Origin of the sequence: Bradyrhizobium australiense, assembly GCF_013114825.1 — a bacterium.
Classification (GTDB): domain Bacteria; phylum Pseudomonadota; class Alphaproteobacteria; order Rhizobiales; family Xanthobacteraceae; genus Bradyrhizobium; species Bradyrhizobium australiense.
Genome location: NZ_JAAVLX010000002.1, coordinates 109872 through 164149, shown reverse-complemented (window position 1 = coordinate 164149; position 54278 = coordinate 109872). Strand labels below are relative to the sequence as shown.

Genomic DNA, 54278 nt, shown 5'->3' with positions numbered 1-54278 from the left:
CATTGTCAATCCGTCGTCAATCGGTGTTGCCCTCTGTTCGAGGTAGCGCGGATAGATCGTACGCACCCGCGTGTCCGGCGCCAACGTGTCGTGGTGGGCCGATATCGACAGGAAGATCCGGTCGATCGGCTGCACCTTCTCTTCGATCGTATCGGCGCTGACGTGCTTTGGCGCATCGGGCGGTTCAAGCGACGGAAAGACGAAACTGAGATCGACTCGCTCCTGCGGCCCGGAGTGGCGCTGGATCTTGCGGCGGATCGCTGACGTCGGCACGTTGAAGAGCGTGGCGCCGACGCTGACCGGCAACCGATCGGGCGCGCTGGCGGGCCGCACCACCCAGGTCGGCCACAGCAAATAAACGACCAAGGCAATAGCGCCTGCGGTGACGGTTACCGCGACCATGATCAGGATCATATGCGAGCGCGGGTCCCTGCGGGTGTCGCGGGCAATGTGCTGGGCCGTCGAAAGCAGGGTCATGAAGGAAGCAGCGGTCGGGTTCGAGGCTCGGGCACGATCCCGAGAGCTAGGCGAATCATCCCGCGAATATGCCATGGGCCGTTTGATTTCCGCATGATTTCGCGGGAGTTCCGGCCGCGACAGCCATGCGCAAACGGGTGCCCGGCGGCGCGCTGTTAACCCTTCCTTAAGGATGCTGTGGCGGCCGCCGGCCAATTTTGCGAAAGCAGGGCCGCGGTTTGTCGAGTTAAACGGAAGCTGTCATGTCGCCCGATGCATTGAATTCCCTGTTCGCCCTGTGCATCGGCTTTGCGTTCGCAGGCGCGCTCGCCAACGGCTATCAGGCGATGGCGGCGCGGCCGGCGGGATTCGGGCTGCTTGGGGAAGGCGTGGCGCCGAAGACATTTGCGGCCGTGCCGTTTCTGGTTTTCGCCGCACCCTTCATCATCATGCGCAACACGTTGCGCGGCGCGACGATCGAGCGCCGCCGCTTCGAATTCGTGATGATGGCGACCGTGCTTTCAGGCTTCTGGAGCATGATGTCCGGCACGTTCTTCCTGATGACGCTGCGTGCTGCGGGCGTGCTGGCCTGAGGCTGGCGGCCTGCTAGCTTGATCCTGCGCCAGCGGCTGTGCCAAGCTCTCCGCCAACGGAGGCCTTTGCTATGGCGATCTACGAACTCGACGGACAGGGGCCTGAACTCCCCGCAAATGGAAGCTATTTCATCGCAGATACCGCCGTCGTGATCGGCAAGGTGCGGCTTCTGAATTCGGCGAGCGTGTGGTTCGGCGCGGTGCTGCGCGGCGACAATGAATGGATCGAGATCGGCGAAGGCTCCAACGTGCAGGACAATTCCACCTGCCACACCGACCGCGGCTTTCCGCTGACGATCGGCAAGAACTGCACCGTCGGTCACAATGTCATCCTGCACGGCTGCACGCTCGAAGACGACGCGCTGGTCGGCATGGGCTCGATCGTGATGAACGGCGCGAAGATACGCCGCGGCAGCATTGTCGGTGCGGGATCGGTCATCACCGAAGGCAAGGAATATCCCGAATATTCCCTGATCATCGGCTCGCCCGCGCGCGTGGTGCGCACGTTGACACCGGAGCAGGTGACGGCGATGGGAAGTGCTGCGAAATTCTACACGCTCAACGGGCCGCGGTTCAAAAACGGACTGAAGAAGATCGGCTGACGACAACCCGCCGGTTCCAAAGATCCGCGCCGACGAGTTACCGCGTAACGGGTTTGCTCCGATCGAACCTTCCGGGCGGCTCAGCCACCTTCGCTTTCGTTCGCCTCGCGAGGGCCAGCGACCTTTTCATGGCCGGCGGCCCAGAGCGCATGCTCCTCGCTGCCATCCCGATAGGGATTGGCTTCCGCCGGAATGTTCTGGCGTGCGGCGCGCTGGCCTTGCTCGAAAGGATCCGGGTCGGAATTCATGATGGCAACCTTCCGGTTTTCGATCTCGTCTTCCGCGCCGTCGCGGCCTTCGAAAGCCCGGCGCTTTTCTTCAGCGCATCCTTGAGGTCGATCGGAATACCGTGTTTCTTGAGCAGGTCCGCAAAGGCTTCGTCGGCCAGTTCCTGAAATGTCGCCATCCGGTCACGTGCAAGCTGTTTGAGCTTGTCGAGCGTGTCATCGTCGAAGGCGATCAATTTGCGCAAGCGTGACCACTCCGGCCGTCGAGCGGATGTGAATGAATGATCTGGCAGGGGAATCGTTCCGGGAGGAACAAGGCCAGGGCGCTGTCGTTGCTTTCGAAAAGGAGATTTCCGATGAAGCTGATGAAGCTATCGTCTGCGGCCGCCGCAGTTGCGGCCATCACAATCCTGATATCGCCCGTCACTTCGTTTGCACAAGGCGGAGGCGGAAGCAGCGGCGGCACCGGCGGAGGCGCGAGCACCGGCGGCGCCAGCGCAGGCGGCGCGGCGAGTGGTCCTTCCGCCGGCAGCAGCACCGCCGCTGGTTCGCCGAACGCGGGCTCTGCGGGCGCGGGCACGCAAAGCGTCACCGGCGTGCCGGCGGGTCCAGCCAGTCCGGGTGGATTGAACAATTCCGGCGAAGATCCGAGCGGCGCGGCGAACTCTTCCAAGCTGGCGTCACCGCCTGCACCGGGCACAAACGCCGCCGGGACCGCGCAATCTTCGGGCGCCGGCGTCAACACCGGCAGGGGTGTAACGACAGGCTCGGGAAGATCGGCAGGATCGGGAACGAACGTGACAGGCCCGCAGACGAGCGGCGATGCTGAGATCAACGAAGAAAACAAGACGGTCGATCGCAAGATAAAGGGCATTTGCCGCGGCTGCTGATCTCCCCAATACAGTCGCGCAGAAGTGAGCAAGATTACCCAGCCAACTCCAAGACATCGTCCTAGAGTTACTCCGGGATCTGTCAGGATCCGAGCCTGAAAGCGTCGAGCGTTCGAACGCAAGATCACGGAGGGATGGGTGATGTTACGCAAAATGATGATCGCCTTGTTCGCATCCGCGTCGGTCGCCATGCTGACGCCGGACGCGGCTTTGGCGCGTAGTGGTTTTGGTGGCGGGGGTTTCCACGGCGGTGGCGGTTTCCACGGCGGCGGTGGCTTCCACGGTGGCGGCTTCCGCGGTGGCGGCTTTGGAATGGGCGGTGGCGGATTCCGTCCGGCTGCGATCGGCGGCGGCGGATTCCGTTCGGTCGCGATCGGCGGTGGCGGATTCCGTCCGGCCGCGATCGGCGGTGGCGGATTCCGTTCGGCCGCGATCGGCGCGGGTGGATTCCGCGGCGGCACCCTTGCCGTCAACGGTTTCCGCGGCGGCTTTCACCCCGGATTTAGGCATCATCGGAGATTCCCGTTTGCCGCGGCAGCGATCGGCGTCGGCTTGGGCTACGGGCTCTACGGACCATACGGCTACTACGACGATTATGATTACGGCTATCCGTATTACGCCGGCTATGGCTACGACGATCCCTATTATTACGGCGACGGTGGCTGCTACATCGTTCGGCGGAGTGTGCTTACGCCGTTTGGCTGGCGCATCCGGCGCGTGCAGGTATGCGGCTGATTCCGTCCGGCGGGGATGAATAATGGCGTCTCGGTGTTATAACACCGAGGCTCGGTTATTGATTCGCTGATACGCCGTCCGCATCGCATCGCGGATGTTGAACATGCTCACAGCACCCGAACTGACATTGCTGCTTTTGGCTGTCGTGATTGGTCTGGGATCGGTGTTCGTCTGGATGGTCTGGGAGATCGAGCAGACGATGTCCAGGCCGCATCGCAAGGGCGGTCGCATCGGATAGCAACGTCACGCACAGTCGTGTCCCGCGCAAACCTGGTGTCTGCGTGACCGTTCTTATTTGCAGGTTTCCGATAAGTTGCGCTTGTTGGTTGATGCTGGCCTTTCCTCTTGGCCGCGTCGGGTGGAGGCGGGATATTGAAGACCTGTTTCACCTCACAGATTCCAAGCTAGCTCAACACCCCGTACTTCCTGAACCAGGCTTGCATCTGGGCCCAGGCGTCCTCGGCTGCGTCCTTCCGGTAGCTCGGGCGATAGTCGGCGTGGAAGCCGTGCGGCGCGGCGGGATAGATCTTGAACTCGGCGGTCTTCTTGTTCGCCGCCAGAGCTGTTTTGAAGGCTTCCACCGTTGCAACGGGAATGCCGGTGTCGGCCTCACCGTAGAGGCCGATCACGGGCGCCTTCATGTCGCCCGCGAGCTGCGTCGGGCTCTTCGGCCACACCGGGTTCGGCGGATCGACCAACGGACCGTAGAACGCGGCGCCCGCCTTGAGCGAGCTGCTGTGGGCGGCATATTCCCAGACCGTCCGTCCGCCGCGGCAGAACCCGATGATGCCGAGCCGCGAGGTGTCGCCGCCTTGCGATTTGGCCCAGGCAACGGTGCTGTCGAGATCGGATAGTAGCTCAGCGTCCGGTTTTGAATTCACGATCGGCAATAGCTGCGGCATATCCGCGATCTTGGTCAGGTCGCCCTTACGGAAATAGTAATCCGGCGCCACCGCGAAGGCCCCGAGCTTGGCGAGGCGCCGCGTCACGTCCTTGATGTATTCGTGCAGGCCGAAAATCTCCATCGCCACCAGCACCACCGGTGGGTTGCTGACGCCGGCCGGCCGCGCGAAATAGCCGGGCATCTCGCCGTCGGAGACCTTGATCATGGCGTCACCGGCGGTAAGGCCGCTGGTATCGGTCTTGATCACGTCGGCGCGCACCGGCCCGGCTGCAAGCGTGTATCCCGCCGTCACGGCGGCCGACGCGGTCATGAAGCCGCGTCGCGAGAATGGCGCGACCTTGGTCAGCCCAATGACGTCAGATGTTGGCTGGGGTTCGGCGCTCATGGCGGCCCTCCTTTTTTTGGGAGGCGCATTCAGCTTGCAAACCGGCGCGAACGCAAATCACCTGGTTGCGAGACATCAGGCGGTTGGGCGCGCGCAGCGCAACGGCCCAAAAATCGGGCACAAAAAACAAGGCCGTCGACGCAGTATACCGTCAACGACCTTGCCAGCCCCGGATATTGAAATCGGCTCACGCCATCCGGTGAATTGCAGGATGCCCGGGATTCCCGCGGGCATTTGTGAACCAGTTCACAAAGGCGGAAAAAAGTTCCGGCAAGGCGGGCCGCAGCGGTGGAAAATACCCCATGATCCGGGCCGCGGCGAATCCACTGGTCCTATGCAACGGGCGAAATCGTCGGATTGCCGGAAGCAGGCGGTGCGGATCGCGGTAGCGTCGGCCGCAGCCGCGCCAGCCCGTCAAAACGCCGCCCGGACCAGTCAGCCGCGCGCCTTGGCGCGGCTGCGATTCGCGCTCCGGGCCGAGCGAGGCTTTGCCTTGGCCGACCGCTTGCGCGGCGCGGGAGCGGCGGACGGTTCGGAGGTCTGCGCGCTGGCAAAGGATTGCCGCAAGCCGTCGATCGCTTCCGTCAGCGTTCCGACCTGCTCGGAAAGCTTCCTGGTGTCGGCCTGCTGCGCGGTGAGAAGGCGGCGCACCGTCAGGAGCTGGTCCTGCACCACCTGCAACTGGTCGATCGATTCCTGCTGGGTCGCTTCCAGACCCTTGGTCTTCTCGACCAGTTGCTCGGACGCTTGCGCGGCGCGTGCCTGCAACAGGCGGGCCGCGGCCGCGCGATCGGTCTCGGGAGCACTGCCGGTATAGGCGCGCCATAAGCCGATAGAGCTTACTCCAAGCACGACAATGACGAGAGCCGCAGCGGCGATCGCAATCGGCTGACCGCCGAAACGCGCGATGGGGCTGGCACTCCGGGGGGCGAGTTCGATCATGCGACTCCAAATCCGGACGTGATTTCAATGTCCCCAAATAGCACAGCCGCTCTGCCGCTAAAACCCGGGATTTGCGGGGCAGGTGAGGAATTCCGGCCAAGCCTTTGGAAATCAGGCTTTTCTGGCGCGGCCAGCGAGAGCTGGGTGTTCAGTGCTGTCGGATATGCGACTGGATGAATTGCCCGGCACAGGCCAACGCGCGCCGGCCATCCTCGAGTTTAGCATTCCAGACCGGCCAAGCGTGGATCATGTGCGGCCAGATCTGCAGCGTCACATCGACAGCAGCCGCCCCCGCGGTCTCGGCGAGCCGCGTGGCGTCTGCCAGCAACGTCTCAGCCGATCCGACCTGAATCAGGGCCGGCGGAAAGCCTGTGAGATCGGCGAATAGCGGCGAGATCAGCGGACCGCGGCGGTCAACGGGGGGCGGCGCATAGGCATCCGCAAGTTCAGCGAGATACGCCCTGTGAATCAGCGGGTCGACGGCTTCCTTGGTCATGAGCGTTCCGCCCGACATCGTGAGGTCGGTCCACGGCGAGACCAGCCAGGCGCAGGCCGGCAATTCCTCGCCGGCGGCGCGCAGCCGATGGATCAGCCCGAGCGCCATGTTTCCGCCGGCGCTGTCGCCGCCGACCGCGATGCGCGCCGGCGTAATGCCTTGCGTGCGCAGGAAATGCCACGCGGTCAGCGCGTCTTCATGCGCAGCGGGATAGGGATGTTCAGGCGCGCGCCGGTAGTCGATTGCGAGGGTACGGGTGCGTGCCGCGCGGCCGGCTTCCGTCACCAGGCGGCGGTGACTGACGACCGAGCCGGAGCAATATCCGCCGCCATGGAAGTACAGCAAGGCACGCGATGTCTCGCTGCCCGGCGCAATCGACCACTCGCCGGCGACGCCGGCACAATCGACTGGCTCGCATTCCACGTCGGATGCCACCGGCCAGGTCGATCCGACTTCGTCGAGCCGCTGCCGCCGCTCCGACCATCCGACCGGTCGCGGCTTCGAACCCAGTAATGCGCGGATGGCGTTGATCTCGCTGTGAGCCAAGGTGCGTTCTCCGGCTGCGGCGGTCCATCATCGCACATCGCTCGCGCAGTGCAAAAGATCGACAGGGCATGCCAGGCCGGCGGCCCGGCTCGCCAAAAATTTTTTTCTGCACCCTTGAAACCAAATCGCGGTTTTCCAATTTTTTTGCTGCCGCCGATGGGCGGCGGTCCGGGCGCCTTTGGGGCCCGGTCCTGGGACGGGCACCGGTCGTGTCCGGTGCCGCTCGTATCCAACTTGCTCTATGGAGGATTTGGCTATGCGCACATACGATTTCACACCCCTCTGGCGTTCAACCATCGGATTCGACCGCCTTTTCGACCTCGCTGAAACCGCGCAACGCATGGGCGAGGATAACTACCCTCCTTATAACATCGAACGTCTGGGCGAAGATCGCTATCAGATCTCGCTCGCCGTCGCCGGCTTTTCGACCGATGAGATTTCGGTCACCGCCGAGCAGAACACCGTGACAATCGAGGGCCGCAAGGCCGACAAGGCCCAGCGCGAATATCTATACCAGGGCATCTCGGCGCGTCCCTTCAAGCGCCAGTTCAGCCTTGCCGATCATGTGCAGGTGAAGAGCGCGTCGTTTGAAGACGGTTTGCTGCGGATCGAGCTGTTCCGGGAGGTCCCGGAAGCGATGAAGCCGCGCCGCATCGCCATTAATGGCGTGGCGCCAAGCAATGTTCAGCAGATCGAGGCGAGGGCGGCCTAAGGCCGGCTCGCGCCTCGCGAAGGGAAAGGCTCCCGCCCGGGCATTGCGGGCGGGAGATCGTGAGGAGTTGCTCTTCTCCTTCCCGTTCTTCGCGGGGAGAAGGTCGGGACGAGGGGCTGTTGCCACGCATTCGACTCGCGGAGAGAGCCCATTACCCCGACAACCCTCCCCCGCAAGAGCGGGGCGAGGGAGAAGAATAGCACTGCTAACTTTGGGGAGGATGAACCGATGATCGATCAGACGGACAATATCTTTGACCTAAATGCCGTTCTGCATCCGGCGACCGTGTTCGACCACCCGCGCGATGTGGTCGCCGACGCCACGCTTTCGCTGAGCGAAAAGCGCGCGATCCTCGCGTCCTGGGCCTCGGATGCGGCGGCCGTGACGTCGAATCCCGCGCTGCGCGAGTTGGCGGGCACGAGGCGCTTCGTTACCATCGACGAGATTCTCGAAGCGCTTTCGATGCTCGACCACAAACCGCCCGGACCGCCCGGCGGCAAGCCGATGCGGCAAAAATCGACCTCGCGCGTGGCGCTGGCGGCGTAGTCGTCAGATCAAAACACGATGGCCCCGCGGCGGCCCACGGGCCATCGCGGCTTATTGGCGCACATTCGAAATCGCTGTCAGGCCGATTTGCGGTGCACCATCTCCGTCAGGACTCGATCCGCCACAGCCTTCAGGCCGCCTAGCGTGGTATTTCCCTTCCTGGCAGCTTGAATGAGTTTCGTGGCAATCTTTTTTCGGGTTTCGTGGTCGCCACCGTGTTTCAATCCCCTGCAGGCCTCTTCCAGAACCACATCCAGATTTGCCGCGGTACGATCGTCCACATGGATCATTTTGAGCCCTCCAAGGCGACGAAAAGGACGATTAATTGAGAGCCAGGCCGGCAATGCTGTCTGTCACCTAACAGACATATTAGGAACTTTAATTCTCGCTTTCCGCAGCCAGAGGCCTAAGGTCGTCGATTATCGGCAGGTCCATCCGGCGCCGCTGACTGAGAGTTCTTTGCGCTCCCGCCGCCCACGCAGGAGCGCAGCCATGATCAGTCCCAGCAATCTGCTTCTCGCGTCGCTGTCCCCGAGCGACCTTGCCGCGCTTGAGCCTCGGTTGAAACCAGCCAGCCTGCAGCAAATGCAAACCCTGTATGAGGCGGGCGACCCGATCAGCACCGTGTACTTTCCGACCGGCGCCATCATTTCACTGGTCGTTGCGCTATCGACCGGAGAGATCGTCGAAGCCGCCATGGTCGGACGGGACGGCGTTGTCGGTGCGTCCTCGGCGCTGGATGGAAAAATTTCCCTGAGCCGGGCGATTGTACAGCTCTCTGGCCCGTCATTGACCTGCGACGTTGGCGTGCTGAAGACTTTGGCGATGCAGAGCCAATCCTTGCTGTCGTTGCTGATCCGGCACGAGCAGGCGCTGTATGCCCAGGCCCAGCAATCGACCGCCTGCATGGCCTCGCACCATACTGATGCGAGGTTCTGCCGCTGGATGCTGCGGGCAAGGGATTTGTCAGGCAGCGACACCCTCAACTTCACCCAGGAGTTTCTCGCGGAGATGCTTGGCGTCGGGCGGACCCACGTCACGCTCGTGGCACATACGCTTCAAGCTGCCGGCATCATCAAATACACCCGCGGCAAGATCCATATCCTCGATCTGGAAGCGCTGCGGGAGGCGGCCTGCGAATGCTACGATACCGTCAACTCGAATTATCGCGCGCTGCTCGGCGGCCAATACTAGAGCAAGCTGCAAAGCCACGCGCGCTCTAGTGGGAGGCCGCTCAAAAAGGTGCGGCCAGGCTTTGGGGGAAGCCTGGCCGCGCGCGAACCGGTCTGGGACGGGGAGGGGTGGGGATGTGACCGGGTCGCGGGTTCGTAAAATCCTTCTCGTTACCGATCGCGTGACGAGGCGGTAGCGACCGCCGGGCGGCTATCACCGAGCGAGACCCACACGTTCGGGTCACTCTGCGACTGACGCTTGACGAAGCGGTAGCCGGTCTCGGTCCAGGCCAGGACGTTTTCGTTCTGGTTGTCGAGCACGAACTCGCCCTTGTCGGTCTTCACCGTCAGCACCGCATGGCCCTCGCCCTTTTTGTCGCGTACCACCGTGATCAGCAGCGCCTCGCGCGGCCATCCGGCGTCGATCAACATCTTGCGCTTCAGAAGCACATAGTCCTCGCAGTCACCGTAACCGTCCGTCGGCAACGACCACTTCTCGATCACACCCCAATGATCCATGTCGGTGATCGGCTTGATGGTCTCGTTGACCCACTTGTTGACCCGCAGCAGATCCCGCCACGCCGTCTGCGACATCACGATGTCGCGCGGCTGTGAAGCGCCGCCGCGGCATTCGCCGGCGTTTTCGGCGCAGAATTCGACCCAGCCGATCGGCGAACGCGCGGTATCACCCAGACTAGCGTAGATTGCGTCGCCGGCTTTCGCCGAGACGCTCATCCCCAACAGGATGGCGATCACCGCCAGTCCCTTCCCCTGTCCCCTGAACAACATTGTGGCCCCCGTTTCTTGTTGGGACCACGTTTCGCACAAAGGATTTGCGCTGCAGCTAAGTCAGGCAAGTACATTTGACATGAATACTAGTAAAGCTAGCGGATATTTCGATCTATATTTGAATCGAACTCGAATAAAATTTGAAACAACTGCAATTGATTCAAATTTTATGGATTAACGCCTGTGGCGCTGCAATAGCAGGAGATGCGCGGGCAAAACCGCCCCGTGTTAACCGACTTTGGCCGGTGCCGGACAGCGAAAAGGCGGCATCCGGCAACCCGGCTACCGCCTCTTGAGACTGAAAAATAAGGGATTTTTGGCGGCTGGCGCTTTACCGCGCGGTAACCGCGTCTTCGAGCGCTTCGGCGACCTGCTCGTGCACGAACTCCAGCGCAAAGCCTTCTTCGAGATTTCGCACCACGCGCGACTGCACCTTGCCGAGCATGACCAGCGACTTCAGCGGCGGGCGGTTCTCTGCGGCGATCGCAGCCCCCGACAGCGACAGGTCGATGATCCGGCAGGTCATCTTGCTGCCGTCCTCGAGCGTGAGTAGCGCAATCGGGTTGCGCGGCACGATACGGTCGTGGCGGCGGTCTTCCGGCAGGTTGAGGATGTCGCGGTTGGCGAGCCAGGTGAGCTGGGCGGCGAGCTTGTCGCGCTTGCGCGCGGTGGCGCCGACCGTCATGGCAAAGCCGTTGTCGATGATGCGGGTGATCTTGCCCTCGACGCGGCCGATATGGTCGAGATAGGCGATCACGCGGTCGCCGACATTGCCGATGCCAGGGGCCAGCAGCGCCAGTCCGCCCGGCGACATGTTAATAATCTGGCAAGGAAATTCGCGGCGATCCGGCAGCATGTAGCGGCCGAGCAAGTGAACCTTGACGCGTTGGAAGCGCCGCCGCTCCTGCGCGGACGGCACCGTGGTTGTTTTCTTTTGCGCAAACGACATCTTCGCCACCAGACAGCCGGTCCTTCGGCGTCAGCAAGACCCTAAGGCCGACAGGGTTAATGATGTGTTAGCGGTGGTTGCAGGAAGCGCTGAACATTTCGGGACGGACAATTTGGCGCGGCTGTGGCGCGATCGGCGCCTTCGGAAAGTGGCATTCGGATTGTGCTGGCGCGTTCACACACGGTGAACGGCATGTCGGAGCCGACGTCGTGCCATGACGCGCCGCAGACAGGATTGAGGCAATCGCATCACAAGCCGATTTGGCGCGATGACTTCTATTTCTACACGAGTTGATTGAGGTCCTGCTTGGTCGTGTTCAGGAGCGACTCCAACCGTTCCTGCCGGAACGGCAGTTGTTCGGAAGCGGCTTCCCAATAGGACACTGCGAGAAAAAATTACGCAGAATTACCGATCTCAAACATAGCTCACATCCAATGGGCCAAGTATCTCTGGCAACAGGGATTTCGGTCAAGTCTGCACGAGGCGATTGTGCTTCGCTGCGTTGTTTCGGTACCGTTAGGATTACCTCGCCCGGCCGGGCCGGCCAAAAGCCAGCAAACGGAGGTTGCGAAATGCCGGGAGTGAAGCGGGAACGCGACGATGGCGTCGGCGTTCTGACATTGGATGAGCCTGCGACGCTGAATGCGATGACGCCTGATCTATTGTGCGACCTTGCGACTGCCATCCGCGAGACATGCGAGGATCCGCAAGTGCGGGCGCTTGTGCTGACGGGCGCCGGCCGCGGCTTCTGTTCGGGGCAAAACCTCAAGGCGGCGCAAATATTGGGCGACGACATCGCGGCAGGGGTGATGAAATACTACTGGCCGACATTCAAGGCGCTGCGCGAATGCCGCGTGCCGGTCGTGGTGGCGGTCAACGGCGTGGCGGCAGGCGGCGGGTTCAGCCTCGCGATGGCGGGCGACATGATCGTTGCCGCGCGTTCGGCGCGCTTCATTCAGGTATTCAGCCGCATCGCGCTGGTGCCCGATCTCGGTTCGACCTGGCTGTTGCCGCGTCTCGTCGGCCGGCAGCGCGCGCTTGAATTGATGATGACCAACGAGCCTCTCACGGCCGAGCTGGCGAAAGAGTGGGGATTGGTCCGCGAAGTGTTCGACGACGCGGCGCTTCGCGACGGCGCGCTGGCGCTGGCGCGCAGCCTCGCGAACGGGCCGACGCGCGCGCTGGTCGCGACGCGCCGCCTGATCGACGAGAGCGAACACGCCACCTATGCCGATCAGTTCCGTCGCGAGATCGAGACGCAGGCGGAAATCCGCATGAGCGCGGATGCGGTGGAAGGGCGCAATGCCTTTCTGGAGAAGCGCGCGGCGCGATTCAGCGGCCGCTGATGTCCCTGGCTGATATCGTCACGATCCGTGGTTGAAGGCGTGAGGCTGAAGCAGTGTCTGGCGGAGCGAAAACATAGACAAATTGGAGGAGTGTGATGCGCTCAAGAAGGGTAAGCGTTGGGCCTGCAAGAGCATCGCGCATCCGGACGCAGCGTGGGCTGCAATCAATATTCATTGGGAGCATTGTCGCATGAGCGAAGCAGAGATCTTGTTCGCGGCCCTGCGTCAGTCGGCCGGCGAAGACGTGGTGGACATGCTCGAGCGTATGGTGCGGGATGCCCCGGACCATGCCTTGAACAAAATGAATGCGCTTGACCTCGCTGCCAAGGAAGGCCTCGCCGAGGAGCGGGTCGTCGCGGCGCTGCTGAATGCGGTGGGGCTTGGCATTTTCGAGATGACATGGAATGTCATGTGCCCGAGCTGCGCAGGTGTTCTTTCCGCCAACAAGAGCCTGAAGACCCTGGACAAGGCGCAGTATAATTGCGCTTTTTGCGCCGCCGGCTATGAGACGACGCTCGACAACCTCGTCGAGGTGACCTTCACGGTGAGCCCGCGCGTGCGCAGGATAGCGGCTCACAGCCCCGACGAATTGTCCCTGGCCGAATATTACCGTCAGGTCTTTTGGAGTTCGGCCATCGATCTTCCGGCGGATCTGGAGAAGGTGCTGGACGAAGTCACGCTTGAAAGCGTCGACTTGCCGCCGGGAGAGAGGGCCATTCTCTCCCTGCAATTACCGGCGGGCACATTGATTGTGTTCGATCCCGTGACACATACGGCGCAGTTCCTCGAAGTCAGCGGCGGGGAGGCGAACGAACGCCAGACCTTGTCCGTGATCTTCAACAAGGTACAGGTCCCGGTTGAAAACGTTGCTTTGCGTCCCGGACCACTGCGCCTGGCCCTAGAGAACCGTACCGAGAGCCGTGTGCTGCCAGCGGTATGGATGGCGAACCAGGCGCTGGACGACCTCCTCAATCGCCGCAAGCCCATTCTCACCGCGAAGCGTCTCCTCACCAATCAGACATTCCGCGACATCTACCGGACCGAAACACTTGCCGTCGGCCAACGGCTCAAGATTTTGAGCCTGACTTTCCTGTTCAGCGATCTCAAGGGCTCGACGGAGCTCTATGAGCGCGTCGGTGATCTCGTCGCCTTCGATCTCGTCGACGAGCATTTCCGGTTGCTGCAGGAGATTATCGTTTCGGAAAGGGGCGCCGTCGTGAAGACCATTGGCGACGCGGTGATGGCGACCTTTGAGACGCCTGACCGCGCCATTGCCGCAGCGATTCGCATGCGCGAGGCGATGAGTGATCTCGGCGCCCAGCGTCAACATCAGAGTTTGCGTCTGAAGATCGGCATCCATGAAGGATCATGCCTTGCGGTCACGCTCAATTCCCAGCAAGACTATTTTGGTCAGACCGTCAATGTTGCTTCGCGCGTCCAAAGTCTTGCGGCCTCGCGCTCGATCGTCGTGACGAAATCCGTGGTCGAGCACGCGCAAACTCAAGTCCTGCTGGAGTGCAACGGGCTAAAGCCAGCGCTCAGACGTGTGGCGTTGAGTGGCATCGAGGACGAGATGTCGGTCTACGAGATTTCTTGAACTCTGCGGTTCGCTGAGGTTGCAAGTCGAGTCCTGCAGAGCTCACCATATTCCCTAGGCAACGTGGGGCCCAGTTAGCTCAGCCCACCTGACCCACGAACTGCTGCAGTTCCGGCGTGCGTGGCGCCGCAAACACCTCTTTGGGCACGCCTTCTTCATGCACCTTGCCGTGATGCATGAAGACGAGCTTGGTGCCGACGTCGCGCGCAAACCGCATTTCATGCGTGACCAGGATCAGCGTCATCCCTTCGCGCGCCAATTGCTCGACCACGCGCAGCACCTCGTTGACCAGTTCCGGATCGAGCGCCGACGTGATCTCATCGCACAGCAGCACCTTCGGCCGCATCGCCAGCGAGCGGGCGATGGCGACGCGCTGCTGCTGGCCGCCGGAAAGCTCGCTCGGATAGGCATCCATCTTTTCCGACAATCCCACCTTGGCCAGCACTTCGGCGGCGGTGGCGCGGGCTTCCGCCTTCGACACCTTGTTGACCACCGTCGGCGCCAGCATGACGTTCTCGGCCGCCGTCAGATGCGGAAAAAGATTGAATTGCTGGAACACCATGCCGACATGGCGGCGCAGTTCGCGCAGGTTGGTAGCGGCGCCGGCGACCTCGATGCCGTCGGCGACAATGCTGCCGGACTGGTAGGTCTCCAGGCCGTTGATACAGCGCAGCAGCGTACTCTTGCCCGAGCCGGAGCGGCCGATGATCGCCACCACGTCGCCCTTGGCGATGTCGAGCGAGACGCCCTTCAGCACCTCGTTGGTACCAAAACTCTTCCTGACGTCACGAATGCTAACGAGCGACATTGAGGCGGCCTTCGATTTTCTTCGCCCACCAGGACAGCGGGAAACACAGGCAGAAATAGATCAGTGCGACCAGCGAGTAGACCAGGAACGGCCGGAAGGTAGCGTTGTTGAGCATGGTGCCGGCCTTGGTCAGCTCGACGAAGCCGATGATCGAGGCGAGCGCGGTGCCTTTGATGACCTGCACGGAGAAGCCCACGGTGGGCGCGACCGCAATGCGCGAGGCCTGCGGCAGGATGACGTAGCGCATCTGCTCGATGTAGCTGAGCGCGAGGCTGGAGGAAGCCTCCCACTGGCCCTTCGGGATCGCTTCGACGCAGCCGCGCCAGATCTCGGTCAGGAACGCGCTGGTCCAGAACGTCAGCGCCAGCGTCGCCGCCGCCCACGGCGAGACCTCGAAGCCGAACAGTGCGATGCCGAAGAAGAACAGGAACAGTTGCATCAAGAGCGGCGTGCCCTGGAAGAACTCAATGTAAATCTTGGTGAACCATTCCAGCGCTGCGATCTTGGAAGTGCGCATGAACAGCAGAATCAGTCCGACGATGCCGCCGCAGAAGAACGCGATCAGCGACAGCACGATCGTCCATTGGGTGGCGATCAGCAGGTTGGAGAGAATGTCCCAGAAGCTGAACTGCAGCATGGCTCACCTCGCCTTGAAGATGACGCGGCCGAGCGCACGCAGCAGTGAGCGCGTCAGTAACGCAAGGAGGAGGTAGGCCAGCGCCGCCAGCAGATAGACCTCGAAGTTGCGGAAGTTTCGCGATGCCACGAAGTTCGCGGCGTAGGTGAGGTCCTCCGCCGAGATCTGCGACACCACCGCCGAACCGAGCATGACGATGATGATCTGCGACGACAGCGCCGGATAGATTTTTCGGAACGCCTGGTTGAGCACCACATGGCGCAGCACTTCCCATTTGCTCATCGCGAGGCTGAGGCCAGCTTCGATGTGTCCTTTCGGAACCGCCTCGATGCCGGCGCGGATGATCTCGGTCGAATAGGCGCCGAGGTTGATCACCATGGCGAGGAAGGCGGCGGTGGTCTCGCTGAGCTTCAACCCGAGCGCCGGCAGGCCGAAGAAGATGAAGAACAACTGCACGATGAACGGCGTGTTGCGGATCAATTCCACGTACACCGCGACGACACGGCCAAGCCAGCCGGGGCCGAACGTGCGCGCCGCAGCGCCCGCGGTGCCGACCGCGATGCCGGCCACCGTCGACACGACCGTCAGCACGATCGTGAAGGCCAGCCCGTACAGCAGCACGTTCCAGTAGGGAAGCAGTTCGGCGAATTGCAGCTTGTAGGACACCGCGGGGGCGCTTCGCGTCTAGAAGCCGGGCGGCAACGGCGCCTTCAGCCACTTCTCCGACAGTTTGGCGATATCACCCGACGCCTTCGCCTTGGTGATGATCTCGTTGACCTTGGCGAGCAGCGCCGGCTCGTTCTTGTTGAGCCCGACATAGCAGGGACTGTCCTTGATCACGAATTTCAGCGTCGGCGCGCGGGCAGGGACCTTTTCGGCGATCGCGGCGGCGACCGTGTTGCCGGTTGCGATCAGGTCGACCTGGCCGGACACGAAGGCGGCGATAGTCGCGTTGTTGTCCTCGAAACGCTTGATGGTCGCATCTGGCGGGGCGGAGGCGGTCAGCGCCTGCTCCTCGATCGCGCCTCGGGTGGCCCCGATGGTCTTGCCCTTGAGATCGCCCGCGCTCGCAACCGCGATTTCCTTGGTGCCGAATACGCCGGAGAAGAACGGCGCATAGGCAATCGAGAAATCGATGACCTTTTCCCGCTCTTCGTTCTTGCCGAGGCTGGAGATCACGAGGTCGGCCTTGTTGGTCTGCAAATAGGGGATGCGATTGGCGCTGGTCACCGGAATGATCTCCGTCTTCACCCCAAGTTCCTTGCCGATCAGGTTGGCCATGTCGATGTCGTAGCCCTGCGGCTTGAGATCGAGCCCGGCGGAGCCGAACGGCGCAAAATCCTGCGGCACCGCGATCTTGATCACCTTGGACTTCATGATGGAATCGAGGGCGTCGGCATGGGCCTGCGTCGCCACCGCGGCAGTGGCAATTGCGGCGGCAAGCATCAGTCTCTTGAAGAGCATTCTTGGATCTCCGAGGTTACGCCGAGTAATCGCCTCCGAGACCGCTCTCGGTGCGCACAGATCGGCGGATGTGGCCCGGCTCCACGTCGCAGTCCGACCCTGCCTGATGCCTTGCGTTTAGGCAATCCTTGCAGGTGCATTTTTTGGAGGCTTGCGTGGCGCGTTTTCGAGCATGATTCACGCCACCAGGCGTTGCGCGTAAAGCTGCGCACGCGGGCTTTCGGCCGAGTCCGTCGTTATCGCAGGCCCTCATACACCATGAAGCCTCGCGCGATCGCGAGCTTGCGCAAGGCGCGCGGAACGAGCTTTTGCGGCCGGTGCAGATAGCGCCATGACGTCACATTGAAATCCCTGATGGTGCCGAGGTCTTTTTCGAAAGGCGCCAGCAACCCGGTCAGGCTGATCGGCGCATGCGCCCGGTTGTTGAATGGCAGCAGCAGCAACTCCAGATGCGCGGTCGTGCCGTCCTCCGACGTCGCGGTGATGCCGGCAATCGCCGCCAGCATTTCTTCGGCGACGTAGCTGATGATGTCCTCGATCTCGCGGCGGCTATCCGGGGTGAACAGTGCGGAGAAGCTCGTATCCTTCAGGTCGCGGCCGAGCAGGGCACAGACCCGTGTCCCGGCGACACGAAACGGATAGCCGGCGTCGTTGTCGTAGGACAGCACGAAGATGTCGCCGAGTAGCTCGCGCACCGCGCCGGGTTCGATCTCGCTACGGTCCGGTGCCCGCGCGTCGCCGCGTTTCGCATCCCAATAGGCGAAGAACTCGCGGCTCGATGGGTGTTTCATGCTTACCTTTCCCCGGCTTGCCTTGGCGGGACACATCTGTCCCGCTTTTGCGCACGCCGCCTTCCCTTCTTCGTTGTGCAGGACAGGCCGTGCAGCGTCCATGCCGGGGCCGCGATTTGGCTGCTTCCCGCGCGGCTTTGCGTTGTTAACGTTAAATTAACTATGAGATTGGCGGTGGCGCAGCGGCGTGCGTAATGTGGAACGCATCAGGCGGCGCCGGCTTATCTGTCCGGCGCGGTTGGTACACAGGTGGCGCCAAACAGTTTGGTCATCGCGCGGGGAGGGGCGGGGATGTGATCCCGGGTCCGGGGTGCGAAAAGGCCAGCAAGACAAGGGAGGACGTTCTCAGCGTCCTCCCTTTTTCTTTTGTCTTTTGTCAGCGACATCGTGTCCGGCTCTGCGTCGCAACCGCCAAGGGCGCTGCGCCGCGTCCGGAACACGGATAGAACCGATTGTGCACTTGCACAGGGCGGGCAAAGCCGCCTATCTGGCCAATACACCTTGTCGTCGCCAGCTAAGGTCCTGGACCCCTTGGAAACCCAGCCGTACTCCCATCAGGTCGAGCCGCCGGACGTCCCGCATGAGCCTATCCTGACGCTGCCGGGCGCGCTGACGGCCTATATCGCCCTGATCGCTGCAATTCATTTGCGGGTGCTGCTGCCCGTTGAGTTGGAAAACTGGACTATCGACGTCTTCGGCTTCATTCCGAAGCGCTACGACTCCACCTTGCTCAACATCACCTTTCCCGGCGGGGCCGGCGCCAAGGTATGGACCTTCGTCACCTATTCGCTGCTGCATGCCAATCTTAGCCATATCGGCTTCAACGTGTTGTGGCTGTTGCCGTTCGGCAGCGCGCTGGCGCGCCGGTTCGGTGCCGCCAGGTTCTTCGTCTTCATGGCGGTGACGGCCGCCGCGGGCGCACTGGCGCATCTTGTCACCCACGAGCATGCGATCGCGCCAATGATCGGGGCTTCGGCCTCGGTATCCGGCGCCATGGCGGCCGCCATCCGCTTTGCCTTCGTGCGGGGGAGTTTTCTTTCGTTTCACCGCGGCGATGCGGATGCCGCCGCGAAGGTTCCGGCGCTGTCGCTTGCCCGGGCGCTGCGCAACACGCGCGTGCTCGGATTTCTGGCGGTGTGGTTCGGCGTCAACATCATCTTCGGCCTCGGGGCGATTTCGATCGGCACTGAGGGCGCCAGCGTCGCCTGGCAGGCGCATATCGGCGGATTTCTCGCCGGCCTGATGTTGTTTTCGCTGTTCGATCCGGTGCCGCGTGCAACGCCACATGCCGCAGATGCTTCATCGCCGGACGAGCCTGGCCGCGTCTGATCGCCGCTTGCGGCGAGAGGCGATTTCATTCATCATCCACACAAGTTGTAACGCAAGCCAATGCCGCTGCCGTGCATGACAGCCGCGCTTGTCGACTGCGCCCGAGATGAAACCGGCGCGGAACTGTTGATTGAAGACTCGCGAACAAGTCGGGCTCTCGGGGGCGCGATACGGATTCAGGAGGCGACAATGACGGTACGTTCAATTCTCGACACCAAAGGCCATCAGATCATGAGCGTCGAGCCAGATGTAAAGCTTTCGGCCGCGATCAAGATCCTTGGCGAACGCAAGATCGGTGCCGTGCTGGTGATGAACCAAGGGCGACTTGAAGGCATCTTATCGGAGCGCGACATTGTCCGGGTGTTGGGCGAGCGCGGCGCCAGGGTTCTCGAGGAGCCGGTGAGCGCCGTCATGACGCGCAAGGTCGTGAGTTGCCGGGAGTCCGACACCGTCGCCGGGATCATGGAAATGATGACGCTCGGCAAGTTCAGGCATCTGCCCGTTATCGAGGATGGCAAAGTGGTTGGCCTGATATCGATCGGCGACATCGTCAAGCGCCGTGTCCAGGAGTATGAGGCCGAGCAGGAAGCGCTGCGCGACTACATCAAGACAGCGTGAGCTTGGTTTGACACGTTTTCTTAACGTGAACCGGTGACCTACCCTCGGATCAAGTCCGAGGGCACGCTTCGCTTGAAGGCGCTACGCTATTCCTTGTCAGGCTTTTCGAGCGCCTTCTCGGCTTCGATCGGCGGCGGCGGCGCCAGGATATGGATCGCCTCCTGGATCGAGTCGATCGCCCGCTCGGCCGCACGCACGCCATGGGCGATCAGGTCGTCGGCGCGATGAAAATCGAACCAGCCGATCTTGCCGACGCGGGGCGAAATCAGGAGGTCCGGCGGATCGCCGGCAAGCCGTGCGCGGGTGATGCGGTCCTGCATGATGTTGAAGGCATCGACCATGACCGATGAGATGCCCGGCCGTCCGCCGCCGCCGAAGAATTCACGCTTCATCGTGCGCTCGGCGGAGAAGAATTTTCCGATCCCGCGTTTCCGCGGCTCGGGTTCGGGCAGCGTTTCCGGCATTACCGATACTGAAATGCCGGCCGTCGGGCCGTGGGAATAGATCGTCGTAGCGTGCGCGAAGACGTCGCTGGAGAGATTGGCAGCGATCACGATCTCCGCGCCGAGCGCGCGCGCCGCCGACACCGGCACCGGATTGACCAGGGCGCCATCGACCAGCCAGCGGTCGCCTACCAATATCGGCGAAAATATTCCCGGCAGCGCGTAGGAGGCGCGCATTGCGTCCACCATCGGGCCATGGGTCAGCCAGATTTCGTGGCCGGTGCGCACTTCGGTCGCGACGGTGGCAAACTTCACCGGCAGATCCTCGATCAGGCTCTGGCCGAGCGCCGCCTCAAGTTGGGCCGCAAGCTTGGCGCCGCCGATCAGGCCCGAGCCGTTCAGGCGGATATCGAGATAGGAGAGGACCGTTCGCGGCTGGAGGCTGCGTGCCCATTCTTCCAGCGTGTCGAGATGTCCGGCGGCATAGGCGCCGCCGACCACGGCGCCGATCGACGTTCCCACCACGACGTTGGGCATGATTCCATGAGCCACCAGCGTCCGGACGATGCCGATATGGGCAAAGCCGCGTGCGGCGCCGCCACCAAGCGCCAGTCCGATCACCGGCCGGCGGATACTGCCGAGCCCCACTTTGTCGTGGGCATCGGTGCTTTTTTGGCCGCGGCCCATCCAGCTATCCAACACGCAAACTCTCCTGCGGCTTCAACGATATTCGCCGCGGCGCAGCCGCGCCAGAATTGTCCATTCCAATCCGGATGCATGGTTTATGCCCGGCGAATGCCCGGACTAGGCAGGGAATGTGACTGGACCACGACCGCCGGACTAACATTGGGTGCCGGTGCGGGTTCCGCTAAGCGCCGCCGGCCGAACTTCGGCCAGGAAGGCTTGAATTTGCCGCGTTTTCAGTGAAAAGCATGGCGATGATTTCGGGCGGTAACGGTATCGTTGGATACGGGCGGGACGGATCGCCTTTCTTGGCGCTGGCGCTCGCCTTGGCGCTGGTTTCGCTGCTTCCGGCTCCGGCCTCGGCCCAGATGTTCTCGGACCGGCCGCCACCCGTACCGCCGGCCGCGGTTCCGGATGTCCAGACCGGGCCCGCCATGAATCTGGCGCCGCCGTCCGGCACGGGAACGATCCCGTCGCTTCCCGCGCCGCTGACCCAGCCGACCATCGTTCAGCCGTCGCTTGCCACCGTGCCACCGGTGGTGCCGCCGCCCGGCGCCGCGACCGCAGGCCAGGCGGTGCTATCGCTGACGGCGCGCTACGGCAAGGATCTGCCGGTCATCAACGGCGGGCTGGTGTGGCGGGTATTTGCCGACAAGCCCGACGATACCGGCACGTTCAAGCTGATCCGCGAGGAGCGCGGCGCGACCCCCAACATCGTGCTCCCGCCCGGCAATTATGTCGTCCATGTGGCTCTCGGCCTGGTCAGCGCGGTGCGGGCGGTGAGCCTGAAAGCGGAGACGGACCGCGTGTCCTTCGTGCTTCCGGCCGGCGGACTGCGCATCGAAGGCCGCGTCGGCACCAGCAAGATTCCGCCGAACCAGATCTCGTTCGCGATCTACAAGGGCAGCCAGTTCGAAGGCTCCGAACGCAGCCCGCTGCTTCCGAACGTCGCCGCAGGCGACGTCGCGCTGCTGCCGGAGGGCACCTACTACATCATCTCCAACTATGGCGATGCCAATTCGGTGGTGCGCTCCGACATCCGCGTCCAGGCCAGCAAGCTGACGGACGTGACCGTCTCCCACCGCGCGGCGGTGATTACGCTGAAGCTTGTCAGCGACAGGGGCGGCGAGGCGCTCGCCAACACCGCATGGTCGGTGATCACGCCGGGCGGCGACGTCATCAAGGAATCGATCGGCGCGTTTCCGCGCGTGGTGCTGTCCGAAGGCGAATACCGGGCGATCGCCAAGAACGAAGGCAAGGTGTTCGAACGGCCCTTCAACGTCGTCAACGGCGTCGACGGCGAGGTGGAGGTCGTGGCGCGCTGAGCGCATCGCCAAATTCTTCCGTGTCCCGGGCGCGGTGCAGCCTAGGCGATGCAAAGCATCGTCCGGAATGGCTACTCCTCAGAGCCGGGACCTAGCCCCCGCATGGACCCCGGATCAGCAGCGCACCACGCCGCGAACGCGGCGCGTTGCGCAGCATCCGGGGAACGCAATCGGCTAAAACCGCGTCACGATATCCGACAGCGCCGGGCGAGGCCGGTCCTCGGCCGGCTTGGCTGGCGTACCGATATGGATGAAGCCGGCGAGTCTCTCATCCGATTTCAATCCGAGCCCGTCCAGCACGTCGCGGTCGAATGCGAACCAGCCGGTGAGCCAGTTGGCGCCATAACCGAGTGCGGTTGCCGCGGTAACGATATTCATAGCGCTGGCGCCGGCGGACAGTTCCTGCTCCCACGCCGGCACCTTGGGATGCGGCCTGGTAAAGCTCACCACCGCGATCACCAACGGCGCGTCCATCAGCCGACGCTTCTCGATCTCGATGTCGGCGGCCGGCGCGGACGGGTTCTTTTTCGCAAACACCCGCGCAATTACGTCGCCGGCCCGCGCCCGGGCGTCGCCCTCGAACACGATGAAGCGCCACGGCGTCAGCTTGCCGTGATCGGGCACCCGCGCGCCGATGGTCAGGATGGTGTCGAGCTCGCTCGCCGTGGGGCCGGGCCCGCTCATCTCGCGGGGTTTTACGGAGCGGCGGACTTTCAGAAGTTCGATGGCGTCGGGCACAAGTATCTCTTTCGTCGATCTAGTATAATTTCTACCACGCAGATAGGTGAGCTACGAAGCGCATGGAAGCCAATTTAGACCGATTGTGATAGTATAGGCTGGACGCTTATCGCCTGGGCCTTCAGCCGTGTACGGACGATCGAATCTGATGACGAGTATCGCCGAGCCCTCAAGGAAATAGGGCGATTGATGAATTCCCGGGCCAATTCACCCGAGGGCAAACGGCTCGACTGTTGGTTGCTCGGGTGGAACTATGGGAGCGGAAGCAAAATCCGCTCCGCATGTTTCTTAAACCATTCGAGCCCGCTTCACGTCCGGCGGTGTCGCCTCCTCGACGAGAGCGGCCAGCGCCTCGTCGGTCGGCATCACCTTCTGTCCGTCGCTGCCGAGCCGGCGGATTGAGACCGAATGGGTCTCGGCTTCCTTCTTGCCGACCACGAGCAGGGCCGGGATCTTCGCCAGCGAATGCTCGCGGACCTTGTAGTTGATCTTCTCGTTGCGCAGGTCGATCTCGACACGCAGGCCTGCGCGCCGCGCCGCGGCGGCAACCAGCTTGGCGTATTCGTCGCCTTCGGAGGTGATCGTCGTGACCACCACCTGGATCGGCGCCAGCCAGAGCGGAAAGTTGCCGGCAAAATGCTCGATCAGGATGCCGATGAAGCGCTCCATCGAGCCGCAGATCGCGCGATGGACCATCACCGGCGCCTTCTTCGAGCCGTCGGCATCGATGTAGAACGCGCCGAAACGTTCCGGCAGATTGAAGTCAACCTGCGTGGTGCCGCATTGCCAGTCCCGGCCGATGGCATCGCGCAGCACATATTCGAACTTCGGCCCGTAAAACGCGCCTTCGCCCGGATTGATCGCGGTCTTGATCCGGTTGCTGCCGCTGGCCTGGATTTCCGCCAGCACGGTCGCCATCACTCGCTCGGCATGATCCCACATCTCGTCGGTGCCGACGCGCTTCTCCGGCCTGGTCGAGAGTTTGACCGTCAGTTCGCCCTCGAAACCGAAATCGGCGTAGGTCGACAGAATCAAATCGTTGATCTTGAGGCACTCTTCTGCAAGCTGGGCTTCGGTGCAGAACACATGCGCGTCGTCCTGGGTGAAGCCGCGCACGCGCATCAACCCGTGCATCGCGCCTGACGCCTCATAGCGATGCACCACGCCGAATTCCGCCAGACGCAAGGGAAGGTCGCGGTAGCTTTTCAGGCCGTGCTTGAAGATCTGGACGTGGCCCGGGCAGTTCATCGGCTTGAGCGCAAACCAGCGCTTGTCTTCGGCCTCGTCGCCGGCCGACTGCGCCGCGAACATGTTTTCGCGGTACCAGTCCCAGTGGCCTGAAGTCTCCCACAATACCTTGTCGAGGATCTGCGGGGCGTTGACTTCGTCGTATTCGCCGGTCAGGCGGCGGCGCATATAGGCGATCAATTGCTGGAAGATGGTCCAACCCTTCGGGTGCCAGAACACCACGCCGGGGCCTTCCTCCTGGAAGTGGAACAGGTCGAGCTCGCGGCCGAGCTTGCGATGGTCGCGCTTCTCGGCTTCCTCGATCTGCTTCAGATAAGCGTCGAGTTCGTTCTGTTTCGCAAAGGCCGTGCCGTAAATGCGCGTCAGCATCGGATTGTTGGCGTCGCCGCGCCAATAGGCGCCCGCCACCTTCATCAGCTTGAAGGCGTTGCCGATCTTGCCGGTCGAACTCATATGCGGACCGCGGCAGAGATCGAACCAGTCGCCCTGGAAATAGATCTTGATCGGCTCGTCGCCCGGAATGGCGTCGACCAGTTCGACCTTGAAGGCCTCGCCCTTGTCGCGGAACACCTGTTTTGTCTTCTCGCGATCCCAAACTTCCTTGCTGAAAGGCTTGTCGCGCGCGATGATCTCGCGCATCCGCTTCTCGATCGCAGCGAAATCTTCCGGCGTGAACGGCTCGTTGCGGAAGAAGTCGTAATAGAAGCCGTTCTCGATCACCGGGCCGATCGTGACCTGCGTGCCCGGCCACAGCGACTGCACGGCTTCCGCCAGCACATGCGCGCAGTCGTGCCGGATCAATTCCAGCGCGCGCGGGTCCTCGCGATTAATGAGTTCAATCCTCGCATCGCAAGAAATCGGGTCGTTGAGGTCGGCGACCACGCCGTCCAGCGCCACTGCCACCGTGCGCTTGGCGAGCGACGGCGAGATGCCCTTGGCGACTTCGAGCCCGGTGACGTCCTTGGCAAATTCGCGTTTCGCGCCGTCGGGAAAGGTGAGGGTGATCTTTTGCAAGGGTTCGGCCGGTTTCAAATTGGCAAGGCCAAACTGGAATCCTGGTGAAGGCGTATTTTGGTCAGGCATCTCGGTCTCCTAAAGCTCACTCCTGCGAACGAGCGCAGGTAAGCGGGAAGCAGCGGTATAGCAGGCGATTCGACTCCTGCAATCGGGCAATATGGCCAAATAGGCCGTGATGGCAGCGGCCGCGGGGCAAGATCTAGCCGCATCGCCCGGAAAAGAAGACTACTTCGCCGTCACAGCGACGTGCGCAGGGCCGCTCAGCATCAGCGCCGTCAAATCAATAAAACTCATGACGGCGATGACAAATAATCCGGTATCGCGTCCTTTTCTTGGCGTGGCTCGCAGTCTACATGCACCTGCATGAAACATGTGCCCGTGCCCGTCCACACCGAGCGCCGCTTTGCGCCGACTGCGCTGATGCTCGGCAACGTTATTACCGGCTGCTCGGTGCTGGCGCCGGCGGGTATGCTGGTCGAACTGTCTGCCGGTCTCGACGTCTCGATCCGCACCGCGGGGCTGTTGATCACATTCGGCGCGATCATGCTGTGCGTCGGTTCGCCGGTCACGGCGTGGCTGACGTCCAGGATCGAGCGGCGCACCCTGCTGACGGTCACTCTTGCGGTGCTGGCGCTCACCAACATTGCTTCCGCCTTTGCGCCTGACTATGCGAGCCTGCTCGGTATTCGTCTGGTCATGCTGGCCGTCGGTGCGCTCTACACGCCGCAGGCGGCGGGAACGGCCGCGTTGATCGTGCCTGAAGAAAGACGCGGCAGCGCCATCGCCTACATCTTTCTCGGCTGGTCGCTGGCGGTTGCCGTCGGCCTGCCGGCGATCACGTTCATTGCCAGCCGCTATGGCTGGCAGGCGGTCTATGGCGTCATCGGCGTGATGAGCGGCCTCAGTCTCCTCCTGCTGGCGTGGCGCCTGCCGGGTGGGCTGATCGGCGCGCCCGTCGATCTCAAGACATGGGCGGCGATCGGCCGCAACCGGATGATCCTGCTGCTGCTGTTGATCACGACCGCGCAGATGTCCGGCCAGTTCGCCGTGTTCACCTATATGGGCCCGTTGCTGGCGCGGCTGACGGGCGCAGGACCGGACCCGATCGCCGTGGTATTCGCCGTTTACGGCGTCTGCGGGGTCATCGGCACCGCGATTGCAACCCGCATCGTCGATTCCTGGGGTGCCTGGAAGACCTCGATGCTGTTCACGTCGGTGTTGCTGGCCGGCGTGAGCGGGTGGGCGCTCAGCGCCGGGATCTATTCGCTGATGGCTGTCTCAGTTGCGATCTGGGGTATTGGGTTTGCTTCCACCAATTCGATGCAGCAGGTGAGATTGGTCGGCGCAGCGCCTGCGCTGGCGTCCGCGTCGGTGTCGCTCAATACATCGGTGCTCTACGTTGGACAGGCCATTGGTTCGGCGATCGGCGGTTTTCTGTACGCCCGCGATCTCTTTTTCGCCAATGGCTATGTCGGGGCGGTCTTAGTCGCGCTAGCCCTGACGACGGTGATCCTGACTAGACCCAGAAAGGCCTGATCCGGCGAAGAAGGCGGGCTACCGGTTTGCGTACGGCGCGCTCGCAATCTGGGTCAAAGCCGGCGTTGCCGCCATCTTGACCAGCACGTCCTTGACCGGATGCTCGGTCCAGGCCTGCGTGACATAATCGCGGTGCGTGACGCCATCAGGCGTCTGCACGAACACAACGCTGCCGGGACGCAGCCGTCCGTCCATGCTCTCAGCCACGGTGATGCCCTTGTCGCGGAGCATCTGCATCAGCTCCTGATCGTGCCGCTTGGTGTAGCGGGTATACGAAGAGACAAAGAAGCCGGTGCGGTTTTTCTCGATCCAGGACGCGAACTTGTCGAGCTCGCCATAAACGGCGTCGAGCAGGAACACACCGCGGACCCGGTTCGGGAGGCCGCCAACCTCCAGGCTCCACGCCGTCGGCAGGAAGCCACCGCTGTAGCCGACGATCACGATCGGCATATTCGCGAACGCCTGTGCCGACTTCGGATCACCATAGAGGCGGGCGAGATGGCTGGCCGATTCATCGATGAAGCGCTTGAAGCCGCCCGGCTGCCAGAACTTGCCAGCGCTCGAGTCGGCGGCGTTCACCGCAAGCTGTGGCGCGAGCAGCACGGCGTTCACGCCGGAATCCGAGATCTGCTGCGGCACCAATTGCCGGTCGCGGACGTCGCGCTCCAGCGTCGCGCCGTTGCCGTGGAAGAACACCACGATCACGCCCGGCTTGCTGACATCGAATGTCTCGGGGACGTGCACCAGCACGCGGCTGTCGTTGTAGGTCTCGTCCTGCCAGTAGACCCTGCCGCTATAGCTGCGATGGCCCTTGCGGTCGCCCTTGGCGATATTGAGGAACGGTTCTTCGGAACGCGGATTAGTGCCGAAATAGGGGAAGGCGGAGGACTTCATGCTGACCAGTGTGGTCAACTCTTCGCGTTCGGTGCGGGGCAGGGTCAGCGTGGGCGTTAGCGAGGCGACCCTGACGGGCTCCGTCCGCACGGCGCGCGGCTGCGGCGCCAGCGCGACCTGGCGCTGGATTTGCGGCAGGCTTTCACCGGCGGTCGGGAAACGGTCGGCAAATTGCGGCGTGGGGAAGCGGTCGTCGAACGTGTCGGCGGAAGCCTGCGACTTGCCGGCCCGGGATTTGGCGCTGTCCGTGTTCGCCGCCAGTATTTCCGGGTTCGGCGCCTTGCCGCATTGGACCAGGACAAACGATAGCGGCACGATCAGTGCGGCCATCCTCGCCCACTGCCATCGAACGGGCAGCACACGGCGCGGCACGGCCGGGAACGTCGCCCCCCTGGCGGGATCAACTGTCGGGAAATTCGGATTAACTCCGACCATCCATTCCAATGCCCCAAGATTCACCGTCAACCGGCGTAAGCTCGCACGCGTTTAGGCGACATTACGCGTCCGGAAAAACTCCCCATGTCCGGAAGCGTGAGCAGATCATGCAATCGTGTCGCGATTGTGGGACCGTCACGATGTTTTCGCAATCCAGTAATGGCACGGTGGCGCTTGCATGGTATTATACAACCTATTTTGTATCTTAATTTAAACCATTGTTAACATTGCTTGAATTGGGGGGCGTCAGCCTGCACGATGCAGCTGTTGGCTGGGCGCTGAAGGTACGGTCCGAAATGGCGGCATCAGAAACGGGAAGCCCGGTTTGGCCCGGCTCGCTCTCCGGCAGCGGATCAACGATTTCGGTTCTGGTGGCGGTTGCCATTGTCGTTGCCGACATGGTCGGCGTCGGGGTCTTCACCAGCCTCGGTTTTCAGGTCAAGGATATTCCGTCGGGCTTTTCGATCCTGCTGCTGTGGACGGTCGGCGGCATCGTCGCGTTGTGCGGAGTGTTTTCCTACGGCGAGCTCGGCGCGATGTTTCCGCGCTCGAGCGGTGAGTACAACTTCCTCGGCCGGGCCTATCACCCGGCCTTCGGTTTTGTGGCGGGCTGGGTATCTGCGACGGTCGGCTTCGCAGCGCCAGTGGCGCTCGCCGCCATGGCGTTCGGCGAATACGGCAAATCGGTGCTGCCCAACGCGCCGCCGCTGGCACTTGCGATCGGCGTGGTCTGGCTCGTGTCGCTGGTGCAGCTCGCCGGTATCAGGCACTCCTCGACCTTTCAACTGGTCGCGACCATCCTGAAGGTATTGCTGATCGTAGCGTTCCTGGTCAGCGGGTTCGTGATCGGCACCGCGCAGCCGGTGACGTTCGCGCCATCAGCCTTCGACTTCGCCCATATCGTCAGCGCGCCGTTTGCGATCAGCCTGGTGTTCGTGATGTATTCGTTCTCCGGGTGGAACGCGGCAACCTACATCATCGGCGAGGTGAGATTGCCGGAGCGCAATGTGCCGCGGGCGATGCTGATCGGAACCCTAATCGTGCTGGTGCTGTATGTCGCACTCAACGCCGTCTTCTTGCACACCGCGCCGATCGACAAGCTCGCAGGCCAGCTCGACGTCGCCCGCATCTCCGGCAGCTACATCTTCGGTGAGTTCGGCGGCCGTATCGTCGGCGCGATGATCTGCGTCGGGCTGATCTCCTCGATCAGCGCGATGATGTGGATCGGGCCGCGCGTCATGATGACGATGGGCGAGGACATTCCAGTGCTGCGGGCGTTCGCACGGCGCTCGCCCAGCGGTGCGCCGGCTTACGCTATCCTGTTTCAGCTTACGGTCGCGAGCCTGATGCTGTTTACGCGCAGCTTCGAAGCGGTGCTCGACTTCATCCAGTTCGCGCTCTTGTTCTGCTCGTTCTTCACCGTGCTCGGCGTGATCAAGCTGCGCATCATGCGCCCGGATCTGCCGCGGCCCTACCGTGCCTGGGGATACCCGCTGACCACTGTGGTTTTCCTGCTCGTGACCGCCTTCATGATGTACTACCTTCTGACTGAACGGCCGTTGCAGTCGCTGCTCGGCCTTTTGATCATGCTTTCAGGCCTCTTGATTTACGCCGTGTTCCGCAAGCGGGCACATCAAGGCCCCGTGGCCGTATCTCAGGGTCGCGAATGAACATGCTGTACTGTCTGAGAACAGCGACGCTTGCTGCAGTCATGCTGCTGGCGGCCGCGGCTACCGTCCGTGCCGAACCCGCAACGGTGGACGACATTGCCAAATTTCTCGCGGGCATGATGCCATCGGCGGACTCGCCGCTGGCATCACTCACCAAGGATCCAGCCTGGCAACGTCACGCCAAATTCTTCGACACTGCGTTCGGCCAGCTCGAGCAGCGCCAGATATCGCGGATTCGCGCCTGGGCGGATACCAATCTGGCGGCACCAAAGCCGACCATGTTCTACATGTTCTCAGGCCCGGATTTTCTCTATGCGAACGCATTCTATTCCAAGGCCTCGACCTACGTGCTGAGCGCGCTCGAGCCGGTCGGCTCGGTGCCCGACCTGACGCGATTGCCGCGCGGCGGCATCGCGTCCGCGCTCTACAACGTCGAACGTTCGCTCAGTTCGATCCTGAGCTTCAGCTTCTTCATCACCAAGCAGATGAAGACCGATCTGAATGCAGGGCAGATCAGCGGCACCTTGCCGATCCTCTACGTGTTCCTGGCGCGCTCGGGCATGACCGTGAAGAGCGTCAGTCCGATCTCGCTGGACGACAAGGGGGCGGCGTATTTCGCGGGCGAAAATACCGGGCCGAACGCCGTGCGCGGCGTGCGCGTCATTTTCGTTGGCCCCGATGGGCAGGAAAAGACGCTGTATTACTTCTCGACCGATCTCTCCAACTCCGGCGTAAAGGCAAGCGGCTTTCTGAAATTCTGCGCGACCCTCGCGCCGGGCAACAGCCTGCTCAAGAGCGCGTCTTATTTGCTGCATTCCGGCAACTTCACGACGGTGCGCGACTTCTTGCTCAATAACAGCGCCACCATCATCCAGGACGATTCCGGAATTCCGCTGGCATATTACAGCACCAGGAAATGGCGCTTGTTCCCGTTCGGCCGTTATCTGGGACCGATCGACGAATTCGCCGGTCGCTACCAGGAATCATACGCTGCACTGTTCCGGCGTGCGCAGCCGATCGATTTCGGCATCGGCTATCGCTGGCGCACACACGAGACGAACGTGCTGCTGTCGGTGAGATTGCCCGACGATGGATCGCCCGCTATCGACGCCACGGCATCGACGGAGGCCCCGCCGCCACCGCCGCGTCCACGCAGGCCGCGGCCGCCGCCGGATTTTTGGCCGCGGCCGCAACCGGATTTTTGGCCACAGCCGCGGGGCGGATTTTTCTTGTGGCGCTAAGCAGCAATCCAAGCTCGCCGCCGCACTCAGGAAGCGTTGACGCCGCGCCAGCGTCCATAACGCCACGGCAGATACCAGCGCGCGCCTGATGGTGCTGTGAGCGGCACGTTGTCGATGCCGGATGTGCCCCAGGGATGGCAGCGCAACAGCCGCGCCAGCGTCATCCAGCCGCCGCCCCACAAGCCGAAACGTTCGATCGCCTCGTCGCCATACACCGAGCAAGTCGGCAGGTGCCGGCAGTTGTAACCGACCAGTGGCGACAGCGTGTGCCGGTAGATCCAGATCAGCGCGCGTCCCGCATTGCGCGGCAGACGAGCGACTCCGTTGGCACAGTCCGTGCATTGTTTGCGGGGCGACGATGAATGATCGACGGGTGCCATGATGGACGATGCACGTAGTTTTGCGGGAGTTCCAGAGCAAGGAACTCAATGCATGCAGATATTTACGCCACAGTTCACAATTATCGCACTGCGAAGCGACGTAGCAAGCCAAGGTATTATGGACGACACAGGACAGTACGGTTACCGTTTTCGCAACGCATCGATGACAGAATCATGTCGCGGTGAAGTGGGGCCATTGCCATTGCTCTCTGGGGCTTGGGGGAAGGAACCAAATTGAGGTTTGTCAGGTCGCTGAAATTTCGCGGCTGGGTGCTTCTTGGCGCCACCGCCTTTTGTCTCGGATTGCCTGGCGCGATCACGACGCTGGGTACTTCGGCGCAGGCTGGCGGCACCCTCGAAGAACGCAAGCAGCCGATGCACTTCAAGTGGAATGCGTGCCAGCCCGACTGCAGGGGCTGGGTCTCGGCCGTCGGCATCGTCACAGCGGATAGTCCGAGGGAATTCGATGAATTCGCCAAGGGGCGCCAACTCGCCGGCGCGACCATCGTGCTGGATTCCAGCGGCGGCTCGGTCAACGATTCCATCGCGCTTGGCCGCAGGTTCCGCAGTCTCGGCGCGCTGACGACAGTCGGCTCAACCGTGCGCACGCAGACCCCGCGCGGCGAGCGCGTGAGCGTCGTGCCGGAAGCCTATTGCGAGTCAATGTGCGTGTTCCTGCTGCTGTCGGGCAAGACCCGTTACGTGCCGCCCGTCGCGCATGTCCGCGTGCACCAGATCTGGATGGGTGATCGGGCCGACGATGCCAAGGCCGCAAGCTACAGCGCGCAGGACCTGATGATTGTCGAGCGCGATATCGGCCGACTCGCGAAATACACTTTCGAAATGGGCGGCACCGGCGATTTGCTGTCGCTGGCCCTCAGCGTGCCGCCGTGGGAAGATCTGCACGAATTGTCGCGCGGCGAATTGCGGCTGGCCAATCTGGTCACGACCGATGCGGTCGCCGACGTGTTCCCGCAGGACAATTCGTCGGTGCCGATGGCCGAGGCGAAGCCTTCCAAGCCGCAGGACCGCTTCGTCAGTTCCACCGTGGGGGGCGACGCGCAGCCGCAGCCGGGCAAGTCGACCAAGACCGCCGAAGCCGCGGCTCCGACCGGCGGTTCTGCGACCGCGCCGGCTCAGCCCGCTCAGCCGCAGAAGTAGCGAAGCGCAGCATCGAACCCGGAATCGCGAGATTCCGGGTCTGCGGACCATCCCGGAATGACGGTCCAGCCTTAGGCCGATGCCGGCTGCTTGGCCCTAGCTTCGATCTGGCCGATGGCATCCACCACGGCGTCGAAGGTCAGCAGGGTCGAGGCGTGGCGGGCCTTATAGTCGCGCACCGGCTCGAGCAAGGCGATGTCGGCCCATTTGCCCTGCGGGGGGCTGCCGTTTTCCTTCAACATCTTGCGCACGGTTTCTCGCAGTTCACGTAACTCGCTAGCCGTCGAGCCGACCACATGGCTTGCCATGATCGAGGAGGAGGCTTGCCCGAGCGCGCAGGCCTTCACGTCATGGGCGAAGTCGGTGACCACGGGCCCATCCATCTTGAGATCGACCTTGACGGTCGAGCCGCACAGTTTGGAGTGGGCGGTGGCGCTGGCGTGGGGGTCGGGGAGGCGGCCAAGGCGGGGGATATTACCCGCCAATTCAATGATCCGCTTGTTGTAGATGTCGTTCAGCATGAGAATCGGTGTCCCGGGCAGCGATCCGAGCGCCCTTGGCGGCTGGGTTTCATCGTCCTATATATGAACAGGAACGGCGGAAAAACAGCCCGGCCGTTTGCCGTAGGCGGACGGACAGGGACCAGACATGGAAACCAGTTCGGCCGTCCGCGTGTTGTGGATGGGACTCAGGCGCCCGGCGGCAATCCGCCCCGTCTGCCCGGTGACACTCCGGCCTTTGCGGGCCGGTCGAACGGAGAAGACATGGACGCATTGATCAAATCCCTCCGCCCCGGCAAGCCTTCTGAAGTCAAGCCTTCCGATTTGAAGTCTTCCGAAGTGAAATCGCCCGATGTGGCGCCGGAAGCCCGTTCCGCCGAGCTCGATCCGGCCGAGTTCCTGGCCGCTGCCGTCCGCGCCGACCTGCCTCGCCCGTCGCGCGCCGAGGCCGAACACGCCGTGCATACGCTGCTCAGCTATATCGGCGAAAACCCCGGTCGCGAGGGTTTGCTGGATACGCCCCGCCGCGTGGTCGAAGCCTTCGACGAGCTCTATCAGGGTTATCATCAGTGCCCGGCCGAGGTGCTGGACCGCACGTTTGGCGAAACCGCCGGCTATGACGATTTCGTCCTGGTCCGCGATATCGAATTCACCTCGCAATGCGAGCATCACATGATGCCGTTCTACGGCAAGGCGCATATCGCCTATACCCCGGTGGAGCGGGTGGTCGGACTATCGAAGCTGGCGCGGCTGACCGATATCTTCGCGCGCCGCCTGCAGACCCAGGAACACCTGACCGCCCAGATCGCGGCCGCGATCGACGAGGTCCTGAAACCCCGTGGCGTTGCCGTGCTGATCGAGGCGGAGCATACCTGCATGTCGGTACGCGGCGTCGCCAAGCACGGCGCGATGACCCTCACCAGCCGCTTCACCGGCATGTTCCGCGACAATCCGGCGGAGCAGCAGCGTTTTCTGTCCCTGGTGCGAGGATTGAACCGGTAGCCTCGCCGAAATTTATCCGCGAGGACTGCCGTGTCCACGTCAGCAACTACTAACGAGCGCGAGGAGGGGCTGGCGTTCCAGCCCAAATTCGACGCGTCAGGTCTCGTGACCTGCGTCGCGACCGACGCCGTGACAGGCGATGTGCTGATGGTCGCCCATATGAACGACGAGGCGCTGCGCAAGACGATCGCGACCGGCGAGGCCTGCTACTTCAGCCGCTCGCGCAATGCGTTGTGGCGCAAAGGTGAGACGTCGGGTCAGACCCAGCGCGTGGTCGAGATGCGCATCGATTGCGATCAGGATGCGGTCTGGATCCGCGTCGAGCAGCAGGGCGCTGCGTGTCATACCGGGCGGCATTCCTGCTTCTACCGCAAGATCGACGCCGCCGAGGGCGGTGCGCGGCTGACGTTCGTCGATGCCGACAGGCAGTTCGATCCGGCTGAGGTCTACCAGAGAGAGACGTAGAGGCGAGCTTCCCGCGGTCGTCATTTCGGGGCAGCCGTAGACTGAACCCGGAACCTCGAGATTCTCAGGTGCGCAATCGCGCACCTGAGTTCGCGCAAACGCGCGCCCCGGAATGACGTCACGGAGAGATCACTTAACCCGCCATTAACCATAATTACGGCAGTCTCGACCGCATATGGGCACTGATTACCGGTGCCTTGAGAGCCCGCGCGAGGTTTCGCGAGGAGCGGGGCACCAGAGATATGGCGGTCGACACATTTAGCGCCACGGCTGCGGCAGGTGTCGATCCCACGCGCGCGAAGATTGCGGGCTCGATCAAGCAGGCGGCATCCACCACCGGCACCAGCTTCGAATATCTGCTCACCACCGCGAAGATGGAGTCCAACTTCAATCCGAAAGCCGCTGCTACGACCTCGTCGGCGCGCGGGCTGTTTCAGTTCATCGATCAGACCTGGCTCGGCACGGTGAAAGAGGCGGGTGACCATCTCGGCTATGGCAAATATGCCGACGCCATCACCAGGGATTCCGACGGTCGCTATTCGGTTGACGATCCCGCGGCACGCGCCGCGATCATACAGCTGCGCGACGACCCGGATGCCGCCTCATCGATGGCGGCGGTGCTGACGCAATCCAACAGTTTCAAACTGACCGGCAAGATCGGCCGCCGCCCGACCGACGCCGAACTCTATATGGCGCATTTCATGGGCGTCGGCGGCGCCGGCAAGCTGATCCAGAATGCCGAAGACAATCCGAACGCGTCAGCCGTGCGGATGTTTCCAAATGCGGCGGCGGCGAACCAGTCGATCTTCTACGACCGTTCGGGGCAGCCGCGCAGCGTCTCCCAGGTCTATTCGGTGCTGAGCACGCGCTATGCGGCTGCCGCCACCTCGCCGGTGACGCGCACGGCGATGGCGGCCGCCGGCGGCGATCTGCCGCGGCGCGTCACGTTCGCGAGCGCCGCGCCGGCAGCGATGGCGATTGATAACGCCGCGTATCTCTCGAGCTTCCCGGATCAGCGCGCGGTGACGCCGGTTGCGGCAACCTCGCAGACTGCCGCTGCGTCACCCGAGCCGATCTTCCGCTCGCTGTTCCAGGCCGGCGAACGCACGCAGCCGATTTCGCCGGCAGTGCAGGAATTGTGGGGCAGCAATTCGTCGCTGGCGTCAGTTGCTTCCGCGAGCACCGTGTTGTCGGGATACAAGCCCGAAGTTCGCGCGCCGGGCCGGCTCGATCTGTTCAGCGACCGCAACGGCACGTTCAGTAGCTGATCTCAGCCCGTGTCCCGGGCGCGATGCAGCGCGTCGCAGAACCGGACCCATCCCAGTGTCGCGCGGCCGGATGGGCCCGGATCAGCAGCGCAACACTGCGAGTTGCGCAGCATCCGGGAGCCAAAGGTCGCCGTCGCCCTCGCAGCCTTAACAAAACGTCAATAGAACCAGCCGTTTATGGTGAACCCTTTGTTAAGCGTCATGGTTTATTTTTTCTAATAGTGGCACCGCGTCACGGTGTCGTCTCACGTTGCGTAAGCCAGGACCATGATCGTTCGGCAGTTCATCAGTTGGATTCGTACCGCTCCGGCAGGCGAGCGGGCAGAGGCGACGCGGGCGTTGGCGCGGGCCTGGTTGATTTCAGATCTTAGCGAGGACGATCGCATCGCCGCCGAAGGCGCGCTGTTGATGCTGCTCGATGATCCATCGCCGCTGGTGCGCCAGGCGATGTCGGAAGTCTTCGCGCGCAGCTCGGATGCGCCGGCCGCGATCGTGCAGGCGCTCTCGCTCGATCAGCCCTCGATCGCGCTTTCCGTGCTCGAACATTCGCCGCTTCTGATCGACGCCGACCTCGTCGACATCGTCGCCACCGGCAACAGCGACATGCAATGCGCCATCGCCCGCCGCATCAATCTGCCGCCCTCGGTTTCCGCCGCGATTGCCGAAGTCGGTTCGGCCGCCGCAGCGCTTGAGCTGATCGAAAACGCCTACGCAGAACTCGCGCCGTTTTCCTGGGACCGCATCGTTGAACGTCACGGTCATCTCGCCGCGATCAGGGAATCGATGCTGGTGCTGGAAGACCTGCCCGCCGCCACCCGCGTGGCGCTGGTCGCGAAACTCTCCGAGACGCTGGCGCAATTCGTCGTCGCGCGGAACTGGCTGAGCGCCGACCGGGCAGGGCGGCTGGCGAACGAGGCGCGCGAGCGCTCGGCCGTGAACATCGCGGCGCATTCGCGCGGCGATGACATGCAGGGACTGGTGCGGCATTTGCGCGCCACCGGGCAACTGACCGCCGGCCTGATCCTGCGCGCGCTATTGTCCGGCAATCTCGAACTGTTCGATGCCGCGCTTGCCGAGCTGGCCGACCTGCCGCTGGCCCGCGTCACCGCGCTGCTGCATGACCGCGGCGGCGCCAGCCTGCAGGCCCTCCTGATCCGCGCAGGCCTTCCCGAATCCACGTTCGGAGCCTTCCGTATCGCGCTCGAGGTTAGCCAGGAGACCGGCTTTGTCGATACGATTGGCGGCGCCGCGAGACTGCGCCGCCGCATGGTCGAGCGCGTGCTGACCCATTGCGAGACCGACCGCAAGGCCGCCGAGCCGCTCTTGATTCTGTTGCGGCGCTTCGCAACCGAGTCCGCGCGCGAGGAAGCCCGCCTGTTCTGCGAGGAGTTGGTGGCCGACGAAGCCTTCGTGCCTGCGGTGCGCGATCTCGCGGCGTAAGCTCAACTGCGCAACAACACACTCGGTGTCGTCCCTGCGAACGCAGGGATCCATAACCACGGCCGCTTGTTGGTAAGCGACAGACGTCGACCAGCGTTTTCTTGAGGGATAAGCCGCGGCGTATGGGTCCCTGCGTTCGCAGGGACGACAACGGGAGAGAGCGGCGAGTCTCTTACTCCGCCGGCACGATGCTCGGCGCCAGGATCGCTTCGAGATGCTCGGGGCGGTCGCGGTTGACCTTGAGCAGGAATTCATCCGTGATGCCGCGGAGCTGCTTGCTGAGCGCGCTCGCCATCACCGCGGTGTCGAGCTTGGTGCGTTCGCGCACGATCGCCTGAATCGCGTTGATATGGTGGGTGATCAGCTCGGGCGGGACCTGGTCGAGGTCGGGGGCGTGTTCGATGATGCGGCACAGGCTTTCGGCGGCGGCGCCCGCGGAAGGGAAGCCGAACGTGGCGGCATCGCCCTTGATGTCATGGGCCGCGCGAAACAGCTCTTCGCGGTTGTCGACGGTGAAACCGTTGCGGAGAATGACCGCGTGCGCGGCCGAGAGCCGGTCCGCCTCGATCGCCATCCAGTTCTTGAATTCGCCGGACAGTCCAGCAAGCGCCTTTTCCGCGCGCCCGACAGGATCGTCGAGATCGGATTCGGGAACGCGCAGCAACATCTTGCGCAACGGATTGGGTTGCGTGATCACGTGATGATCGGCAAACGATTTGACCTGTATGGTGCCCGGCTTTTCTTTCGCCATGATGATGTCTCCAGGGCCGCGCTAGACGTTCGACCGCGCCTTGTCGAGCAACGACGGCTGCTGCATCACTTCCATCTCGCCGCCGACCCGGCGCTCGGGGCCGATATAGGCGTTGTTGGTATTGCGCCGCCGATCGGGGCCGAAATAGGTCTTGGTTTTGATGAAGGGGCGCGGATTGGCGACGACGTTGAGGATGCGCTGATAGAGGCCCTTGGCCGAGATCGGCTTGGCCAGGAACTCGGTGACGCCGGCGTCGCGCGCGACCGTGACGCGCCGCTTCTCCGAATGTCCGGTCAGCATGATGATCGGCGCGTAAGGGTTACCCTTCGATTCCGGCTGCCGGATCATCTGCGCCAGTTCGAGGCCGTCGAAGATCGGCATCGCCCAGTCGGTAATGACGATATCGGGCACGTAGTGGCTGTACATTTCCAGCGCGGTGGCGCCGTCCTCGGCTTCATAGGCTTCGCGCGCGCCAAACGAATGCAACAGCGTCCGCAGGATGCGGCGCATATGCGGATTATCGTCGCAAATCAGAAATCGCAGCTTGTTGAAGTCAATGCGATACATGGTCCGGCCCGGCCCAGCAAAACGGTATACTGGCGTTAACCATATCGCGGCGCCGGTTAAGGAATGGTTGCGAAGGCGGGATCTTGAGCCCGTCGTCCCTGCGAAAGCAGGGACCCATACGCCGCGGCTTCTCGAGTTCGGGAGGTGACAATTAACCGCTGCGCGCGACAACTAACGCCTGTGGTTATGGGTCCCGGCTCGCGCTTCGCTTGGCCGGGACGACGGCGTTAGTACCCGAACTGCTCGCGCAGGATGCGTTCTTCGAGACTGTGACCGGGGTCGAACAGCATACGCATCGAAATCGTCTTGTCGGACAAAACCTCGACGCGGCGGACGTCGCGCACATCGTCATGGTCGGCTGCGGCTGCAACCGGACGCTTCTCGCCCTCGAGCACCTCGATCACCACAAAAGCAGAGTTCGGGAGCAGGGCGCCGCGCCAGCGGCGCGGGCGGAACGCGCTGATCGGGGTCAGCGCCAGAAGCGCGGCGTTGATCGGCAGGATCGGTCCCTGCGCCGACAGATTATAGGCGGTGGAGCCGGCCGGCGTCGCCACCAGGATGCCGTCGGCGATCAGTTCGGCCATCCGCTCGTGCTCGTCGATCAGGATGCGCAAGTGGGCGGCCTGATTGGTCTGGCGAAACAGCGCGACCTCGTTGATGGCGTGATGCAGATGCACGACGCCGTGAACGTCGGTGGCGCGCATCAGGAGCGGATTGATCAGGGATTCCCGCGCCGCCGCCAGCCGCGTATGCAAATCATGCGTGGTGTATTCGTTCATCAGGAAACCGACGGTTCCGCGATGCATGCCGTAGATCGGCTTGCCCGAGTGCATATGGGCGTGCAGCGTCTGCAGCATCAATCCGTCGCCGCCGAGCGCCACCACGACATCGGCGTCGTTGGCATCGTGGTTGCCGTAGAGCTTGACGAGCTGCGCCAGTGCGGCCTGCGCCTCGGCGCCTGCGCTCGCGACGAAAGCAATCCGGTCGTATCGCTTGGAAGTGGCCATCGGACGACGAACTCATACTTGGCGCGGATTGCGCCGCGCTCGTCTATACACCTTGGGCAGGCTTGTCGAGATGGCCGTGAGGCTCTTTCGCGCCGGTAACGTAAACCGGGATCGGTACGTCATTTTTCCTGCAATGTCCGGATCGGGTCCCAGTCGTCGCCCGGCGGGTTTTGGGCCAATTCCCGGGCCCGCGCGGCAAATAGCGACGCAGGGCCATCGATATCGGCTGAACGGCCAAAGCACTGCGCGGCGCGCTTGAACTCGCGGGCCCGCCAGTGTGCCAGCCCGTCGGCGTAGTTGGCGATCACCGCCTGTTGCGGCGGCGCCAGCTCGGCCGAGAGCGCCAGCAACTGGTAGATTTTCAGCGCCTGGGTACGTCCCTTGACCCTGATCGCGTCGAGTTCGCGCCAGGCGAAGGCCTCTCCGGCCAGCGCGACGGTCGTCTCGGACGCGATCACGGTGGTGCCGTAGAATTTGTTGGCGCCCTCCAGCCGCGAAGCCAGGTTCACCGCGTCGCTCATTACGGAATAGTTGAAGCGCCGCCGCGATCCGAAATTGCCGACCAGCGCCTCGCCGGAATTGATGCCGATCCGCTGCGCCAGCCTGTATTCGCGAAACAGGGCGGAGGAGGCGTTGAGTTCCGCCAGTTGCGTGCAGCAGTCCAGCGCGGCGCGCGCCGCGTTGGCAGCATGGTCGGGATCGTCGGCCGGGGCGCCGAATACCGCCACGATGGAGTCGCCAATATATTTGTCGACATAGCCGCCATGGCTTTCGATCACATCGGTCATCGCCGACAGATATTCGTTCATCAGCTCCATCAGGCCATCGGGCGACATCTTCTCCGCGATCAGCGAAAATCCTTCGATGTCGGAGAAGAACACCGTCACGTTACGGGTTTCGCCGCCGAGCTCCGGCAATTTGCTCGACGAGAGCAAGCGGTTGATGACGTGCGGCGCGAGGTAGAGCGCAAAGCTCTTCTGCAGCAGGCGGCGGTCCTTGTCGGCGACGACGAAGCGAAAACCGATCGTGGCGGACAATGCGGCAAGGCTGGCAAGGATCGGCTCGACCAGCGGCAGCGCCAGCGCGTGGTTGAAGGCGACGGTGGCAGCTGCCAGGCCCAGCACGATCATGGCCGTCCACGCAGCGAACGCGATAACGGGCCGGAACAGCCAGGCGGCCGCCGCGCCGAGCGCAGCAATCAAGGTCGCGATCAGCAAGCGGGGAAGCGGGCCTGGTTCGATCACGCTGTTGCGTGCGATTAGGTTGTTGACCGCGGTGGCATGGACATAGACGCCCGCGATCGTGCTTTTCTTGAAGCCCGCGGTAACCGGCGTGCTCTCGTTGGTGCAGCGCGGGGTGCGTGCGCCTTCGATGCCGGTTGCGAAGCGCTTGGACGTGAAGCGGCGGTCCTCGATATCGAGGACAGTGCCGAAGATCACGACCTTGCCGCCGAACCAGCGCCGGAAATAGTCCTTGTCGTTCTTGACGGCGCACGCGCGCAGATCGGCAAAGGAGAACGTCGGAATGTCGTCGCCGCCGCCTTCGAAATTCAGTGTCACCGTGTTCGGCACGCGGCCGGGCACCCGGTAGCCGGCGAGCGTCAGCGTACCGCGCTTGTCGAACTCGGGTGCGGCGCCGAGCGCCCGGGAGGCCAGTTCGACCGCCATCGAGGGCACCCTTGTCCCGTTGACGGTAAAACTCAGCGGCATGCGCCGCAGGATATCGTCGCTGTCGGCATGAACGTTGAGCGGACGGATGTTCAATTGCTGGCGGACCGCGACGCGCTGTCCCGGCGATGGCCCGACCGGCTGGTTGCCGCCCAGGACTTCTCCCAGCACCACCTTGCCGTTCACCGCCGCACCGGCAAGCGAACGAAGAAAGTCACGGTCAAATCCACGAACTTTCTCGCCGAGCGTGCCCTCGCCGAACGGAATCTCCGACTGCTCGATCGATTTCGGGATCACCATGTCGAAACCGGCCACCTTGGCGCCGCCTTCGAGCGTCGCTGACAGCACGCGGCCGATCTCGCCGGTCCAGGTCAGCATCGGCGCATCTTGGAACGGGGCGGTGCGGAGGCTCTCCTCGTCCATCGCGACGACGACCGCGGGCGAAGCGGCCGGATCCTGCCTACGGCCGAACACCTCCCAACGCAGCGCGGTGAGGATATCAATGGAGAGCCCGCGGATCGGTCGGGCCACAGGAGAAACTGAGGCGGCTGCGCAAACCAGCGCGATGGCGGCGATCACAAGCCTGTCGCGCGTGTTGCGCCTGATCCTCAAGATGCCGGGCCTGGCACGACTATTCCAGCCGCAATAGCCGGCCGACGATCGGCGTCGCGCCGGGTTTGGCCTGCGCATCCACCCGGAACACGATTTGCGATGACTTGAACGAGGCGGCGTAGAGGCCGCCGGGAGCCAGCGCGACGTTCTCGCTGGCGAAATCGACGAACCGTCCCTTGAGCTGGGTGCCGCCGAGGTCGATCTGCTGTCGCTCGCCCGCGACATCGAGGCGCCGAATGATCAGCTTGCCGCGTCCCTTGGCCTCCACCAGTGGCGAGGCGCCGTAAAGAGTAAGCTGCGGCTGTGGAAAGGAAACCGCCTTGTTGTTGTCGACGCTGCGCAGCACGGTGGCAGCGACGCCACTGGTTTCGCGCGTGGTCACATTGGCCTGGTTGGAATCGCAATTCGTTTTCTCGGCCTTGACCTCGGCAAGGTGAACGGCGCTCTCCTCGGTGCCGACGACGACGGTGCCGGCGCCGCTGATCGTCTCGCGCCGGCATGACTTCAGATAGCTCAGAATGATAGAGCCGCCGTCGCCGATCTTGATGACCGCTTTCGGCGTTACGTAGTCCATGAATTCCGCACCGGTGACTTTGCCCTGAACGTCTTCGACCACCGCGGCCGGCGAATCTGCGGCCGCCGGAGAAGCCAGCGCCAGCAGGCCGAGACAAACAGCAATCGAACGTTTCATTATAAGACCCCATTGAAGAGCGCAGGTTCGTTAGTCGCCCCAGCGCTTGAATGGTTTCATGGATAGATCAAAAATACCTGGCCGGTGCGCCGGCGGAACCGACCGATATCACCGATCGGTCGGCGAGGACAACCACCGGACGCACCGACCGCTTTCTCACGTGATGCTGTCGGGATTGTGATTTTCGAAAAGATTTCTCCTTGTTGTGCACCACGGCCTCATTATCGCAGTCTTACGGCAGAATCCGCGGGGCGGCCGGATCGTGGGGCGCGCAGGGAGCAAACGGCATGGCTTTTCGTTTCACAGCGGCGCGCGCCATGCGTCTTGCCGCCACCCTTCTGGTCGTATGTTGCATAAGCAGTGCGGGCGCCGAGGAGGCGAGTTCGCCGACCTCGCAGCAGCCTGCCGCGGCGACGCCGTCCCCGTCTCCTTCGGGCCAGAAGGGCGGAGCAGGGCGGGGCCCCGCGACGACTCCGTCGCCGGCACCCGAACAACATCGCCTGCCGCCGGATTCTACCACCCAGCAGACGCTGGCGCTGCCTGACCGGACTCTCAACTTCACCGCCACCGCAGGCTCGATCCGCGTGTTCGACGACAGGGGCGAGCCGCAGGCCGACATCGCCTATAACTCCTACCAGCTCGACAGCGCCGATCGCGCAAGCCGGCCGGTGACGTTTCTGTTCAATGGCGGCCCCGGCGCGTCCTCGGCCTGGCTGCAATTGGGCGCCGCCGGGCCATGGCGACTGCAGATCGGCGGCGATGGCGCGGTGTCGTCAGCCACTCCTGATCTGTTGCCCAATGCCGAGACCTGGCTCGACTTTACCGATCTTGTCTTCATCGATCCCGTCGGCACTGGCTACAGTCGCTTCGTCGCGTCCGCCGAGGACGTGCGCAAGCGATTTCTGTCTGTTGATGGCGATGTCAATTCGATTGCGCTCGTGATCCGGCGCTGGCTGGAGAAATACGATCGTCTATCGTCGCCGAAATTCGTCGCCGGCGAGAGCTATGGTGGCATTCGCGGGCCGAAGATCGTCCGCAATCTGCAGACGCAGCAGGGCGTCGGCGTGCGCGGGCTGATTCTGGTTTCACCTTTGCTCGACTTCCGCGATTTTTCCGGCTCCAGCCTGCTGCAATACAGTTACACGCTGCCGAGCATGGCGGCGGTGGCGCGTGAGGTGAGGGAAGCCGGCAGGGCGCCGCTGACGCGCGCCGATCTCGCCGACGTCGAACGCTACGCGCAGGGCGAATTTCTCACCGACCTCATCAAGGGGCAGGCGGACACACAAGCCGCCACGCGGCTCGCCGACAAGGTGGCGGCGCTGACCGGCATCGATCAGGCCGTGAGTCGCAGGCTCGCGGGTCGTTTCGAAGTCGGCGAATTCCGTAGGGAATTCGACCGCCGCAACGGCAGGGTGACTGGACGCTACGACGCCTCGGTCTTGGGCTTCGATCCCTATCCGGATTCGAATTCCGCGCATTTCGGCGATCCATCCGGCGATTCGCTGATGGCGCCGTTGACCAGTGCCGCGGTCGAACTCACCACCCGCAAACTCAACTGGCGGCCGGATGGTTCATACCATCTCCTCAGCGAGAGTGTGAACCGCTCGTGGGATTTTGGTCGCGGACCGGCCGAGTCGATTTCACAACTGCGCCAGATTCTCGCGCTCGACCCGAAGATGAAGCTGCTGGTCGGTCACGGACTGTTCGATCTCGCCACGCCCTATTTCGCGTCCAAGGTCCTTCTCGACCAGTTGCCAGCCTATGCCAGCCCGGATCGCGTCAAGCTCGTCGTCTATTCCGGCGGCCACATGTTCTATTCGCGCGACGGCGCGCGGAAGGCGTTCCGGTCGGAAGTTGAGGCGGTGATGAAGTGAGAGCAAAACAAAACCGGCGCAGTTTTTCCCACTGCACCGGTCATTGTCGTTCGTCATTGCGAGCGAAGCGAAGCAGTCCATATCGCGGCATAACGGATAGATGGATTGCTTTGTCGCTACGCTCCTCGTAATGACGCAGAGAGCATGGTGCCTCAGTAAACCAATCCCGTCCCCGGCGGCTTCTCCAGCGCCGCGGCGAGCGAGCGATATTCCTCGCTTGTCGTGCCGGTGAGCTGAGCGATCCGGTTCAGGTGATATTGCGCCTGATCGCGATTGCCCTGTTCGACCTGCCACAGGCCATAATATTGCCAGGTCTTGACGTGGTTCGGATCGGCCTTCAGCGCGCGCTCGTACCAGATCTGCGAAACCTTGTAGTCGCCGAGCTTGCGATAGGAATAGCCGATTAGGTTGGCGACGGCGGCCGAGTCGTCACGGCCGAGCGCCTTCAACTGCTCGATCGCCGATGCATAATCGTGCCGCTCGTAGATCGCGGCATAGGCGGCGCGGTAGCCGTCGGCGAATGCGGTTTGTTCGCTGCCCGGATGGGCTTCGCTGGATTTCTTCTTCTTCGGCGGCGGCGGCGGATCGTTATCGGGTGCTGCGTAGACGACGGTAACGACAGGGACTGCCGCAAGCGTGAGCGACAATATTGCGAGAGTCAAAAGCCTGATCGCTAGTTTATTCATGCATCTCTCCTGATGGCCGGCTCGGCGATCCTATACTGAAGGTCGCTGATGTGAACACCCGGCAGCCGCGAACATTCCCGTCCATGCACCTCGATTTTGTCAATTTTGCTTCGCCACGAAGATGTCATTCAGATGAACGGAGTCGAAAAGCCTGTTTCAGCGGGGGTTCAGAGCGCGGTCCCTAACGTCAGCTGCATGATCGGCGAGCCCGGCCATTCGACCGGAGATGCCCGCAGGTCCATGGAGAAGGAGACAACCATGCTCAAGACCATTTCTGCAGCGCTCGTTGCCGTTTCCGTTATCGCCGCGCCTGCGCTTGCTGGCACGCCGGCCAAGACCGCGCAGACCCCGGCCAACAAGACCGTCCAGGCTCCTGTGAACAAGACCACGCAGGCGCCCGCCGCCAAGGCGGAGCAGGGCAAGGCGAAAGCGCTGAATGCCAACGCGAGGATGGGCCGCCATCACAAGCACTACCGCCACCACAAGCACATCGGCCTGAAGACACAAGCGAAGCCTAACGTCGCGGTCAAGCATGTGACGTCGGCCGCGAAACGTAGCTGAATCTGATTCGCCGGCGCGCGCTTCGCCCCCATTGCCCCCGCGCCTGCGAATCTCAGGCCAGCCCACGTGCCATTTGCTTTGCTAATGCCGTGGGCTGGCGCGCGCTCAACTTTTCGAGAGCGGTATGCGCCGATAACCCAGTTGCGAATTCCCTTCTAGCGCTGATCGGTCTAAGAGACGGCGAACAGGCAGGGGAAGAGTTCGCTTGGGGCGTTCAGTCAAAATTGCGGCGATGATTTTGCTGCCGATCGCGCTTTCGGCCTGTGCGGCCAGCGACGACAGCAAGCCGATCACCTTTACCGAGGATCGCGGAGTTTCCAGCCAGCCTTTTCCGAAAAATTACCGTACCGAAGTGCTGGCGTTCCTGAAGACCTATCTCAACAATCCCGTCGGCGTGCGCGACGCCGTCATGGCCGAGCCGATTGAGCGCGTCGTCGGCGGGCGGCTGCGCTATGTCGTCTGTCTCCGGTTCAGCCCGCGCGAATCCGACGGCGGCTATCGCGAGCCGCGCGAACGCGCCATCCTCTTTGTCGACGGCCGACTCGACCGCATTATCGAAAACGCTGCTGAGCCCTGTGCAGGGCTGGCCTACGCGCCATTTGCGGAACTGGAGAAACTGACGCGCTAGATTCGCGCGTAGCCTGTGGCCTCCACACGTGGGTGTGATGCTTCGCGCCCACCCATATCGTATCCGTTTGTACCGAAACGGTTGACATCGGGCATGGCACGGTATTTACATCGCATACGATTTAATCGCATAAGATAGAGTGGAGGAGCCATGTCCCAGCCCATCCCTGAGCGCCGCCGCTTCCTCGGCGCCGCGGCCGCGACGCTCGCGGCCGCACCGTTCGCCGTGAGCGGCGCCCTTTTTGCGCAGTCGGGCGACGCGAAGCCCGGCGCGGGCAGGCCGAGCGCCCACACCTCGTTTGCCACGCTGAAGCAGGTCGAGGCCGGCGTCCTCAATGTCGGTTACGCCGAAGCCGGTCCCGCCGATGCTCCCGTCGTCATTCTCCTGCACGGCTGGCCCTACGACATTTACGCGTTCGTCGATGTGGCTCCCGTGCTGGCATCGGCAGGTTTCCGGGTCATCGTGCCGTATCTGCGTGGCTACGGAACGACGCGCTTCCTCGCAGCCGACGAGCCGCGCAATGGCCAGCAGGGCGCGCTCGCCATCGACGTCATCGCGCTGATGGACGCGCTCAAAATCGAGAAAGCGGTGGTGGCTGGCTTCGACTGGGGCGCCCGAACTGCCGGCATCGTCGCCGCGATCTGGCCGGAGCGCGTCAAGGCTCTGGTCTCGGTCAGTGGCTACCTGATTGGCAGCCAGGAGGCGAATGCTAGTCCGCTGCCACCGTCGGCCGAGCTGCAATGGTGGTACCAGTATTACTTTGTGACCGAACGGGGCCGGCTGGGCTACGAGAAGTATCGGCGCGAGTTTTCCAAGCTGATCTGGCAGCTCGCTTCGCCGAAATGGAATTTCGATGACGCCACCTTCGAACGCAGCGCGGCGTCGTTCGACAACCCCGACCATGTTGCCGTCGTGATCCACAATTATCGCTGGCGGCTCGGTCTTGCCCCGGGTGAGGCCAAATACGACGCGCTGGAAAAGCGGCTGGGCGAATTCCCCGTCATTACCGTGCCCACCATCACCCTCGAAGGTGACGCCAATGGCGCGCCGCATCCGGACCCGAAGGTTTACGCCAAGAAGTTTTCCGGCAGATACGCCCACCGGCTCATCACCGGCGGGATTGGACATAATCTGCCCCAGGAAGCGCCGCAGGCCTTTGCCGACGCTGTCGTCGAGGTGGCCCGCTCTTGACGGGACGGCCTTGCTGCTGCCAGCCGCGACGGCTGCCAGCACGGAGCCGTCTTCTGACGTTCCCCGGGACGGAACCGTGAACGAAATCAGATCACTTTTCGGCGAGGGCTGAACCTTGCCTTGGTCATCCCGGACATCGGCTAGGCGGGAAACCACCTCCTTAACCGCGGAAAAAGCCTTACGTGCGAGGGAACTAAAACGCTTTGTTGCTGTGCCGTCACAGTAGCGCGCCATCCGGTCGCGGGCGTTTGCCGCAAAGCAACCTAAATGAGGTCACGTTGTTTGGATTGGTATCCGCAATGTTCGTAACGGGGAAAGTACGATGAAGAAGATACTGCTCGGGGCTGCCGCGCTGGCCGTCATGGCGGCTCCAGCCTTTGCGGCCGACATGCCGCCCCGGCCGTACACCAAGGCGCCTGCCTATACCGCGCCTCAAGTCGTCTATAACTGGACCGGATTCTACATCGGCGGCCATGTCGGTGGTGCCTTCGCGGGCGACAACTCCCTGCAGGGCAGCGACGCCCGCTTCCTTGGCGGCGTGCAGGGCGGCTTCGACTACCAGTTCGCGCCGAACTGGGTACTGGGCGCCGAAGCCCAGTACAGCTGGCTGCCCAACAACAACAATAACGGCGTGCTGTTTCCGGGCGGGACGCTTGTGACCTCCAACACCGATCAGATCGGCTCGGTTACCGGCCGGCTTGGCTACACCTGGGGTCCGGCGCTGCTCTACGCCAAGGGCGGTTACGCCTGGCGCGACGGCAACAATCTCGGAGTGTCGGTGGCCGGCGCGCCGGCGGCCTTCACCACGAACGGCAACCACAAGGACGGCTATACGGTTGGCGGCGGCCTCGAGTACATGTTCGCCCCGAACTGGTCGGCCAAGGCCGAGTACCAGTATTACAATTTCGGCGACACGACCTTCACGTCAGGTCCCGCCGACATTGCCGGCCGCAGCTTCCGCAACGACGAGCACACCGCCAAGGTCGGTGTGAACTACCGCTTTGGCTGGGGTGGGCCGACTGCCCCCGGATATTGATACGGCTGATCGTATCGACACGAGAAGGCCGGCGTCGCGCCGGCCTTTTTGTAAGCGAATGCCGGAGCGGCCGCGTTGTCTGCCTCGCCGCGCGCGTGCTCCGCGTGGCAAAAAAATTTTCGCGGTGCACGCAACTTTTCGTCACGATGCGCTATTATGGTCTCGGCCGGCTGGTTGGACATCATAATATGCGTGCTTTTGCGTTAGGGCTGATCTTTTCCGCAGCGGCGTTTCCGTGCCTTGCTCAAACTATCCTGAAATCCGAACCGCTTATCCTTGCTCCATATGAAGTCGCCTTCGTGCAGGATCCCTCGTGCGGGGCCGGCAAGGTGCGCAAGGTAACGGGTGCGATCAGGGGACTGCAGCGGCGCAAGGCCTGTGTCACCCTTGCTTCGGAGCAGGCATCGCTGGTCTCGGCGACGCCGTAAGGTCCGACTTTCGGTCTCGGGTATGTCTCGGCGAACGAGACCCATCGCCGAGGCCCGTCGTGTGTCTGGCCGCTTGATGCCGGCCTTAAGACGCCAACTGCAATTCTGTTTGCGCTTCGCGCTCGGCGTCGGCCTTGTTTCGGGCGGGGTCTTCATGCGGCTCGAGCTGGCACGGCCTGATCTCGTAATCATGGTCCAGCACCGGACGGGGGGCAGTGTTGTCTTGCCCGGAGACTACATCGACGACGAGGCCGCTCTTCTGGGCGATCTTCCATACATCGGCCGCGGTCGGATAGGCCTTGCTCAGCTTGGCATCATTTGAGAACAGCGCGTAGGGCATTGTTAGCTCCGGTAAAAACGGTCAACGCGGAAGCGGGGGCCGGGTTTCAGGCTTGGCTGCCATGCGGCCATTCCACAGGGTGTTTCGGGAGCAAATTGGCTCGTTTCGGCGCATTTCCGTGGAGTCTCTGAGTCTTTAACGAGCCGTAAATTCCCGAAAAAAGAATCCCCGAGACTCGCCAGCCAGAATCGCCGGATGTTTCCGGCCATGAGAACGAGCCTCCAGACCTCCTGCGAGCGTGTCCAACTCACGCTGACCGTTTGCCTGCTGGCTGCTTGCGCAGCCAATATGGCGCTGGTCTATGCTTGGCTCTGAACATCGGGGCGGGGAACGCAACTCGGTGTCTACTTCGCCGGTCGCGCCGGGTGCTCGCCTTCCCGCAGCGCAGCGTGCACCTTAGCCATGGTCGCGGTGCAATAGGCCTCGCGCTCGCGGTTGAACCGCTCCTGGTGAGCGCGGAAACTAGCAACCCGCGCCTTGATCTCGGATTGGAAATCATCGGGCAGGCTGGGGTGCGGTACCGGAGCCGGCCTTGATATTTCGCTCGGTGCTTCCCTCGGCGCCTTTGCAACGGGCGTCGTTTCCGCCAGCAGGGCCTCCATGTCAGAAAGCGGCGGGGCCGAGCGGGTGGGTTCGGATGGCCCCACGGAGAGGACGGTGACCGATGTCGCGACCGTCTTCTCGGCCTCCGGCGGCTTGCCGGTCACCGATTGGACGAACGCCATCGTTTGCGCGATCAGGAGATCGCGTTCCCTCATCCATTTCATGAGACACCTCGGCCCAAGTCACTCCATCAAACGGCTTTTGTGGAATCAAGCGGCCGTGGAGGCGACGGGGGATAACTGCCGCTCTTTTGCGCGCAAGGTGACAAAACGGTGACAGTTCGGACCGCCAACGTGCACATGGCGCTTTGCGTGTCAGGTGATGGCGTCCGCAAGCGTGGTCGCGCGAAGCAAGATTTAACGATCACGCGGATTGGTGTTCGGGACAAAGGGCGCGCCGATCATGCGCACCGGCGGCTGGTCGCCGACATGGATGGTCCGCTTGTCGGCCGCCGGCGAACGCTCCACGCGGGCGGTTGTGCGGTCGGCGAACCGGACCGTATCGTCCGGCACAAGCAGCGTAGCTCCCGCCGCAATCGCCGAGGTGAACACCGCGACAATAGCGAGCAGCACCATATTGCAGTTTTCTTCGCGTATTCTCATGCCGGGAAAAACGTGACTGAGAGGGGTTGGTTCCTTCTCACCTGAAGGCTGAGTATAGGCCAAAGTAAACCATATAGTTGTGATTTGGCCGGGGGTTACGTTTGAAATTGCCATCTCGTCCAGACCAGGATGCTGCAGGCTGACGAATGCGCCAGATGCCGCTTCAGTGTCGTAAAACTACGGAGAAATGCGCATTAGGCAGGCGAATGGCCTGAAAAAGCAGCACGCGTGGCCATCAGATGAGGCCGACGAACTCTTTCCCCAGCTAAAGCGGGTTGCCATACATTTTTCGAGGCGCCACTCAGGCTACAGCTCCGGCTCGGCTAATGTGGCTGGCGCGGTTCGACCGAGGTAACCCTGTCTGCGGCAGGGAGCAGTAGGGGCTTGTCGGGTGTCGATTTCATGAATCAAATTATATACTATAAGTAATTTTATCAATTGATCTACATCAAGGTTTACATCTGATATGAAAATTCATTTTGGCCCGGGGGGCTGGGTCCAATGGCCGGACAGCGAAGAGTTTTCGATCGAGTTCATGAGGCTGCTCGGCATGGCCCAGGAAGGGGGCTCGCTGATCTCGGAATGCTTCCTTGTCGCAAGTCGCATTGACCCGAGGGATGGCGGCGATTCCTGGTATCGGGAATGGTTGAGGATGGCTGATATCAATAGGGAGCGCGCCAAGGCTGCCTTCGATCGCGGTCATGTGCTGACCGCACAAAGCAACTGGCTCCGCGCCATCAATTATTATCAAGCATCAGCGTTCGAGTTCGATGCTGCCGACAAGAAGCAGCAAAGCGTGCTCAGAACCATGCGAGCCTGCGCTCGCCGCTACATTGCGCATCTCACTCCCGCCGGCGAGGTCGTCGAGATTCCCTGGCTGGAAGGCTATCCGCTGGAAGCTTACTTCTTGCCGGCCCCGGCCGCTTCTCATCAAACCCCTGTCGTGGTGTGCATGGGCGATCCGGGGCATCGGAAGGAAGAATATCTCGTCAAGGTGGCGCGCTACGCCCGCGAGCGGGGAATGTCGCTGCTGGCCGTGGACCTCCTTGGATCCGGCAATGGCGCCAAATTCGATGAGGTAGTCGGTCATCCCGATCTGGAAACCACGGTAAGCCACGTGATGGATTACCTCACGACGAGGGACGACATCGACGAACACAGGATCGCAATTCTCGGCGACGGTTCGGGATCGTCCTTTGTGGCGCGTGGCGTCGCTCTCGACAATCGCTTTGCCGCCGCGGTTTGTGACGGCGGAATCTGGGACATGCACGAGCGCACCTTCTTGATGGACCGCCTCTCGCTGGGTAATTCCGTGTGCAAAGAAGGCGGCTGGCCGGGGCGAAAATTCCGCTGCCCGGTCCTGATTACCATGGGCGGGCAGGGCTGGCTCGAAGGCAACCATGTGACCGGTCTGTTCGAACGACTCAAGACCAGCAATCCCGACATTTCACTGAAGATCTTCGACAGCTCTGAAACTGCTGCCGCGCAGGGCCATCGCGACAATCCCACGCTCGCCAACGAGTTCATTTTCGACTGGATGGCCGATCGCCTTGTGTCGGTACCGGCCTAGCTCGTTACCGTCGGAGAGGTCATATGCCCATCGCTATCTTCAGGCTCGCCTTCTCAAGGCGGCCCTTCAGGGTCGCGAGTTTGCTGGTGAGCTCGCTGAGTTCACGGTCGCTGAATTCCGCGAAGACGAAGTTGTTAAGGGCCTCCTGCTCGGAGGCCAGGTTTGCAATGTGTTTATAGGTCTTATCCGTCAAGGACATCTGCACAACCCTTGCATCATCCGCCGACGTCCTCCGCCGCATGAAACCCTTCTTCTCGAGCATTTTCGACTGAGTCGTTACAAACGAGGGGTCTACGTGAAGCAACTTTGAGACGACCTTCACGGGGACGCCCTCGCCCTGATCCAGATCGGCCAGAGCCATCAGGATCATCCATTGCGGGCCGCTGATGCCGAGGGCTTTTGCCCAGAAATAACGGATCTCTTGGAGGTGCACGTTTATGGCGGCGATCTCCCAGGCGAGTTGCCTGGCGATGTCCTGATTCTTCCCGCCGAACTCATTCGACGCACCTTGCCTGCCGCGGCTCGACGAGTCCGATCCCTTGCGGAGTTCCTGTGCCATGGTTTCTCTCATTCCGAGTCAGCGTCTACTTACTTAACTGATTTACTAACAAAATCATTCGAGTGGCCGTCTTTCTTACGGTTCCCTAAACACGATTTTGCGAGCACCCGGTGTTGCCATGGCGACACAGTCGAACAGGATAGAGATAGCTGAGTATATAAAGTATTTTGATTAAGTAAGTTGCGCATGCATAGTTCCAAAGACGGTCGAGGGGGTCCTGGATCGTTCCGTTGCAGGTGGTTCGCTTAAGTCCCTCGCGTTCATGCGGGTGTGTCCGAAGACGCGAAACGACTGAGCGGTTTTTCGAAGGCGAGGGCGGATCTTTCCTGGGGGAACAGCCACAGGTCCGTCCTCGTCCTGACAGAGCAACTTGGAGGTTTAACATGACTATGATCAAGAGCCTTATCCTCGGCTCAGCGGCGGGTCTCATCGCCTTGAGTGGAGCGCAGGCTGCCGATCTTCCGATCAAGGCCAAAGCGGTCGAGTACGTGAGGATCTGCTCCCTGTACGGTGCTGGTTTCTACTACATTCCGGGCACCGACACCTGCATCAAGCTGGGCGGTTATATCCGCGCCGACGTTACGTTCAATGGTGGCAACTATGGCCAGCCGTCTTTTAGCGGCGACCTCGGCCAAGGCAATCGCTATCGCGACTACTTCAGCACCCGTTCGCGTATGCAGTTGAACGTCGATACGCGCACTGCCACCGAATACGGCGTTGTCCGCACCTTCGGTCTTGCCAACTTCAACTTCCAGAACCAGGGCACCAATAACCCGGCCGTTCTCAACGCGTTCCCGACGTCAGCCACACAGAGCCTTTTCGGAGTGGGCGGCGGCTACGTCAGCGTTGACCTGCTGTTCATCCAGTTCGCTGGTTTCACCTTCGGTAAGTCGGTTTCGGCCTACGCGACGCCGTGGCAGGCTTATCCGGGCAACAACAGCTCGTTCCTGTTTGGCGGTGCTGATTACGTTACCGGCGTCAACAACATCCAGTACACCGCGCAGTTCGGCAATGGCGTGTCGGCCACCATCGGTCTCGATGATCCGACCGTGTACAGCCGTACCGCTCTCCTGAACCTGGGCGCGGGTAACCCGGCGGGCGCTCTCACCGCTGGTTCGACGGCTTACGGCGGCACGCATGCTCCCGACATCGTCGGCAACATCCGCGTCGACCAGGCCTGGGGTCTGTTCCAGATTTCAGGTATGGCCCACCTCGTGAATGCTTCCTACAATACGCTTGCGGCGGGCGTGCCGACTGCGTTGTCGGAAATCTCCGGTCACCCCGAAGACAAGTGGGGCGGTGCGGTGATGGCTGCGTTGCAGATCAAGAATCTCCCGACCGGCCCCGGCGACGACATCAAGGTCGACGTCTCCTACTCCAAGGGTGTCACCAGGCAGGTGATCGCGGGCTCGAGCTTTGGGATGTTCGGCGGCACGGATCGTGCGGGTGCCTACCAGAGCGTCGGTTTCGGCCAGCTTGCTGACGGCGTGTATACCCCTGGTGTCACCGACGGCATCAAGCTGGTGGATTCATGGGGTATCCGTGGTGCGTTCAACCACAACTGGGATCCCTACTGGTCGTCCAGCCTGTTCGGCAGCTACGCTCAGGTGCGCTACGGTGGCAGCGCCTTGGATGTCACCTCGGCGAAGGGCGCGTGGTGCGCCAACTACACCGTCGGCAAGGCTCCGTCTTTGGACTATGCCTGCAACCCGGACTTCAACATTGCCCAGGTTGGTATGGTCACCCGTTGGACTCCCGTCAAGAACCTGACGTTCTCGGCTGAAGTCGGCGCGTTCTTCCTCGACCAGAAGATGACGGGAGCTGCCACCTTGGCGGCCGCGGTTCCCAAGCCGACCACCGTGTACGAGTTCAAGGACCAGAGCACCGTCTACCTGAACTTCCAGGCTCGGCGTAACTTCTGATC

Annotated in this window: 60 protein-coding genes (1 of these 60 only partly in view); 29 read left to right on the top strand and 31 right to left on the bottom strand. The window is 62.5% G+C overall.

Annotated elements, in window-relative coordinates; genetic code table 11:
* On the bottom strand, positions 1 to 477 hold the 5' portion of the coding sequence (locus HCN58_RS04425) for a hypothetical protein (RefSeq protein WP_171578154.1). Its footprint begins 237 nt before the window's first position; only the first 477 of its 714 coding nucleotides appear in the window; it begins with the start codon at positions 475 to 477; its stop codon lies beyond the left edge, outside the window.
* A gap of 242 nt (positions 478 to 719) precedes the next feature.
* Between HCN58_RS04425 and HCN58_RS04420 the strand changes: the two genes are divergently transcribed.
* Together HCN58_RS04420 and HCN58_RS04415 are read left to right on the top strand one after the other, a co-directional pair.
* Positions 720 to 1049 carry a DUF6949 family protein gene (locus HCN58_RS04420; RefSeq protein WP_171578153.1) on the top strand — a complete coding sequence of 110 codons (330 nt, stop codon included), beginning with the start codon at positions 720 to 722 and terminating at the stop codon, positions 1047 to 1049.
* 71 nt (positions 1050 to 1120) lie between these two features.
* Complete coding sequence (locus HCN58_RS04415) at positions 1121 to 1651, top strand: gamma carbonic anhydrase family protein (protein WP_171578152.1); 531 nt, start codon at positions 1121 to 1123, stop codon at positions 1649 to 1651.
* A gap of 80 nt (positions 1652 to 1731) precedes the next feature.
* On the opposite strand, the gene HCN58_RS04410 is transcribed toward HCN58_RS04415, so the two are convergent.
* Positions 1732 to 1899 (bottom strand): hypothetical protein, encoded by a 168-nt coding sequence (locus tag HCN58_RS04410; protein WP_171578151.1) that lies wholly within the window; start codon positions 1897 to 1899, stop codon positions 1732 to 1734.
* A complete protein-coding gene (locus HCN58_RS04405; protein ID WP_171578150.1) occupies positions 1896 to 2123 on the bottom strand; it encodes a hypothetical protein in 228 nt (75 codons plus the stop codon). Before HCN58_RS04405 ends, HCN58_RS04410 begins: the two co-directional genes overlap by 4 nt.
* 111 nt (positions 2124 to 2234) lie before the next feature.
* Between HCN58_RS04405 and HCN58_RS35550 the strand changes: the two genes are divergently transcribed.
* The 3 genes from HCN58_RS35550 (at position 2235) to HCN58_RS36710 (ending at position 3741) form a co-directional block, all read left to right on the top strand.
* Entirely contained in the window at positions 2235 to 2768 is a 534-nt protein-coding gene (locus HCN58_RS35550; RefSeq protein WP_235983369.1) for a hypothetical protein, read from the top strand.
* 141 nt (positions 2769 to 2909) lie between these two features.
* The gene (locus tag HCN58_RS04395; RefSeq protein WP_171578627.1) at positions 2910 to 3503 is read left to right on the top strand and encodes a hypothetical protein; all 594 of its coding nucleotides are present in this window, start codon (positions 2910 to 2912) and stop codon (positions 3501 to 3503) included.
* Positions 3504 to 3606: 103 nt separating this feature from the next.
* A complete protein-coding gene (locus HCN58_RS36710; protein WP_283814530.1) occupies positions 3607 to 3741 on the top strand; it encodes a hypothetical protein in 135 nt (44 codons plus the stop codon).
* 166 nt (positions 3742 to 3907) lie between these two features.
* Here HCN58_RS36710 and HCN58_RS04390 read toward each other — a convergent pair whose 3' ends face one another.
* The 3 genes from HCN58_RS04390 to HCN58_RS04380 all read right to left on the bottom strand — a co-directional run bounded on the left by HCN58_RS04390 (position 3908) and on the right by HCN58_RS04380 (position 6776).
* Positions 3908 to 4792 (bottom strand): dienelactone hydrolase family protein, encoded by an 885-nt coding sequence (locus HCN58_RS04390; protein WP_376701144.1) that lies wholly within the window; start codon positions 4790 to 4792, stop codon positions 3908 to 3910.
* A gap of 435 nt (positions 4793 to 5227) precedes the next feature.
* On the bottom strand, positions 5228 to 5734 hold the full coding sequence (locus tag HCN58_RS04385) for a hypothetical protein (RefSeq protein ID WP_171578149.1): 507 nt from the start codon (positions 5732 to 5734) through the stop codon (positions 5228 to 5230).
* A gap of 148 nt (positions 5735 to 5882) precedes the next feature.
* The gene (locus tag HCN58_RS04380; RefSeq protein ID WP_171578148.1) at positions 5883 to 6776 is read right to left on the bottom strand and encodes an alpha/beta hydrolase; all 894 of its coding nucleotides are present in this window, start codon (positions 6774 to 6776) and stop codon (positions 5883 to 5885) included.
* A 256-nt stretch (positions 6777 to 7032) separates the two neighbouring features.
* On the opposite strand from HCN58_RS04380, the gene HCN58_RS04375 reads away from it, so the two are divergent.
* Entirely contained in the window at positions 7033 to 7488 is a 456-nt protein-coding gene (locus tag HCN58_RS04375; protein ID WP_171578147.1) for an Hsp20 family protein, read from the top strand.
* A 228-nt stretch (positions 7489 to 7716) separates the two neighbouring features.
* Positions 7717 to 8034: a hypothetical protein gene (locus tag HCN58_RS04370; protein ID WP_171578146.1), complete on the top strand. Its 318-nt coding sequence runs from the start codon at positions 7717 to 7719 to the stop codon at positions 8032 to 8034.
* A gap of 77 nt (positions 8035 to 8111) precedes the next feature.
* On the opposite strand, the gene HCN58_RS04365 is transcribed toward HCN58_RS04370, so the two are convergent.
* Complete coding sequence (locus HCN58_RS04365; RefSeq protein ID WP_171578145.1) at positions 8112 to 8324, bottom strand: hypothetical protein; 213 nt, start codon at positions 8322 to 8324, stop codon at positions 8112 to 8114.
* Between the two features lie 202 nt (positions 8325 to 8526).
* Between HCN58_RS04365 and HCN58_RS04360 the strand changes: the two genes are divergently transcribed.
* Positions 8527 to 9228, top strand: coding sequence for a Crp/Fnr family transcriptional regulator (locus HCN58_RS04360; protein ID WP_210265868.1), 702 nt, complete (start codon positions 8527 to 8529; stop codon positions 9226 to 9228).
* Between the two features lie 149 nt (positions 9229 to 9377).
* Here the strand turns inward: HCN58_RS04360 and HCN58_RS04355 are convergent, their stop codons facing one another.
* A complete protein-coding gene (locus HCN58_RS04355; protein WP_171578144.1) occupies positions 9378 to 9995 on the bottom strand; it encodes a transglutaminase-like cysteine peptidase in 618 nt (205 codons plus the stop codon).
* A gap of 331 nt (positions 9996 to 10326) precedes the next feature.
* Positions 10327 to 10944 (bottom strand): PilZ domain-containing protein, encoded by a 618-nt coding sequence (locus HCN58_RS04350; protein ID WP_171578143.1) that lies wholly within the window; start codon positions 10942 to 10944, stop codon positions 10327 to 10329.
* 572 nt (positions 10945 to 11516) lie between these two features.
* Between HCN58_RS04350 and HCN58_RS04345 the strand changes: the two genes are divergently transcribed.
* Together HCN58_RS04345 and HCN58_RS04340 are read left to right on the top strand one after the other, a co-directional pair.
* Positions 11517 to 12290 (top strand): enoyl-CoA hydratase-related protein, encoded by a 774-nt coding sequence (locus tag HCN58_RS04345; protein WP_171578142.1) that lies wholly within the window; start codon positions 11517 to 11519, stop codon positions 12288 to 12290.
* A gap of 190 nt (positions 12291 to 12480) precedes the next feature.
* Complete coding sequence (locus HCN58_RS04340; protein ID WP_171578141.1) at positions 12481 to 13887, top strand: adenylate/guanylate cyclase domain-containing protein; 1407 nt, start codon at positions 12481 to 12483, stop codon at positions 13885 to 13887.
* A 79-nt stretch (positions 13888 to 13966) separates the two neighbouring features.
* On the opposite strand, the gene HCN58_RS04335 is transcribed toward HCN58_RS04340, so the two are convergent.
* The 5 genes from HCN58_RS04335 to HCN58_RS04315 form a co-directional block, all read right to left on the bottom strand.
* On the bottom strand, positions 13967 to 14695 hold the full coding sequence (locus tag HCN58_RS04335; RefSeq protein WP_171578140.1) for an amino acid ABC transporter ATP-binding protein: 729 nt from the start codon (positions 14693 to 14695) through the stop codon (positions 13967 to 13969).
* Positions 14682 to 15332 carry an amino acid ABC transporter permease gene (locus tag HCN58_RS04330; protein WP_171578139.1) on the bottom strand — a complete coding sequence of 217 codons (651 nt, stop codon included), beginning with the start codon at positions 15330 to 15332 and terminating at the stop codon, positions 14682 to 14684. Before HCN58_RS04330 ends, HCN58_RS04335 begins: the two co-directional genes overlap by 14 nt.
* A gap of 3 nt (positions 15333 to 15335) precedes the next feature.
* Positions 15336 to 15998: an amino acid ABC transporter permease gene (locus HCN58_RS04325; protein WP_171578138.1), complete on the bottom strand. Its 663-nt coding sequence runs from the start codon at positions 15996 to 15998 to the stop codon at positions 15336 to 15338.
* 18 nt (positions 15999 to 16016) lie between these two features.
* A complete protein-coding gene (locus tag HCN58_RS04320) occupies positions 16017 to 16796 on the bottom strand; it encodes a transporter substrate-binding domain-containing protein (protein ID WP_171578137.1) in 780 nt (259 codons plus the stop codon).
* 236 nt (positions 16797 to 17032) lie between these two features.
* On the bottom strand, positions 17033 to 17587 hold the full coding sequence (locus HCN58_RS04315) for a PAS domain-containing protein (protein WP_171578136.1): 555 nt from the start codon (positions 17585 to 17587) through the stop codon (positions 17033 to 17035).
* Positions 17588 to 18118: 531 nt separating this feature from the next.
* Here HCN58_RS04315 and HCN58_RS04310 point away from each other — a divergent pair.
* Entirely contained in the window at positions 18119 to 18916 is a 798-nt protein-coding gene (locus HCN58_RS04310) for a rhomboid family intramembrane serine protease (protein WP_171578624.1), read from the top strand.
* 189 nt (positions 18917 to 19105) lie between these two features.
* The gene (locus HCN58_RS04305) at positions 19106 to 19534 is read left to right on the top strand and encodes a CBS domain-containing protein (RefSeq protein WP_171578135.1); all 429 of its coding nucleotides are present in this window, start codon (positions 19106 to 19108) and stop codon (positions 19532 to 19534) included.
* Positions 19535 to 19620: 86 nt separating this feature from the next.
* On the opposite strand, the gene HCN58_RS04300 is transcribed toward HCN58_RS04305, so the two are convergent.
* Positions 19621 to 20679 carry a patatin-like phospholipase family protein gene (locus tag HCN58_RS04300; RefSeq protein ID WP_376701143.1) on the bottom strand — a complete coding sequence of 353 codons (1059 nt, stop codon included), beginning with the start codon at positions 20677 to 20679 and terminating at the stop codon, positions 19621 to 19623.
* Positions 20680 to 20915: 236 nt separating this feature from the next.
* Between HCN58_RS04300 and HCN58_RS04295 the strand changes: the two genes are divergently transcribed.
* A complete protein-coding gene (locus tag HCN58_RS04295) occupies positions 20916 to 21986 on the top strand; it encodes an RgsD C-terminal domain-containing protein (protein WP_171578622.1) in 1071 nt (356 codons plus the stop codon).
* Between the two features lie 71 nt (positions 21987 to 22057).
* Here the strand turns inward: HCN58_RS04295 and HCN58_RS37355 are convergent, their stop codons facing one another.
* The 3 genes from HCN58_RS37355 to thrS form a co-directional block, all read right to left on the bottom strand.
* A complete protein-coding gene (locus HCN58_RS37355) occupies positions 22058 to 22156 on the bottom strand; it encodes a hypothetical protein (protein WP_171578134.1) in 99 nt (32 codons plus the stop codon).
* A gap of 4 nt (positions 22157 to 22160) precedes the next feature.
* Positions 22161 to 22724: a nitroreductase family protein gene (locus tag HCN58_RS04285; protein WP_171578133.1), complete on the bottom strand. Its 564-nt coding sequence runs from the start codon at positions 22722 to 22724 to the stop codon at positions 22161 to 22163.
* Between the two features lie 288 nt (positions 22725 to 23012).
* Complete coding sequence (thrS, locus tag HCN58_RS04280) at positions 23013 to 25055, bottom strand: threonine--tRNA ligase (protein ID WP_171578132.1); 2043 nt, start codon at positions 25053 to 25055, stop codon at positions 23013 to 23015.
* A gap of 354 nt (positions 25056 to 25409) precedes the next feature.
* Here thrS and HCN58_RS04275 point away from each other — a divergent pair, with 354 nt between their 5' ends.
* Complete coding sequence (locus HCN58_RS04275; protein ID WP_235983434.1) at positions 25410 to 26525, top strand: MFS transporter; 1116 nt, start codon at positions 25410 to 25412, stop codon at positions 26523 to 26525.
* Positions 26526 to 26543: 18 nt separating this feature from the next.
* Here HCN58_RS04275 and HCN58_RS04270 read toward each other — a convergent pair whose 3' ends face one another.
* Positions 26544 to 27854: an alpha/beta hydrolase family protein gene (locus HCN58_RS04270; protein ID WP_376701142.1), complete on the bottom strand. Its 1311-nt coding sequence runs from the start codon at positions 27852 to 27854 to the stop codon at positions 26544 to 26546.
* Positions 27855 to 28150: 296 nt separating this feature from the next.
* Between HCN58_RS04270 and HCN58_RS04265 the strand changes: the two genes are divergently transcribed.
* Positions 28151 to 29524 (top strand): APC family permease, encoded by a 1374-nt coding sequence (locus tag HCN58_RS04265; RefSeq protein WP_171578130.1) that lies wholly within the window; start codon positions 28151 to 28153, stop codon positions 29522 to 29524.
* A gap of 2 nt (positions 29525 to 29526) precedes the next feature.
* Positions 29527 to 30765 carry a hypothetical protein gene (locus tag HCN58_RS04260; protein ID WP_171578129.1) on the top strand — a complete coding sequence of 413 codons (1239 nt, stop codon included), beginning with the start codon at positions 29527 to 29529 and terminating at the stop codon, positions 30763 to 30765.
* Between the two features lie 26 nt (positions 30766 to 30791).
* Here HCN58_RS04260 and yidD read toward each other — a convergent pair whose 3' ends face one another.
* Positions 30792 to 31145 carry a membrane protein insertion efficiency factor YidD gene (gene yidD, locus HCN58_RS04255; RefSeq protein WP_171578128.1) on the bottom strand — a complete coding sequence of 118 codons (354 nt, stop codon included), beginning with the start codon at positions 31143 to 31145 and terminating at the stop codon, positions 30792 to 30794.
* 234 nt (positions 31146 to 31379) lie between these two features.
* On the opposite strand from yidD, the gene HCN58_RS04250 reads away from it, so the two are divergent.
* On the top strand, positions 31380 to 32306 hold the full coding sequence (locus tag HCN58_RS04250) for a COG3904 family protein (protein ID WP_171578127.1): 927 nt from the start codon (positions 31380 to 31382) through the stop codon (positions 32304 to 32306).
* Between the two features lie 71 nt (positions 32307 to 32377).
* On the opposite strand, the gene HCN58_RS04245 is transcribed toward HCN58_RS04250, so the two are convergent.
* Positions 32378 to 32827 (bottom strand): iron-sulfur cluster assembly scaffold protein, encoded by a 450-nt coding sequence (locus HCN58_RS04245; RefSeq protein WP_171578126.1) that lies wholly within the window; start codon positions 32825 to 32827, stop codon positions 32378 to 32380.
* A 243-nt stretch (positions 32828 to 33070) separates the two neighbouring features.
* Between HCN58_RS04245 and folE the strand changes: the two genes are divergently transcribed.
* From folE to HCN58_RS04225, 4 genes are all read left to right on the top strand, one after another.
* Positions 33071 to 33808: a GTP cyclohydrolase I FolE gene (gene folE / locus HCN58_RS04240; RefSeq protein WP_171578125.1), complete on the top strand. Its 738-nt coding sequence runs from the start codon at positions 33071 to 33073 to the stop codon at positions 33806 to 33808.
* A gap of 30 nt (positions 33809 to 33838) precedes the next feature.
* Entirely contained in the window at positions 33839 to 34273 is a 435-nt protein-coding gene (gene hisI, locus HCN58_RS04235) for a phosphoribosyl-AMP cyclohydrolase (RefSeq protein ID WP_171578124.1), read from the top strand.
* A 242-nt stretch (positions 34274 to 34515) separates the two neighbouring features.
* Positions 34516 to 35541, top strand: a complete 1026-nt coding sequence (locus tag HCN58_RS04230) for a transglycosylase SLT domain-containing protein (protein WP_171578123.1) — start codon at positions 34516 to 34518, stop codon at positions 35539 to 35541.
* Positions 35542 to 35808: 267 nt separating this feature from the next.
* Positions 35809 to 36981, top strand: coding sequence for a DUF2336 domain-containing protein (locus HCN58_RS04225; RefSeq protein WP_171578122.1), 1173 nt, complete (start codon positions 35809 to 35811; stop codon positions 36979 to 36981).
* 172 nt (positions 36982 to 37153) lie between these two features.
* Here the strand turns inward: HCN58_RS04225 and HCN58_RS04220 are convergent, their stop codons facing one another.
* The 5 genes from HCN58_RS04220 to HCN58_RS04200 all read right to left on the bottom strand — a co-directional run bounded on the left by HCN58_RS04220 (position 37154) and on the right by HCN58_RS04200 (position 42276).
* Positions 37154 to 37732, bottom strand: coding sequence for an Hpt domain-containing protein (locus HCN58_RS04220; protein ID WP_171578121.1), 579 nt, complete (start codon positions 37730 to 37732; stop codon positions 37154 to 37156).
* Positions 37733 to 37753: 21 nt separating this feature from the next.
* Positions 37754 to 38299 carry a response regulator gene (locus HCN58_RS04215; protein ID WP_028349127.1) on the bottom strand — a complete coding sequence of 182 codons (546 nt, stop codon included), beginning with the start codon at positions 38297 to 38299 and terminating at the stop codon, positions 37754 to 37756.
* Between the two features lie 227 nt (positions 38300 to 38526).
* Complete coding sequence (locus HCN58_RS04210) at positions 38527 to 39306, bottom strand: NAD kinase (protein ID WP_171578120.1); 780 nt, start codon at positions 39304 to 39306, stop codon at positions 38527 to 38529.
* A 119-nt stretch (positions 39307 to 39425) separates the two neighbouring features.
* Entirely contained in the window at positions 39426 to 41579 is a 2154-nt protein-coding gene (locus HCN58_RS04205) for an adenylate/guanylate cyclase domain-containing protein (protein ID WP_376701153.1), read from the bottom strand.
* Positions 41580 to 41604: 25 nt separating this feature from the next.
* Positions 41605 to 42276 carry a hypothetical protein gene (locus tag HCN58_RS04200; protein WP_171578118.1) on the bottom strand — a complete coding sequence of 224 codons (672 nt, stop codon included), beginning with the start codon at positions 42274 to 42276 and terminating at the stop codon, positions 41605 to 41607.
* A 287-nt stretch (positions 42277 to 42563) separates the two neighbouring features.
* Here HCN58_RS04200 and HCN58_RS04195 point away from each other — a divergent pair, with 287 nt between their 5' ends.
* On the top strand, positions 42564 to 44150 hold the full coding sequence (locus HCN58_RS04195; protein ID WP_171578117.1) for a S10 family peptidase: 1587 nt from the start codon (positions 42564 to 42566) through the stop codon (positions 44148 to 44150).
* A 152-nt stretch (positions 44151 to 44302) separates the two neighbouring features.
* On the opposite strand, the gene HCN58_RS04190 is transcribed toward HCN58_RS04195, so the two are convergent.
* Positions 44303 to 44836 carry a tetratricopeptide repeat protein gene (locus HCN58_RS04190; protein ID WP_171578116.1) on the bottom strand — a complete coding sequence of 178 codons (534 nt, stop codon included), beginning with the start codon at positions 44834 to 44836 and terminating at the stop codon, positions 44303 to 44305.
* Positions 44837 to 45094: 258 nt separating this feature from the next.
* Here HCN58_RS04190 and HCN58_RS04185 point away from each other — a divergent pair, with 258 nt between their 5' ends.
* The 5 genes from HCN58_RS04185 (at position 45095) to HCN58_RS04165 (ending at position 48680) form a co-directional block, all read left to right on the top strand.
* Positions 45095 to 45397: a His-rich protein BRANT gene (locus tag HCN58_RS04185; RefSeq protein ID WP_171578620.1), complete on the top strand. Its 303-nt coding sequence runs from the start codon at positions 45095 to 45097 to the stop codon at positions 45395 to 45397.
* Between the two features lie 232 nt (positions 45398 to 45629).
* Positions 45630 to 46025 carry a hypothetical protein gene (locus HCN58_RS04180; RefSeq protein ID WP_171578619.1) on the top strand — a complete coding sequence of 132 codons (396 nt, stop codon included), beginning with the start codon at positions 45630 to 45632 and terminating at the stop codon, positions 46023 to 46025.
* Between the two features lie 150 nt (positions 46026 to 46175).
* The gene (locus HCN58_RS04175; RefSeq protein WP_171578115.1) at positions 46176 to 47216 is read left to right on the top strand and encodes an alpha/beta fold hydrolase; all 1041 of its coding nucleotides are present in this window, start codon (positions 46176 to 46178) and stop codon (positions 47214 to 47216) included.
* Between the two features lie 322 nt (positions 47217 to 47538).
* The gene (locus HCN58_RS04170) at positions 47539 to 48252 is read left to right on the top strand and encodes an outer membrane protein (RefSeq protein ID WP_171578114.1); all 714 of its coding nucleotides are present in this window, start codon (positions 47539 to 47541) and stop codon (positions 48250 to 48252) included.
* 188 nt (positions 48253 to 48440) lie between these two features.
* Positions 48441 to 48680, top strand: coding sequence for a DUF6719 family protein (locus HCN58_RS04165; RefSeq protein WP_171578113.1), 240 nt, complete (start codon positions 48441 to 48443; stop codon positions 48678 to 48680).
* Between the two features lie 85 nt (positions 48681 to 48765).
* Here HCN58_RS04165 and HCN58_RS04160 read toward each other — a convergent pair whose 3' ends face one another.
* From HCN58_RS04160 to HCN58_RS04150, 3 genes are all read right to left on the bottom strand, one after another.
* Entirely contained in the window at positions 48766 to 49020 is a 255-nt protein-coding gene (locus tag HCN58_RS04160) for a hypothetical protein (RefSeq protein WP_171578112.1), read from the bottom strand.
* Positions 49021 to 49364: 344 nt separating this feature from the next.
* Positions 49365 to 49787 carry a hypothetical protein gene (locus tag HCN58_RS04155; protein WP_171578111.1) on the bottom strand — a complete coding sequence of 141 codons (423 nt, stop codon included), beginning with the start codon at positions 49785 to 49787 and terminating at the stop codon, positions 49365 to 49367.
* Between the two features lie 192 nt (positions 49788 to 49979).
* Positions 49980 to 50225: a hypothetical protein gene (locus HCN58_RS04150; protein WP_171578110.1), complete on the bottom strand. Its 246-nt coding sequence runs from the start codon at positions 50223 to 50225 to the stop codon at positions 49980 to 49982.
* 466 nt (positions 50226 to 50691) lie between these two features.
* Here HCN58_RS04150 and HCN58_RS04145 point away from each other — a divergent pair, with 466 nt between their 5' ends.
* Positions 50692 to 51795 carry an alpha/beta hydrolase family protein gene (locus HCN58_RS04145; protein WP_171578109.1) on the top strand — a complete coding sequence of 368 codons (1104 nt, stop codon included), beginning with the start codon at positions 50692 to 50694 and terminating at the stop codon, positions 51793 to 51795.
* Positions 51796 to 51814: 19 nt separating this feature from the next.
* On the opposite strand, the gene HCN58_RS04140 is transcribed toward HCN58_RS04145, so the two are convergent.
* Positions 51815 to 52354, bottom strand: coding sequence for a MarR family winged helix-turn-helix transcriptional regulator (locus HCN58_RS04140; protein WP_171578108.1), 540 nt, complete (start codon positions 52352 to 52354; stop codon positions 51815 to 51817).
* A gap of 383 nt (positions 52355 to 52737) precedes the next feature.
* Between HCN58_RS04140 and HCN58_RS04135 the strand changes: the two genes are divergently transcribed.
* Positions 52738 to 54276 (top strand): porin, encoded by a 1539-nt coding sequence (locus HCN58_RS04135; RefSeq protein WP_171578107.1) that lies wholly within the window; start codon positions 52738 to 52740, stop codon positions 54274 to 54276.
* Positions 54277 to 54278 lie beyond the last annotated feature (2 nt).

What these genes read in the sequence shown, in the direction of transcription:
- HCN58_RS04420 (WP_171578153.1), top strand. Translation starts at nt 720, where the DNA reads ATGTCGCCCGATGCATTGAATTCCCTGTTCGCCCTGTGCATCGGCTTT.
- HCN58_RS04415 (WP_171578152.1), top strand. Translation starts at nt 1,121, where the DNA reads ATGGCGATCTACGAACTCGACGGACAGGGGCCTGAACTCCCCGCAAAT.
- HCN58_RS04410 (WP_171578151.1), bottom strand. Translation starts at nt 1,899, where the DNA reads ATGAATTCCGACCCGGATCCTTTCGAGCAAGGCCAGCGCGCCGCACGC.
- HCN58_RS35550 (WP_235983369.1), top strand. Translation starts at nt 2,235, where the DNA reads ATGAAGCTGATGAAGCTATCGTCTGCGGCCGCCGCAGTTGCGGCCATC.
- HCN58_RS04395 (WP_171578627.1), top strand. Translation starts at nt 2,910, where the DNA reads ATGTTACGCAAAATGATGATCGCCTTGTTCGCATCCGCGTCGGTCGCC.
- HCN58_RS36710 (WP_283814530.1), top strand. Translation starts at nt 3,607, where the DNA reads ATGCTCACAGCACCCGAACTGACATTGCTGCTTTTGGCTGTCGTGATT.
- HCN58_RS04390 (WP_376701144.1), bottom strand. Translation starts at nt 4,792, where the DNA reads ATGAGCGCCGAACCCCAGCCAACATCTGACGTCATTGGGCTGACCAAG.
- HCN58_RS04385 (WP_171578149.1), bottom strand. Translation starts at nt 5,734, where the DNA reads ATGATCGAACTCGCCCCCCGGAGTGCCAGCCCCATCGCGCGTTTCGGC.
- HCN58_RS04375 (WP_171578147.1), top strand. Translation starts at nt 7,033, where the DNA reads ATGCGCACATACGATTTCACACCCCTCTGGCGTTCAACCATCGGATTC.
- HCN58_RS04370 (WP_171578146.1), top strand. Translation starts at nt 7,717, where the DNA reads ATGATCGATCAGACGGACAATATCTTTGACCTAAATGCCGTTCTGCAT.
- HCN58_RS04365 (WP_171578145.1), bottom strand. Translation starts at nt 8,324, where the DNA reads ATGATCCATGTGGACGATCGTACCGCGGCAAATCTGGATGTGGTTCTG.
- HCN58_RS04360 (WP_210265868.1), top strand. Translation starts at nt 8,527, where the DNA reads ATGATCAGTCCCAGCAATCTGCTTCTCGCGTCGCTGTCCCCGAGCGAC.
- HCN58_RS04355 (WP_171578144.1), bottom strand. Translation starts at nt 9,995, where the DNA reads ATGTTGTTCAGGGGACAGGGGAAGGGACTGGCGGTGATCGCCATCCTG.
- HCN58_RS04350 (WP_171578143.1), bottom strand. Translation starts at nt 10,944, where the DNA reads ATGTCGTTTGCGCAAAAGAAAACAACCACGGTGCCGTCCGCGCAGGAG.
- HCN58_RS04345 (WP_171578142.1), top strand. Translation starts at nt 11,517, where the DNA reads ATGCCGGGAGTGAAGCGGGAACGCGACGATGGCGTCGGCGTTCTGACA.
- HCN58_RS04340 (WP_171578141.1), top strand. Translation starts at nt 12,481, where the DNA reads ATGAGCGAAGCAGAGATCTTGTTCGCGGCCCTGCGTCAGTCGGCCGGC.
- HCN58_RS04335 (WP_171578140.1), bottom strand. Translation starts at nt 14,695, where the DNA reads ATGTCGCTCGTTAGCATTCGTGACGTCAGGAAGAGTTTTGGTACCAAC.
- HCN58_RS04330 (WP_171578139.1), bottom strand. Translation starts at nt 15,332, where the DNA reads ATGCTGCAGTTCAGCTTCTGGGACATTCTCTCCAACCTGCTGATCGCC.
- HCN58_RS04320 (WP_171578137.1), bottom strand. Translation starts at nt 16,796, where the DNA reads ATGCTCTTCAAGAGACTGATGCTTGCCGCCGCAATTGCCACTGCCGCG.
- HCN58_RS04315 (WP_171578136.1), bottom strand. Translation starts at nt 17,587, where the DNA reads ATGAAACACCCATCGAGCCGCGAGTTCTTCGCCTATTGGGATGCGAAA.
- HCN58_RS04305 (WP_171578135.1), top strand. Translation starts at nt 19,106, where the DNA reads ATGACGGTACGTTCAATTCTCGACACCAAAGGCCATCAGATCATGAGC.
- HCN58_RS04295 (WP_171578622.1), top strand. Translation starts at nt 20,916, where the DNA reads ATGATTTCGGGCGGTAACGGTATCGTTGGATACGGGCGGGACGGATCG.
- thrS (WP_171578132.1), bottom strand. Translation starts at nt 25,055, where the DNA reads ATGCCTGACCAAAATACGCCTTCACCAGGATTCCAGTTTGGCCTTGCC.
- HCN58_RS04275 (WP_235983434.1), top strand. Translation starts at nt 25,410, where the DNA reads ATGCTCGGCAACGTTATTACCGGCTGCTCGGTGCTGGCGCCGGCGGGT.
- HCN58_RS04270 (WP_376701142.1), bottom strand. Translation starts at nt 27,854, where the DNA reads ATGGTCGGAGTTAATCCGAATTTCCCGACAGTTGATCCCGCCAGGGGG.
- HCN58_RS04265 (WP_171578130.1), top strand. Translation starts at nt 28,151, where the DNA reads ATGGCGGCATCAGAAACGGGAAGCCCGGTTTGGCCCGGCTCGCTCTCC.
- HCN58_RS04260 (WP_171578129.1), top strand. Translation starts at nt 29,527, where the DNA reads ATGCTGTACTGTCTGAGAACAGCGACGCTTGCTGCAGTCATGCTGCTG.
- yidD (WP_171578128.1), bottom strand. Translation starts at nt 31,145, where the DNA reads ATGGCACCCGTCGATCATTCATCGTCGCCCCGCAAACAATGCACGGAC.
- HCN58_RS04245 (WP_171578126.1), bottom strand. Translation starts at nt 32,827, where the DNA reads ATGCTGAACGACATCTACAACAAGCGGATCATTGAATTGGCGGGTAAT.
- folE (WP_171578125.1), top strand. Translation starts at nt 33,071, where the DNA reads ATGGACGCATTGATCAAATCCCTCCGCCCCGGCAAGCCTTCTGAAGTC.
- HCN58_RS04230 (WP_171578123.1), top strand. Translation starts at nt 34,516, where the DNA reads ATGGCGGTCGACACATTTAGCGCCACGGCTGCGGCAGGTGTCGATCCC.
- HCN58_RS04225 (WP_171578122.1), top strand. Translation starts at nt 35,809, where the DNA reads ATGATCGTTCGGCAGTTCATCAGTTGGATTCGTACCGCTCCGGCAGGC.
- HCN58_RS04220 (WP_171578121.1), bottom strand. Translation starts at nt 37,732, where the DNA reads ATGGCGAAAGAAAAGCCGGGCACCATACAGGTCAAATCGTTTGCCGAT.
- HCN58_RS04215 (WP_028349127.1), bottom strand. Translation starts at nt 38,299, where the DNA reads ATGTATCGCATTGACTTCAACAAGCTGCGATTTCTGATTTGCGACGAT.
- HCN58_RS04210 (WP_171578120.1), bottom strand. Translation starts at nt 39,306, where the DNA reads ATGGCCACTTCCAAGCGATACGACCGGATTGCTTTCGTCGCGAGCGCA.
- HCN58_RS04200 (WP_171578118.1), bottom strand. Translation starts at nt 42,276, where the DNA reads ATGAAACGTTCGATTGCTGTTTGTCTCGGCCTGCTGGCGCTGGCTTCT.
- HCN58_RS04195 (WP_171578117.1), top strand. Translation starts at nt 42,564, where the DNA reads ATGGCTTTTCGTTTCACAGCGGCGCGCGCCATGCGTCTTGCCGCCACC.
- HCN58_RS04190 (WP_171578116.1), bottom strand. Translation starts at nt 44,836, where the DNA reads ATGAATAAACTAGCGATCAGGCTTTTGACTCTCGCAATATTGTCGCTC.
- HCN58_RS04185 (WP_171578620.1), top strand. Translation starts at nt 45,095, where the DNA reads ATGCTCAAGACCATTTCTGCAGCGCTCGTTGCCGTTTCCGTTATCGCC.
- HCN58_RS04180 (WP_171578619.1), top strand. Translation starts at nt 45,630, where the DNA reads ATGATTTTGCTGCCGATCGCGCTTTCGGCCTGTGCGGCCAGCGACGAC.
- HCN58_RS04175 (WP_171578115.1), top strand. Translation starts at nt 46,176, where the DNA reads ATGTCCCAGCCCATCCCTGAGCGCCGCCGCTTCCTCGGCGCCGCGGCC.
- HCN58_RS04170 (WP_171578114.1), top strand. Translation starts at nt 47,539, where the DNA reads ATGAAGAAGATACTGCTCGGGGCTGCCGCGCTGGCCGTCATGGCGGCT.
- HCN58_RS04165 (WP_171578113.1), top strand. Translation starts at nt 48,441, where the DNA reads ATGCGTGCTTTTGCGTTAGGGCTGATCTTTTCCGCAGCGGCGTTTCCG.
- HCN58_RS04160 (WP_171578112.1), bottom strand. Translation starts at nt 49,020, where the DNA reads ATGCCCTACGCGCTGTTCTCAAATGATGCCAAGCTGAGCAAGGCCTAT.
- HCN58_RS04155 (WP_171578111.1), bottom strand. Translation starts at nt 49,787, where the DNA reads ATGAAATGGATGAGGGAACGCGATCTCCTGATCGCGCAAACGATGGCG.
- HCN58_RS04150 (WP_171578110.1), bottom strand. Translation starts at nt 50,225, where the DNA reads ATGAGAATACGCGAAGAAAACTGCAATATGGTGCTGCTCGCTATTGTC.
- HCN58_RS04145 (WP_171578109.1), top strand. Translation starts at nt 50,692, where the DNA reads ATGAAAATTCATTTTGGCCCGGGGGGCTGGGTCCAATGGCCGGACAGC.
- HCN58_RS04140 (WP_171578108.1), bottom strand. Translation starts at nt 52,354, where the DNA reads ATGGCACAGGAACTCCGCAAGGGATCGGACTCGTCGAGCCGCGGCAGG.
- HCN58_RS04135 (WP_171578107.1), top strand. Translation starts at nt 52,738, where the DNA reads ATGACTATGATCAAGAGCCTTATCCTCGGCTCAGCGGCGGGTCTCATC.